Below are 44,361 nucleotides of genomic sequence, written 5' to 3'. Positions count from 1 at the left end.
AGACACCGGACCTGTCCCTCGCTCCACTACAGGCTCAGGCCTTGGAGACCTACGGGCTCAGATCCGGCGACGGGCGGTTGTTGGAGCAGCCGCCCGTTCGCACATCATGGCACCAGCGCCGCACACAAGAGACCTTCTCTCCTCCAAAAGCCGACATTCAGTAGAGAGGAGATCTCTCCACTCCGCACCTTCGGTGCTTCGGTTCGGGCGGGGTAACCCCCGCCCTGAGATGACCGGCTCTGCTTTCTGGGCTCGGGGGTCTCTCGACTACTTCCCGAACCTGTCCGCGACCGTGCGGTAGATCGCGCGGGCGACCTGCGCTTCGCCGCCCTCGGGACGACCCGGACGGCTGCTGTTGTTCCAGGCCATCATGTCGAAATGGGCCCATGGCACATCGTCGGGCACGAATTCCTTGAGGTAGAGCGCGGCGGTGATCGAGCCGCCGAAGGCGCCGGCCGAGACGTTGTTGATGTCGGCCACCTTGCTGTCGAGCATGCGGCGATAAGGCGGGAAGAGCGGCATCCGCCACATTGGATCCGTCACCGCCTCGCCCGCCGCGATCAGCGCGTTCGCCAGCATGTCGTCGTTGCAGAACAGCGCCGGCAGGTCCGGTCCCAGCGCCACGCGGGCGGCACCGGTGAGCGTCGCGCAATCGATCATCATCGCCGGCTTCTCGGACGCGCCCTCGTGCAGCGCATCGCACAGGATCAGGCGGCCTTCGGCATCGGTGTTGCCGATCTCGACAGTGATGCCCTTGCGCGTCGTGATCACGTCCATCGGGCGGAAGGCATTGCCCGACACGGAATTCTCGACCGCCGGCACCAGTACGCGCAGCCGCACCGGCAGGCCGGTCGCCATGATCATCGACGCGACCGCGAGCACCGTCGCCGCGCCGCCCATGTCCTTCTTCATCATCAGCATGCCCGCGGCGGGCTTGAGGTCGAGGCCGCCGGTATCGAAGCACACGCCCTTGCCGACCAGCGTCACCTTGGGGTGGCTTGCCTTGCCCCAGGTCAGGTCGATCAGGCGCGGCGCGCGGGCCGAGGCGCGGCCGACCGCATGGATCGTCGGATAGTTCTGCTTCAGGAGATCGTCACCCACGAGCACCTTCACCCTGGCCTTGTGCGTCTTGGCGAGGCCTTGCGCCGCGGCGGCCAGTTCGGCCGGGCCCATGTCGGAGGACGGCGTGGTGATCAGGTCGCGCGCCATCGAGATCGCCTCGATCGTGGCCGTCGCGCGCTTTTTGTCGGCATCGGCGGGCCACACGAAGCGCGGTCCCGCCTTGCTCTTGGTGGCGCGGTAGCGCTCGAACTTCCAGGTGCCGAGCCCGATCGCCACGGCGACGTCGGTCATCGAAACCGGTGCGGTCTCGCCCTCCAGGTGCCACGTCGCGACCGGCAGTTTCGACGCCAGCGCACCGAAATCCCACAGGGTCGGCGCATTCGGAATCACAAGCACTGCACCTGAAGCCTTGCCGTCATCTCCCGGCAACACGACGACATCGCCGGGCGATCCCGGGATGCCCAGCGATTCGATCCAGGCACGCCGCGTCACGGACTGCGCCTTCAGCCAGGCACCCCACTGCAATTGACCCACAAACTGCAGGGGCAAGGAAGAAGAAGAACGGTCGACGAACGGCAGCGACATGGCCATGCTCACATTATTCATGAAGAACGGTTAACATTGCCGGCCAAACTCGATGGCTGGCAAGGAGGGCGTGCATGGCCGAATTCACCGTCGTGATCGGCAACAAGAACTACTCGTCGTGGTCGATGCGCGGCTGGCTGATGGCCAGGATCGCCGGCATCGAGTTCGACGAGATCGTCGTGCCACTCGACAGGCCCGAGACGCAGGCGGCGATCCGCAAGCACTCGCCGTCGGGACGCGTGCCGGTGTTGCTGCATCGTGGCCTCGCGGTATGGGACTCGCTCGCCATCGCCGAGTACCTGAACGACCTCAAGCCCGAGGCCGGCCTGTGGCCGCCTTCGGCCGCCGCGCGGGCCCATGCCCGTTCGATCTCGGCCGAAATGCACTCGAGCTTTGTCGACCTGCGCGACAACATGCCGATGAACATCCGCGCCTCCTATTCCGGCAAGGGCATGACGCCCGGCGTGCGCGCCGACATCGAGCGCATCACCTTCCTGTGGCGCGATTGCCGCAAGCGCTTTGCCGGCGCGTTTCAGAAGGACGAGGGGTTCCTGTTCGGCACCTTCGGCGCGGCCGATGCGATGTTCGCGCCCGTGGCGACCCGCTTCAAGAGCTACAACGTCACGCTCGACACTGACGCCGACGCCTATTGCAAGGCACTGCTCAGCCATCCCGCGATGAAGGAATGGATCGACGCCGCCGAGCACGAGCCCTGGTTGATCGACAAGTACGAGTTCAAGTAGCGGGCAGGCTCGGCGTCTTGTCCTGCCGTTCCTCGGGCGTCATGAACATACGCCAGCGGCGGGCGCCGACGCCGAGGCTGCGGCGGCTGGAATAGACAGCGAGCACCGGGGCCAGCAAGAGCCCCACAATCACCGGCAGAAGCCAGTAGAGGAACGACGGCACCCAGTAGCCGATCACCGCGACCGCGGCGACGCCCAGCAGGATCTGGCCGAGGTGACGCCCCAGCGCGAGATCCCACGACATGCCGCGATCGCCGCGTTCCTGCGGCGGCCAGCCGACGGCGCGACCGGCCAGGATGTTCAGGACGAACACCGAGTGGAACAGCATCATTACCGGCGCCAGCAGCATCGAGAACAGCGTCTCGAGCAAAACGCTGCCGATCAGCGCCAGCCGGCCGCCATAGGCGGGCGCCGGCGAGAACAGGCCGAGCACCATGGCGAGCAGCTTGGGGAGGAACAGCATCAGCGCCGTCACAAGCAACAGCCCGTGGACATGGCCGGTATTGTATTGCGGCCAGTTGGGAAACAGCGAGGGCAGGTTGCCGAAATAGACCGGGCCGACGATCTCGTGCTCCAGCACGATGGCGGCGCTCAGCAGCAGCGAACCCAGCCAGAGCGGCGAGGCGAGATAGCCCATGATGCCCATTGCGAAGTGGAGACGGCTCATCCAGTGCAGGCCGCGCGCGGGCACCAGCCGTGCATGCTGCAGGTTCCCCTGCATCCAGCGGCGGTCGCGCACCGCATAGTCGATCACGTTGGTCGGCAGCTCCTCGTAGCTGCCACCGAGGGTCGGCAGGTTCCAGACGAAGTAGCCGGCGCGACGGATGAAGGCCGCCTCGACGAAGTCGTGGCTCAGGATCTCTCCGCCGAACGGCGCGCGGCCCTTGAAGACGGGCAGGCGGCAGTGCTGCGAGAAGGCTGCGACACGGATTATGGCGTTGTGGCCATAGTAGTTGGCCTCGCCCATCTGCCAGAAGGCATGGCCCGTTGCCAGCATGCTGCCGTAGAGGCGCGATGAGAATTGCAGCACGCGGGCGAACAGCGTCTCGCGTCCGATGGCGACCGCATGGGTCTGGATGATGCCGGTGCGCGGGCTCGCCTCGATCAACGCCGCGAGCCGCACCATCGTGTCCCCCGACATCACGCTGTCGGCGTCGAACACGATCATGTGGTCGAAGCGGGCGCCATGGGTGTCGAGCCAGTCCACAATGTTGCCGGCCTTGCGCCCGACATTCCTCGTGCGGCGGCGCCAGTGCAGGCATTCCCCGATCCCCAGCTGCTGGCGCAGCGCCTCGATACCCACGGCTTCCTCCATCGCGATCGCGTCGTTCGTCGTGTCGCTCAGCACGAACAGTTCGAAGGCGTCGGACTGGCCGGTCGCCACCAGCGAACGCCACGTCGTGGTGAGGCGGGCGAAGACTTCGTCGGGCGCCTCGTTGTAGACGGGCACGAGGATCGCGGTGCGGCCGCGCAACGCCGGCACCTCGCCATCCCCGGCACCCCGCCGCCGCAGCGACAGAGGATGCAGGCCGAACAGCTTCAGCACGAAGCCGATCAGGCCAGCCCAGAACGAGAGGGTGATCCAGCCGAAGCCCAGGGCGAATACGGCGAGCAGCGCGATGACCAGCCCGTAGGGCACCTGCGGGCCGAGCGCCGTCGCCAGCAGATGGACGCCGCCGGCTGTGGTCCCAACGGCCAAGGCGAACAGCAGAAGCCGCCGCCAGGCGTGACGGCCGGCATGGCGGTCGAGGTTCCAGTGCGTGCGGTGTTCGGTGTCTTTCATCGGACGCGCCTCCGTGCGCGAACTTCGATCAGGGTCGAAGCTGGATGCTGAAGATCTCGCTCAATCGTTTGCCGTCCACGGTCAGGTAGGCGCGAATCTCGGCGGCGCGGCGGCTCTCGGGCTCGACGTCGATGAACAGGCGCCGGTTGGTCGAGTCGGGTGTTCGATCGATCTCGGCCCGCAGCAGCTTGCCGCCGCTGACCTCTACGTTGGACTCCACCAGCCGTTGCTCCGGCAGCTGGGCCAAAGTGTCGCCCTCGAACTCGACCACCAAGCGCCGCGCCTTGGTGTTGCCGTCGACCGGCGCCTGACGCGTCGCCACGACGCGCGGCTCCGGGAAGAAGGCCGCCTCGTCGCTCAAGGCCGAGAGGCGATAGCGATATTCCAGCGCCGCGCCTTTCTCGACCGGCCAGCGCGAGACCCAGAAGGTCACGATATTGTCGTGGTACTCCGACGGCGTCGGGATCTCGACGAGACGTACCTCGCCCTCTCCCCAGTCGCCTTTGGGCTCGACCCACAGGCTGGGACGGGTCTCATACTTCGCGACGCCGTCCTGGTATCGGTCGAAGCGGCGCTCGCGCTGCTGCAGGCCGAAGCCGCGCGGATTGTTGTCGACGAAGGACGAGACCTGCAGCGAGCCGGGATTGCGGAGCGGCCGCCAGATCCGCTCGCCTTCGCCGGTCAGGAGCGCCAACCCGTCGGAATCATGAACCTCGGGCCGGAAGTCGTCGCGCCAGGGACCGGACTTGCCGGACAGGAACATGCTGGTGAGCGGCGCGATGCCCAGCATCGAAACGCCGTGACGCATGAACAGACGCGCATCGACATCGACCGTGGTGCGCGCCCCCGGCGTTACGGTGAAGGCGTAGGCGCCGCTGGCCCCCGGTGATTCGAGCAGTGCGTAGATGATCATCGACGTGTCGCCCGGCGCCGGCTCGACCAGCCAGAATTCCCGAAACTCGGGGAACTCCTCCGACCGCGGCTGGGCGGTATCGATCGCCAGCCCGCGCGCCGAGGCGCCGTAGGCCTGCCCTTCGCCGATCGGCCGGAAGTAGCTGGCGCCCAGGAACGAAGCGATCTCGTCGAACTTCTGCCCGTTCAGCGGATTGGTGATCTTGAAACCCGCGAAGCCGACCTTCGCCGGTGGTTTGGCGGTGCCGAAATCGAACATCTCCGGCGAGGGCGAGAGGGCCGTCGCTGCACTGGCAGTTGCTGAAGGGCCGTTGCGACCGATCACGTATATCTTGACGGACGTCTGATAGAGGAAGCCGGTCGGAAAGAACTCGACGTGGAACCTCCCGCTGTCGCGCCACAGGATAGATTCCGGCCGGAAGCCAATGCCGCGATAGGCGTCGTAGCCCAGCTTGGCCGTATCCGGGACCGGCGCTTCCTTTGTGTAGGCTTGCGTCGCCGAGTGCCGCGCCCGATCGATCAGCTTGTCGAAGAATTCGCTTGCCTGAGCCGTCGAGAGGCTGGTTCCCAGGAACACGACGAGCAACGCAACCAAACGGACCACGGCAATCCCTCATGCGACGGTGCAACGACGAGCCGAACGCAGCAAGGATCGATGCGGTTGCCCGCCGCAACGTGAACACGCCCGCGCAGTGCACTCCCGTTCCGTTCGCCACGGTACATGATCGTCCTGTCCTCGATACTCGGGGAACGATGTTGGGGAAGCGCACGTTGGCAAACCGCGATCACCACGGCGTTCCGCCGGGACGAAATCGTCGAGGGAGAACCACACGATGCCCGATACCAGCCAGGACACCACCCCAAAGCCCGACGACTCCAGGAACACGAAGCCGGATCTCGGCGCAGCGGCTTCCGAAATCAAGACGGCGCTCTCCGGCAAGGCCGAGGAACTGGCCGGCCGATCTGCCGAGAGCGGCGCCGCCGCCGTCGCGGCTCTGGGCAAGACCGCCGCCACGCTCGCCGGATCCCTGGAGGATCAGTCGCCGGCCGTTGCCGAGTACGTGCGCTCGACCGGCCAGCGCATCGACCGTCTGGCCGACGACCTGCGCGACAAGTCGGCCGGCGAGTTGCTGACGATCGCCACCGACTTCGGCAAGCGCCAGCCGCTCGCCCTGCTGGCCGGCTCGGCCATCGTAGGCTTCGCGCTCGCCCGCATCGTCAAGGCGGGCATGGGAGCCTCGACCGAGACGGCCGGACCGCGTGCAAACGAGCCGAATGTCGGCCGCATCGACGTCTAGGAGGCGTGCATGAACACTACAGAAAGGCCGGGCGTCGTCGCCCTGGTTACCGATGCGCTCGGTCGTAGCGCCGACCTCATCCAGACCGAAATCCGCCTCGCCCGGGTCGAACTGGGGGAAAAGGCCGACGCGCTGAAGACCAGCGTCGTCAGCGGTCTCGTCATGATGCTGATTGGGACCGTATTCATCATCGGCGCCGTCATCCTCGTGCTTCAGGCGCTGGTGGCCGCCCTCATTGAGAGCGGGGTCAGCCCCACCATCGCGATCCTGATCGTTGCCGGCGGCTCCGCCGTTGGCGGCATCATCGTGCTGCTGGCCGGCACGAAGACGATCGGTGCCGTCGACCCGACCCCGACCCGAACCATCACGTCCCTTCAGAACGACGCCCGCATGGCGAAGGAGAGCCTGACATGAGAGAGAGCGCCCAACTCCAGCGCGAGGCCGAGGCTCAGCGCGCCGGCCTGTCCAACACGCTCGGCCAGCTGCGCGACGGCATGACCAGTTCGGCGCTCTCCGCCGAGCTGGTCGGTGTCCTGCGTGACAGCAGCCTGACCCTGGTGAAGAGCCTGGCCGATTCAGCGCGCAGCAATCCCGGCGCCGCACTGCTGATAGGCGCCGGCCTCACCATGATGCTGACGAAGACGACCGGCGCCGACGTGATGTCGTCGGCCTCCAGCGCGATCCGCACGGCGAGCTCGGCTGGCGCCGACGCCGCGGTCGCAGCGGCAAGCGGAGTCAAGAGCGCCGCGGGTACCGCTGCCGATACGGCGAAGTCGCTGGCAGGTCAGGCGGGCCACAAGGTCTCGGACATAGCCGGCAAGGTGACCGACAAGGTGACGGGACTCGCGACCGACACCGCGAACTCGGTAAAGAAGACCGCCGCCGCGACGGCCGACTCGCTGCACGGCACCGCGGACGATCTGCGCGAGCGGGCTGGCGACCAGGTCGATCAGGCGAGGCGACTGGTCCATGACGGCCAGGACGCCGCGCACCATCTCGAGGAGGATGCGTCACGTCTGGCCACGGATACCAGGCAGGCCGTGTCGAAGCTCCTGGAAGAGCAACCCATCCTGGTTGCCGCGATCGGCACCGCGTTGGGCGCGATCTTCGGCGCGGCGCTGCCGGTCTCCCAGGCCGAGCGGAAGGTCCTGGGCAAGGTGGGCGCCGAGGCGATCGACAAGGGGCGCGACGTCATCGAAACCGCCAAGGACACGGTCACCGAGCAGCTCGCCGATGCGCATCTCGGCGACAAGGTCGGCGACATGGCCGGCAAGGTGGTCGACACGATGGTGCCGACTTCGCCCCCACGGTCTGCCTAGGCTCGAACAGCCTCGCCTCAACGAAGGCCGCCCCCTGCGAAGGGGGCGGCTTTGTCATATCCAGGAGGATCGGGGTTCGAACCCCCGACGGGGACGCTCGTCAGGAATTGGGCTTGGGCAGCGTCATGGGGCTGATCCGAAGGATCTTGTAGCCCACCTGCTCCAGTTTGACGGCCTCCGCCTGGGCTTCCACCAGGCTCGAATAGCCGATGCCGATTTCAGACTGGGTGCGCGGGTCCACCGTCCACACCATGTGCTTGCCGAATGCTTCGTTGCTCATCGCTCCTTGTACAGGTCTTCCGGCGCGGAGTCCGAACCTTCTCGCTTTCGTTCAATGCGCCACCAGAAGCGGCACGGGGCATGAAGCGATCACCTTGGACGTGGCGCCGCCGAGCCCCAGGAAATTCGACAGCCCGCGGTGACCGTAGGCCCCCATGACGAGCAGGCCGGCGCCCTTCTCCCGGGTGTAATCCAGCAAGGCCCGGCCGCGGGCGCGGCCCGACACGTCCCCCGGATCCATCGTCTCGACCATGGCCACGATGCCGTGACGCCCGAGCATGCGTACGAGAAACGGCGTGCCGACGGTGTCGGGCGCCGCGCCGGCCACGAGGATCGTCACCTTCTCGGCCCTTGCGAGAAACGGCAGGGCGTAGCCGACGGCACGGGCGGCCTGTGCACTGCCGTTCCAGGCGACGACGACCGATGACATGGGCCGGGGGCCGAGGTGCGGCGGCGCGATCAGCACGGGCCGTGCGCACTCGTGGAGCGCGGCCTGGACAGTCTCGGGCGCGATGTTTTCAGGATCGGCGCCCGGCCGGCCGAGCAGCAGCAGGCTCGATTCGCGCCCCATGGCGACGAGGCGCGCGCGCGTCAGTCCCGAGCCGCTGAACGTGGCGCCCGGAAGCGAGGCGATCAGCTCGCGATAGGCGCGCTCGGACTCGCGGGCGCGGCCTTCGACGCGCGTGTCGGAGTCGGACTTGAGAAAAGGCATCGACTGGAGCGCGATGTCGGCGTCGCCCCGGCGCACCTCCGAGAAGTGGACCGCGTCGACGGTCGCATCGAACAGGGCGGCGATCCGGGCAGCCAGGCGGAACGACATGGCCGCGTCGGGCCCACCCTCGGAAACCGCCAGAATGGTTTTGTACATGCTCCGTCTCCCCCCGCCGTCGTTGACGGGGGAATTAGCACGAACCGGCCGTCAGCGAGCACACCGAAGACCGCCGCGTTCGACCGCACCACGCTCGAAATCCTCGACCCGCGCCGGGGCGATCGTGCGATTCGGCAGCGCGGTCTTGCAATGTGCCGCCTGACTGTTCGCGCAGGTACCAGCCCATGGGTCTGGTCGTCGGGAAGGCCCGCGCCGGAACGACGAGCAGAAGCAACAATGCCGCGATAGCCGTCCTCCAGGACGGAGGACGGCGCGCCGGTTCGATGTCCGGTTGGGCCGGCCTTAGCCGTCCACCTTGGCGCCGCTCGCCTTGACGATCGGCGCCCACACGGCGATCTCGCTCACGATGCGGTCCTGCAGCCCCTTGGGCGGCATCGGCCAGGGATCGCTGCCGAGGGCCGCGAACTTCGCCTTCACGTCGGAATCCTCGAGCGCCTTGGTGCCGACGGCGGCCAACTTGTCGATGATCGGCTTCGGCACGCCAGCCGGCCCGCCGAAGCCCATCCAGACCTCGACCACATAGTTCGGCACGAATTCGATGATCGCCGGCACGTCGGGCGCCGCCTTGTTGCGCGTCCGGCTGGTGACGCCGAGCGCCCGCAGCTTGCCCGCCTGCACATGCGGCCAGCAGCTCGGCATGTTGTCGAACATGATGTTCACGTTGCCGGCGATGAGATCCTGAATCGCCCCGGCGCTGCCCTTGTAGGGAACGTGCAGCATGTCGGTGCCGGTGAGCTGCTTGAACATCTCGCCCGCGAGGTGGATCGTGGTCCCTGAGCCGGACGAGGCCATGTTGTACTTCCCGGGATTGGCCTTCAGCAGGGCGATCAGCTCCGGCACGGTCTTCGCGGGAACGCTGGGATGGACCACCAGCATGTTCGGCCACACCGACATGCCGGCCATCGGCGAGAAATCCTTCACCGGATCGTAGGGCAGCTTGGCATAGAGCGCCGGCGCCATGCAGAACATCGAGACGGTGATCAGGCCGATCGTGTAACCGTCAGGGGCTGCCTTGGCGATGGCATCGGTGCCGATCGTACCACCGCCACCGGCGCGATTGTCGATCAGCACCTGCTGGCCCAGAAGCTCCGACATCTTGGCCGTGACGATGCGCGAGATGTTGTCGGTTGCGCCGCCCGGAGTCCACGGCACGACGAACTTGATGGTCTTGTTGGGAAACGCGTCCTGCGCGCGGACGAGGCCCGGCGCGGCGAGGGTGGCGGCAGCGCCGGCCAACAGGGCGCGGCGGCTGGTCTTGAACTCGAACATTGATCCTCCGGATGACATTTCTTGTTTGTGGCGCGGACGCTAACAGCCTGTCCGGGGGGCGTCACGCGAACCGGCATCACCGGCTCGCGCTGCGGCCCGCGACGTCGCTCAGCGGGCCATCACGTTGGAAATCGGGACCACGAAGACTTCGACCGGCTCGCCTCGGCTCGCATAGACGGGGACGAAAAATCGTGCCCTCCGCCGCCAAAAGGCGGCCGGATAAGCGGTGGCTAATGCTCCGGACACGACTCGACTCTCCCAATAGTTGTGCCAAAGTTGGCAGCTCGCGCGTTGGGAAGCCAAGAACGCAAAAGAAAAAGGGGGAGATTCACAAATGCCGTACCGTTATGTCCCTTTGCTCCGCGCTAGAGCTGACCTGCCCCCGGGTTTTCGGACCAACGATTAGTTGAGAGACTGGCCTCCGAGAGGAGGCAGGGGATGAAGAAGTCGAAGTTCACGGAAGAGCAGATCGTGGGGATCTTGCGGGAGACGGATCGGGATCCGGTAGCGACGGTGGCCAAGCGCCACGGCGTAAGCGATCAGGCGATCTACACGTGGAAGAAGCGGTTCGGGTCGTTCCAGCCGGACGATGTGCGGCGCCTGAAGCAGCTCGAGCAGGAGAACGCACGGCTGAAGAAGCTGGTGGCGGAACGCGACCTGGAGATCGAGGTGATGAAGGAGATCGCTGCAAAAAAATGGTAGGCGTGCCGGCCCGTCGCGAGCAGGTGGCGTATGCAGGGCGCCGCGGCCTGTCGCAACGACGGTCTTGCACGCTGCTGGGCGTGGCCCGTTCGGCTCTGGGTTACCGGTCGACGAAGGCCGAGAAGGATGCGCCTGTGCTGGCGCGCATGGCGACACTGAGCGCGCAGTACCCGCGCTTCGGCTATCGGCGGATCCGCATCTTCCTCGATCGCGAGGGTCATGCCATGAGCTGGGGCCGGGCCTGGCGGCTGTGGCGGCGGGCCCGGCTGCAGGTGCCCCGCAAGCGCCCGCGCAAGCGGATCGCGACCGGGCGGCCCCGTCCGCAGGCGCCCACTGGCGCCAATCAGGTGTGGTCCTACGACTTCGTCTTCGACTGGTGCGCCAACGGGCAACACCTCAAGTGCCTGACCGTCACCGACGAGTGGACCAGGGAGGGCCTGGCGATCGAGGTCGATGGTCGCATCCGCTCAGGCCGCGTGATCGAGGTGCTGTCGCGGCTGGTCAGCGAACGCGGCGCGCCGCTCTACCTGCGCTCCGACAACGGCCCGGAGTTCGTCTCGCGGGCGCTGCTGAAGTGGATCGTCGATCAGGGTATCCAGACCGCCCTGATCGATCCCGGTAAGCCGTGGCAGAACGGAATGCTGGAGAGCTTCAATGGCAAGTTCCGTGACGAATGCCTCGGCATGGAGTGGTTTCTGTCACGTGCACAGGCCAAGGTCGTCATCGAAGCCTGGCGCAAACACTTCAACGAAGTTCGCCCGCATTCGAGCCTCGACTATTTGACGCCGGCCGAGTTCGCCGCAAAGCTTCAACACACCAACGCAGCTCCCGCTTCCGCAACGGGCCGGGGCGCTGCGCGATGCGGGGGCTTCGCGCCCCGGCCCGTTGCAACACCGTCCTTGAAGGGACAATCGAACGACCAGGAGACGCCGGTTCTTCCAACTTAACCGTGGTCCGAAGAATCAGGGCAGGTCAGAGCCGGTGAAGCTATTGCTCTTTCGCAACTCACGCCCACTGAGAAGGATCGCATCTTCCCGATCCTCCATTTGCCAACAACGACTTCAGCAAGGGTGCTGACCCGGATCAGTCAAGCGTGGGCTGGGCGTCCACTCGGGCTAGATGGGCTGTTCAACTTCAATTCTATTGGTTCAACAGCGGGAACAGTAGCGGCAATAGCCGCACCTCTCCGCCTGCCCCTCGAGCCAATCGACGCGCCTCAATCCACGCAGCAGACTGCGTTGAATGAGTTGACGTAGGATTTGCAGATCCGCTTCGCTTTACTACCCCGCCATCACGGCCATGGCTTGAGACGTACAGTGTTTTATTGTTCATTGTGGCCCTCCTTGAGTGATTGAATCTTGCTAGCGATCTTCTTTCAAGGAACAACCAGAGATAAATGTCGATTTCCTACCAAAGCGGCAACTTGATCACAGCCCTTTCTCCGGCCTGTCTCAATGATGAGAGCGGGGATCGCACCGGCGGTTAGGCCTCCCGAATTGCATTCTTGGTTGGTTATGCCGCCCTAAGCCTATGGAAAGACTCAAGCTTTCCCATTCAGCCCTACCACGAAGACCTCGACCGGCTCGCCGCGACCGGGAACCTGGACCGCGCCGACGGGACGAAAGTGCCTGCTGTCGGCCGCGCCGAAGCCGCCCGAGTTGACGGCGGCGGCCAGCGTCTCGGCGCTGGCGACGATGACCGCATCGTGTGCCCGCGCGAGATGCTCCAGCCGGCTCGCCACGTTCACCGTGTCGCCGACGGCGCTGTATTCGAGACGGTTGGGACTGCCGATGGCGCCCATCAGCACGGGCCCGACATGCACGCCGACGGCGATGCGCACCACCGGCAGGCCGCGTGTCCGACGGCCGCGGTTCCAGGCCTCGACCGACCGCACCATGCCGAGGGCACAGCGCAGCGCGCGGGTCTCGTCGTCGGGCTGGGCGTCCGGTGTGCCGAAGGTCGCCATGACGCCGTCGCCGATGAATTTGTCGAGCGTGCCGCCGTGGGCGAAGATGCATTCGGCCATGCGCTGATGGAAGACGCGCAGGAAATTGATGGTCTGCTGCGGCGGTTGCCCTTCCATCAGGCGCGTGAAGCCCACGACATCGACGAACAGCACGGTGGCCTTGCTCTCGCGGCCGGCCTCGAAATCGTTCTCGGCGCCGGCCAGGCGATCGACGAGGTTGGGCGAGAAGTAGCGCGCGAGATTGTTGCGTTCGCCCTCCGCCGAGAGGGTACGGCCGAGATGGGCGCGGGCCCGCCACACCGCGATCGCGATGAAGCCGGTGCACAGCGTCATGAAGATGAGCTGCTGGATCAGGAAGGCCTCGGGCGTCACGAAGCCGGGACCGATCAGCCGCGCGAAGATGCCCCGTGCCATCGGCCAGAGGTCGGCCGTGCCCGCGAGATCGATGCCGTAGGCGCGGGCCTGGTCGAGCGCGGTCCAGATGAAGCTACCGATCAGCGCCACCAGCGAGGCCGCGCCGGTCAGGATCACGGTGCGCACCGAATAGCTGAGCGCGCTCGCGGTGAGATAGATGACCAGGTAGAGGAACAGCGAGCGGCGGCCGAACACCTGTTCGAGCCACAGGCCATTGTCCGGCGCGCCGGGAATCGGCACGAGCGTGCCGATCGTGATGACCGTCACGTCGAGCACGGTGACGGCGAGCTGCACCGCCCGCGCGTGGGGCGAGCCGCGCAGCGCATAGACGATCCAGGCCGACGCCATCATCGTCACGCAGGCGCCGACGCCGATGCCGACACGCGCCGGTCCGGCGGCGAACAGCAGCCAGACCGCGACGATGCCGAGCGCGATCAGCCGGAAGCGGAACGCGAAGGCGAGGCCGTTATGCTCTTCTTCCTGGAGCCGGAGCCGCAGGCGCGAGACGGCGCCATCCTGGGTGAGGGCTGATGACATGTTCCTGCGTTTTCCGAACGGGCTGAACGGCTTACGCGCTCAGCGTGTGCGCGTGAACGGAGTTTCGTTCAAAGAAGCGTGAATGACGGTGTGAGAAATTCTCGTCTCAAGCCATCGAAATGATCGTTGGCTTTGCCCTCGTGCGACCACAAAGATTGCCGCCGAAGGAGACGCCATGCTGGTTTACAGGACTCCCGCCGAGATCATCGGCCACGACGGACTGCGCATCGTGCTGGTGCGCGGCGTGCCGAGCCCGTGGAGCCAGGCCGCCAAGACGATCCTCGAGATCAAGCGACTGGACTATGTCGCCGCCCCGCTCGATGTCGGCGCCGCCAATGAAGAGATCGTGACCTGGTCGGGCCAGAACAGCGGACCCGTCGTCGCCTGGCGCGACGGCCCGCCGCTCAACCGCTGGCTCGACATCCTGCTGCTGGCCGAGCGCCTCGCACCGACACCCGCCCTTCTCCCCGCCGATCCGCTGCAGCGCGCGCTGGCCATCGGACTCGGCCACGAGATCCTGGGCGAAGGCGGCATCGCCTGGAACCGCCGCCTGCAGATGTTCGCGATGGCCGTGAAGGCCGGTGTAGGCGCGCGCATGGCGCCGCTGATCGACAAATACGGCTTCGACGCCGACGACTCGGCGGCGGCGGGTGCGCGCATCGGCGCCACCCTGCGCGGGCTCTCGACACAGCTCCGCGCGCAACAGGCACGCGGCGTGCCCTACTTCGTGGGCGAAGGGTTGAGCTGCGTCGACATCTACTGGACGTCGATCATGAACATGATTGTGCCGCTGCCCGCCGCGCAGTGTCCTATCCGGGAGGCTTCACGCCCGGCCTTCACTGCCACCGACCCGCAGATCGTGGCGGCGCTCGACCCGATCCTGGTCGAACACCGCGATCGCATCTTCAAGGCGCACTTCCGCGACCCGATGGAGTTCTGAGCGGATTCACCACGTCGAAAGCACACGCTACTCCAGCCAGCGCAGGCAGCCTGTCGCTTCGAGTACGGGATCGAGCCGCCGGCGCACGTCGGCCGGCAACGCCGCCAGCTTCTTGCGCAACGCGTCGTAGCACTTGGCCTGGTAGCGGAAGGGCGCCTGGCTCCATGGCCGGCCGAGAATGTCGAGATCGACAGAGGGCGCGCCGCTTTCGAGCGCCGCGCGATTGGCGGCGAGGAACGGCAGATAGGTTTCGCCGCAGTGCTTGAGCAACGCGGTCACGCCTTCCGGCAACGGCGCGTCAGCCGCCAGCCATTCGCCCTCGACGCCCGACGCATCGTCGAGACGCAGCAGCCAGCAATAGACGTCGGGCGCCCGCGCCCGCATCTCCATCATCGGCGTCGGATCGACTGACAGGATCTGCAGCTGGCCGAACAGGCCGAACTCTGCCAGAGACGGCCGCGAGCCGAACAGGTACTCCATCCGGCGCACGTGGCGATCGAGCGTGTCGAGGATGAAGCGGTAGCTGTCCTCGATGATCGGACGGTTGCCCTCGGTGCAGCCGACCATCGCCATGCGGCCCACCTGACGGTCGTTGAAGGCCTTCATCGCCTCGCGCCGCTCGGCCTCCGGCATCTGCGGATTGCGCGAGGTGATCACCCAATCCTGGGCGAACGCGCGGTCGGGCGCATAGAACCAGCGATAGTGGAACATCATCTTGGTGACCCACTCGTCGCCGAAATCCTCCAGCAGGTCGCTGAGATAGGCGTGCGCCGGATCATCTGGAATGATCGAGCGCTGGCCGGGATGGGCGCGTTCCAGCGCATGAGCGAGCGGCGTCGAATCGTTCATCACCGTGCCGTCGGGGAACGTCAGCGCCGGGATCACGGGCGGCAGGCCCGCCGCGACCGCGACGTCGCGCGGCCAGCCCACGGCCTTCCAGATAAAGGGCAGCCGGCGATAGCGCAGGATCGCGCGCATCTTCACCGAATAGGGCGACGGGCCGAAGCCGTGAAGGATGTAGGGGGTCGTGCTCATGTCACCACTCATTTTACCACTGGCCGAAGAAGATGCCGTGCTGGCGATGCTTGGCCGTACGCGCCGCGACATAGGCGTCGTCGACCGTGACGCGGTTCTTGCGCGCCTTCGCCCAGGCGTTCAGCCGCTCCTCCATCTCACGGAAGATCGGCGCATAGGTCAGGTCGGCGCCGAGATCGCGCCGCTCCTTCGGGTCGTTGACGAGATCGAACAGCATCGGCCGGTAGCCCTGCCACCAGACGTATTTCCAGCGGTCGGTGCGGACCATGATGGCGCGGCATTCGTCGGGCTTGCGGCCGAGGATCGTACGCGCCTCGCGGAAGGAATAGTCGAGTTCGGAGAACACCGCGTCGCGCCACGTGTCGAGATGGATCCTGCGCAGCAGCGGCAGCAGCGAACGCCCCTCCAGCAGATGATCCTGCGGCGGCAGGCCCAAGGTCTCGAGGATGGTCGGCACGACGTCGATCGCCTCGACGAAGCGTTCGTCGACCGTGCCGCGCGTCAGGTCGGCCTCGGGATCGGGATCGACCACGATGAAGGGCACGCGCTGCGCCTCCTCGTAGAACATTTCCTTTTCGCCCAGCCAGTGGTCGCCCAGGAAGTCGCCATGGTCGGCGGTGAAGATGATCAGCGTGTCGTCGAGCCGGCCGGCCCGTTCCATGTGCGCGAACAGGCGGCCCAGCCAGTCGTCGAGCTGGCGGATCAGGCCCATATAGGCCGGCCGCACAATGCCCGGCGCCTCGGGCCGGCTGAAGGAAACCGATTCCTCCATCTCGCGATAGGCGGCCAGCACGGGATGCTCGTTCGCCCTCTCCTGCTCGTCGCGATTGAGCGGCAGAATATCCGCGGCGCCGTACATGTTGTGATAGGGCGCCGGCGCCATGTAGGGCCAGTGCGGCTTCACGTAGCTGAGATGCAGGCACCACGGCTTCTCGCCCATCTCGTCGATGAAGCGCATCGCCTCGCGCGTCATGTAGGCGGTCTCGGAATGCTCCTCCTTCACGCGCGCCGGCAGGTGGACGTTGCGCATGTGCCAGCCCGAGGCCTTCTCGCCGCCGGGCCCGTCGGCGGCGATCACGAAGTCGTTCCACGGATCGTCGGAAACGTAACCGTTACGCCGCAGATAGTCGGCATAGCCGCTCTCCGCGCCGGGCGGCGAGTGGCCGTCGTAGCGATCCAGCTCCTCGAAGCGGCCGGCGCGCATCAGCGCTTCCAGGGCCGAACCGCCCTCGATGCCGAACCGCTCAAATGCTTCGAGATCGGGCAGCACATGGGTCTTGCCGGCCAGCGCCACGCGGATCCCGGCGGCCGACAGGAACTCGCCGAGCGTCTTCTCGCGCAGGGAGAGCGGCACGCGGTTCCAGGTGGCGCCGTGGCTCGACACGTAGCGGCCGGTGTAGAAGCTCATGCGGCTGGGGCCGCAGACACCGGACTGCACATAAGCGCGCGGGAAGCGCACGCCGCGCGCCGCCAGCGCATCGATCGCCGGCGTCTTCAGATGCGGATGGCCGGCGCAGGACAGATGGTCCGCGCGCAGCTGGTCGCACATGATGAACAGAACGTTTTTGACCTTGCCCACGGTTTCCTCACTCGACGGCTTCTGCGTGCCCTGTCTAACTAAGCCGCATGACACAGCCGCCGTCCATCCGCGACATCATCGATTTCTGGTTCCTGCCGCTTGGCCACCCCGATCACGGCAAGCCGCGAGACATCTGGTGGAAGAGCACGCCGGAATTCGACGCCGAGACCATCGGACGATTCGGTCCCGCGATCGAGCGGGCCATCGCGGGCGAACTCGACGCCTGGAAGGATTCGCCCGAGGGCGCGCTGGCGCTCATCCTGCTCTGCGACCAGTTCACCCGGAACTGCTTCCGCAAGACGGCGCGCGCCTTTGCGGGCGATGCCCGGGCCATCGAAATCGCGCGTTACGCGCTGGCGCGCTTCTATCCGTCGGTCTTTCCCGTCGACATGCGGCTGTTCTTCTACATGCCGTTCGGCCACAGCGAGCATCTCGCCGACCAGCAGCTCGCCTGCGCCCTGTTCGAGACGATCGGCGGCGAGAACAACATCAAGTCGGCCCTGGACCATCGCGACGTCGTCGCCCGCTTCGGCCGCTTCCCCCATCGCAACGAGGTGCTGGGCCGCAGCACGACGGCGGAGGAGCTCGAGTACCTGAAGAACGCCAACAGATACGGGCAGTAAGAGAGCTCCCTCCGCTACGCGCTGCGCGCTCCGGTCGGGACGACGGAGACGAAGACGCGATATTATTTCCCGTCGTCCCGAGCGGAGCGAAGCGAAGTCGAGGGACCTTTTATGCGGCAGCCCGTGGTCTACATACTGGCGAGTGCCACCGGGCGCGCGCTGTACATTGGCGTCACGACCAACCTGCCAAGACGTCTCGAAGAGCATCGACTCGGCCGCGTGATCCATACTGCCAAGTACAAGATCGACCGGCTCATTTTCGTCGAGCCGCATGAAACAGCGCCTGATGCCATCGCGCGCGAGAAGCAGTTGAAGAACTGGAATCGCGGCAAGAAGGTCGCATTGATCAACCGTTCCAATCCGGACTGGCGGGACCTGTCGGGCGAAATCGACGGCTAAAAGAGGTCCCTCTACTCCGCGCTGCGCGCTCCGGTCGGGACGACGGGTACTTTTGTCGTCCCGAGCGTAGCGAAGCGAAGTCGAGGGACCTTTTATCCGCCCAGAATCTCGCGATAGACGTCCGCCGTAACCGCATCGAAGCAGCAGAAGATCACGTGCTCGGGCATGCCGATCAGGCGGACCTCGCGGACGGCGATCTCGGCGGCGGCTTCCTTCGGATAGCCGTAGATGCCGGTCGATATGGCGGGAAAGGCCATGCTTCGCAAACCTTCCACGACGGCGAGCGCCAGCGCGTTGCGGTAGCAGCGGGCCAGCAGTTCAGGCTCGCCCTGCGTGCCGCCGCGCCAGACCGGACCGACCGTATGGATGACGCGGCGCGCCTTGAGGCGGTAGCCGGCGGTAATTCTTGCTTCACCGGTGGGGCAGCCGCCCAGCATGCGGCACTCGGCCAACAGCTCAGGCCCGGCGGCGCGATGGATGGCGCCGTCGACGCCACCGCCGCCTAGCAGGCTCTCCTTCGCGGCGTTCACGATGGCATCGACGTCGAGGCGCGTGATGTCGCCCTCGACGATCTCGATGCGGCTCACTTTTTTTACCAGTAGCGAACGGGACCCGTGTCGATGTGCACGAAGCCAGAGCGGGGGTAGAAGCCGACGCCGCCCATGTTGAGCGAGCGCGCGGCCTGGCGGATGCGGAAAACCGGGACACCCGGGAAGCGGATGTCCATGGCGTTGCCGTTGATGTGCTGGCTGTCGCGCGCCACGCCGCGGCTGACACTGGCCAGCCAGGCATTGCTCTCGGGCGAGCGGAAGGCCGACAGGACCTCGACCTGGCCGCCGTATCCGGAGATGCGGGCGGTGTGCCACAGCACGTCGAACAGCAGCGGATCCATCTCGGTCGTGCCGCTGTCGCGGCTATCGCGCAGGAACTGGTTCAGCTGGTCGAGCGCACTGCGGTGATAGGCGCCGTTCGACCAGTAGGTGACGGTCAGCTCTTCCTTGGTGTTGAAATTCACCAGGCTGAGGCTGCGAGGGCTGGACAGGTCGAGATCGGGCGTCGGAACCGGCGCGGCCAGGGCGGCGGCGGCTGGCGCGAACCCGCCGTAACGGGCCGCGCGCATCTTCTGCTGCTGCGTGGTGGGCGGTGTCTTCTTTTGCTGGGCGGCGGCCTTCTGCACGTTCGCCGACTTCGTGGGTGCAGCAGTCTTCTTCTTCGTGGTAGCAGTCTTGGTAGTCGCGGTCGCGGCGGTCTTGACCTTGGGAGCGGTCGAAGCCCCTGTATTGGTCTGGGCGAAGCCCGTGCCGGCAAATGCCAACAGTGTCGCCAGGCTCAGTACAAAACTACGCATCCGTGCCCCGGTGTTGTTGCATTTTTGTCACAGACACCCTTATCAGAGACCCATTCTCGACTCAAAGTTAAATTCCTGTTCCCGGCCGACGGCGAGGCCGACAACCGCACCCACCATGCAGATAGCTGGTCCGCTCAGGAAGGCCCGCTGGACCTGCCGATCGATGGTGGCCAGGGTCCCGACGATGCGACGCTCCCGGTCAGTCGTGCCGTTTTCGATCAGGGCGATGGGTGTGGAGGCGGGCAGACCGTGGGCAATGAGTTGCGCCGCGATCTGGGGCAGCGCACCCGTCCCCATGTAGATGACGACGGTCTGCCGCGGCCGCGAGAGCATCTTCCAGTCGAGATCGACGGTGCCGTTCTTCAGGTGGCCGGTGACCAGGACGCAGGCCTGGGCGTGATCGCGATGGGTGAGCGGAATGCCCGCGCTGGAGGCACATCCCAGGGCGGCCGTCACGCCGGGCACGACCTCGACCGTCACGCCCGCCTTGACCAGCGCTTCGACCTCTTCGCCGCCGCTGCCGAACACGAAGGGGTCGCCCCCCTTCAACCGCACGACGCTCTTGCCCGCCCGGGCCAGCGCGACCAGCCGGTCATTGATCTCTTCCTGCGGGGCGCAATGGTTCGTCCGCCGCTTGCCGACATAGACCCGCTCGGCGTCTCGACGCGCCATCGACAGGATCTCGTCCGAAACCAGCCGGTCGTAGACCAGGACGTCGGCCCGCTGCAGCAGGCGGTGCGCCTTGAGGGTGAGGAGATCGGGATCGCCCGGTCCGGCGCCGACGAGATGCACCATGCCAACCGACGGCGCCTCGCTGCGGAAACCGTCCAGCAGCCGGATCAGTTCGCGGCGCGCCCCGATCTCGTCGCCGGCCAGGGCGAGCTCGCCGACCCGGCCTTCGAAGACGCGATCCCAGAAGCGGCGCCGCGCACGCGGCACGACGAGGGTACGGCGAACCTGTTCGCGAAAGACGTCGGCGAAGCGCGCCAGCCGACCCAGGGCCGCCGGCAGGCTGCGTTCGATCTCGGCGCGGATGCGGGCTGCCAGAACCGGCGCAGTCCCTCCCGTCGACACGGCGATCGTGATCGGCGAACGATCGATGATCGCGGGCATGATGAAGCTCGACAGTGCGGGCCGGTCGACGACATTGACCGGGACGCAGCGCCTCTGGGCGGCGGCGGACACGCGCGCCTGCAGGGATTCGTCGTCGCTCCCCACGATGACCAGCGATATGCCCTCGAGGTCGTTGTCGTCGAAGGAGCGACCGGCCCAGGACACATGTCCCTCGGCGATGAACTGTGCGACCTCGCCGCCGACCGTCTCGGCGATGAGCGACACCTGGGCGCCGGCCTTCAGCAGCAGCTCCGCCTTGCGCGCGGCCGCGTCTCCGCCGCCGACGACCAGCGCACGGCGGCCCTGCAACGACAGGAAGAGCGGGAACGTCTGCATCACGCGACCTTCACGAGGCGCGCGGCCCGCAACAGCGCACGGATCTCGGAACGGCAGGAACCGCAGTTCGTGCCGGCCTGCGTGGTCGCGCCGATCGCGGCCAGCGAGGTCGCTCCATCGGCGATGGCCGCCTCGACGGCGCCACAGGACACGCCGAAGCAGGCGCAGAGTTCACCGCCGCGATGCATGTCCGTTCCGCCGTGCAGCAACTCGTCGCGCTGCTCCGTCGTCAGACGATCCAGCGCCATGAACGGTGCGAAGCGGTCGCGCGCGTCGGCCTGGTATGTTGACCCCAGCGTCATCACCGCCTCGACCCGGCCATCGCTGACGACCGCGCCCACGCCCTTCTCGCCAACAAGCCAGGGGCCGGGGTTGGCCGTACGCACCGCGGCAGACAGCGCCTGTTGTGCAACTGCGAACGGCTGGTCGCCTGCAACGAGATAGGCGTGATAGCCGGCGCCTCTGATCCGCGCCCAGTAGGAAATCTCCGGCAGCATCACCGCGCGCCGAGCGAGAATCGTGCCATGCCAGCGCATATCAAGACGGCGAATTTCGACGGGCGTGTGTTTCAGTTCCGGTTGGCCCGAGACGGGATCGACCGCGGGATTCACTGCAGCGTTGATGCGCCCCGCGCGACTCACCTGCGCGGTCCAGTGCATGGGCGCAAAGACCTCGCCGAAGCGTAACGAGTCGGTCACATGGACACGCAACGCGCCTCGGCCCCACGCGCTCGTCACCTCCGCGATGTCGCCATCGGTGAGACCTCGCGCCGAAGCATCGTGCGGATGCACCTCGATCGTGGGCTCCGGGCGATGACCGGCAAGGCGCACCGACTTCCCGGTGCGCGTCATGGTGTGCCACTGGTCGCGCACCCGGCCGGTGTTGAGGATCAGTGGCCGTGACTCGTCCGGTGCATTGACCGGCGCGCGGACCTTCGTGGCGATGAACCGCGCACGACGGTCGGCATGGAAGAAACCGCCTTCGCCGAAGAAGCGCTGCTGCGGCCCGCCTCCCCACACGAACGGTTGCAAGGACTCGTAGGCCGCATCGTCGAGCATGGCACAGGCACCAATGTCGAAATCGCGGGTGCCTTCATTCTCGAAGGCCGAGAGAGCGGCATGCTCGCGGAAGATGTCGGCCACACCGCGCCACGCGAAGGCCTTGCCGTGACCGAGGCGCCGCGCGACCTCCGAGACGATCCACCAGTCCTGCTTCGCCTCGCCGGGCGGTGGCAGGAACGGCCGCTGCCGCGAGATGCCACGCTCGGAGTTCGTCACCGTGCCGTCCTTCTCCGCCCAGGTGAGGGCGGGCAGACGGATGCGGCAGGCATCGACCGTGTCGCTGGCACGGATTGCTTCGGAGACGATGGAGAGTTCGCACCCTTGCAACGCCTCGCGTACCGCATCGGCATCGGGAAGGCTGGCGACCGGATTGGTCGCCATGATCCACACCGCCTTGATGCGTCCCGCACGCACGGCCTCGAACAGCTCGACCGCCTTGAGGCCGGGCCGGGTCGCCATGCGCGCGGCCCGCCAGAAGCGCGCGACCCGGTCGATCTCGGCCGCACCGAAATCCATGTGGGCCGCCAGCGTATTGGAGAGCGCCCCGACCTCGCGGCCGCCCATCGCGTTGGGCTGGCCGGTGATCGAGAAGGGTCCCATGCCGGGCCGGCCAATGCGGCCGGTCAGCAGATGGCAATTGATCAGCGCATTGACCTTGTCGACGCCGGCGCTCGACTGGTTCACGCCCTGCGAATAGAGCGTCACGACTCTTTCGGTGCGGGCGAACCAGTCGATGAAGATCTCGATATCGGACCGCGGCAGGCCGCAGACGGCAGGATCCGTCGCGCGCGCGCTGGCGAGCGCGGCATCGAGACCTGACGTGTGGCGGTCGACGAAGTCACGATCGACGACACCACGGCCCGCGAGGCCGGCCAGCAGCAGGTTGAACAGCGCCACGTCGCTGCCGGGCTTCAGCGCCAGATGAAGATCGGCGATGTCGCAGGTCTCGGTGCGGCGCGGATCGACGACCACGACCTTCATCGACGGTCGTGCAAGCCGCGCCGCCTCGAGCCTCTGGAACAGCACCGGATGGCACCAGGCGAGGTTGCTACCGACCAGCACGACCAGGTCGGCCTGCTCGAAATCCTCGTAGAGGCCGGGCACCGTGTCGCTGCCGAAGGCGCGCTTGTGGCCGGCCACCGACGAGGCCATGCAGAGGCGCGAATTGGTGTCGATGTTGGCGGTGCCGAGGAAGCCTTTGATCAGCTTGTTGGCGGCGTAGTAGTCCTCGGTCAGCAGCTGGCCGGAGACATAGAAGGCGACGGCGTCGGGCCCGTGCCGCTCGATCGTCCGCCGGAAACCGTTCGCCACCGTGTCGAGCGCGACCTCCCAGGAGACACGCTGACCGTCGATCTCGGGATGCAGGAGGCGATCCTCGAGCGAGAGCGTCTCGCCCAGCGCCGCGCCCTTGGAGCACAGTCGCCCGCGATTCGCAGGATGGTCATGGTTGGCCGCGATGGCCGCGCCGCCCTTTCCGTCGGACGTCGCGACGATCCCGCATCCCACGCCGCAATAGGGGCACGTGGTGTGGACGGCGGCCGTCATGACGACAAACACGACCTCACCCTGAGGCGCACTCCACAGGAGTGCGTCTCGAAGGATGGGCACACGCACCACGTCCTGTGCCCATCCTTCGAGATGCCGTGCTGCGCACGGCTCCTCAGGATGAGGTCGGGTGGGTCAATTGGGGACAGAGCGCCCTCAATACACATCGCGCTGATAGCAGCCCGCCTTGGCGAGGCCGTCCAGCCACGCTTTCGCCTCTGTGGCGCTCGTGGCCCCCGGTCCCATCGCAATGTCCATCAAAGCCATCTCGACATCCCTGGCCATGCGCTTGGCGTCGCCGCAGACATAGAAGTGTGCGCCCTGTTCGAACCAGGCCCAGAGCTCCGCCGCATTCTCGCGCATGCGAGTCTGCACGTAAATCTTCTCCGCCTGGTCGCGCGAGAAGGCGAGGTAGCAGGAGCCGATGCCGGTGCGCGTGCGCTCGTTGTTGTTCCAGCGCACGGCCGACACGGTGAGATGGACTTGGCCGGGATGCGCCTTGGGCGACGAGGCGATCGAATAGAGCCGCGGCTGCAGCTTCAGGGCCTCTTCGCCCTCGAAGGCGCGACTCGCCAGGAACAGCATGCACTCGTCGCTCGGACGGACGATGTCGACCTTGCTGAGCAGCGCCTGACGCAGCGGCAGCGCCTCGTGATCGATGCCGACCATTTCCTCGCCGGTGGCGCCCCCAGCCGGTCGGGCACCGCTTGCACGAGCTGCGGGCTCTTGCGGGCGAAGACGCCGAGACTGTCCCCGGCTTCGTAGGTGATGTCGCTCGCCGAGAGATCGAGGACGACGTGCCGGACGTCCTTCTCCGAACCGGGACGGCGCAACTTCCGTGCCACCGATGTCACGGCGTCGATTCGACCAGCTTTCCGTCGGCCCAGCGCCCCGGGCTCGTCTTGCCGTCGGCATCGATGACCTGGCCGTAGCCGTTGCGCTGTCCGCCGCGAAAGCCGCCCTCGTAGCGCTCGCGCTCGCCGATCCGTTCGACGCCCGGCCCGTCGAGCAGGTCGCCGTGAAACTCGCCAGCCTGCACGACGTTCGGCTCGACGAGTGTGCGCCGGACAGCGAGGCCTTCGAGACGACCGCCGACGAAATTGCCTTCCGACCGCTCGGCGCCGGGCTTCTCGCGAAGACCGAGTCCGGTCGACTTGCCTTCCTTCCACTGCCCGCCGTAGCGCGTATCGTCGGAGAGACGCACCGTGCCGAGACCGTTCATCAGATCCGCGCTCCAGTCGCCGGCCTGGCGTTCGCCATTGCCCAGCTCGGCGACGCCCAATCCCTGGCGCTTGCCGTCGACGACCTGGCCGATGTAGCTCGCGCCACCGCCATAGGTGAGCCGCTCACTGTTCTCCAGATCGGGACGCGCGGCCCGTGCCGCCACGATGCGTGCTTCGCCCGCCATGGCGCGCGCCGCCCGCGCTGCTTCCTCGGCACGCTCGGCCATCGTCCGCGCTTCCGTTGCAGCGCGCTGCGCCTGATCGGTCAGCGCCTTCTGGGCCGATGTGTCGGGTGCCGTGACCGGCGGTCTGGCCGCCGCTGGCACCGGGGTACCTGACGGAACCGGCGACGGTGTCGCAGCCGCCTGCGATGGCTCCGCCGGCCCGGCGATCGGAACCGGCGACGGCAGGCTCGCCTGCGTCTCGATGGCGGGCGCGCCGAGAAGGCGCTCGCGAATCTGCGGCGCGTACTTCCAGGTCGCGACGGCGACCAGCACCACCAGCACGATCGGCAGACGCCGTCGGACGAAGCCTTTGCGCCGCGAGACAGGCGGTGCGGACTCGATCTCCTCGGTCGACGGCCGACTCGCCCCGCCGAGACGTGGCCCCGAGGCGACGGATGCCGACGCGGGTTCCATCATCATGCGCTGCGTCGGCGCATCCTCGACACGCGGCAGCGAGCCGCCGAAGAGCGTCCGCCACTCGGCGATGGACTGAGGCCGCTGCTCGGGCGCGAAGGCCAGGCCGCGATCGATCGCAGACAACATCGACGGGTCGAAGCGATCGGCATGGGTCGCCACCAGCGGCCGGTACGGATCCGTACCGACGCGGCTCACCGCCTCGGGCGGCGCGGAACCCGAGATCGTGTGATGCAGCACCGCCGCCGTCGCATAAATGTCGGTCCACGGTCCCTGCTTGCCGTCCATCGCGTATTGCTCGATCGGCGCATATTGCGGCGTCAGGATGCTGGTCAGGGTGCGCGTGCGGCCGCCCATCGCCTGTCGCGCCGCACCGAAGTCGATCAGGATGGGCACGCCGTCGCGCCGCACGATCACGTTCGACGGCTTGATGTCGCGGTGCAGGAAGCCCTGGGCGTGCACGGCGCCGAGGCCGCTCAGCATGCCTTCGGCGAGGCGCCGGATCTCGTCGGGCTGCAGGCGTCGGCCGGGCTGGCGCAGGAGCTGCGCGACACTGTGGCCGTCCTCGAATTCCATGACCGTATAGGCCGTGCCGTTGGCTTCGAAGTAGCGCAGCACCGGCACGATGTGGACGTGACGGAACCGCGCCAGTGCCCGCGCCTCGTCGAGGAAGCGCTCACGGCCCCAGGTGAAATCGTCGGCAAAGCGCGAGCCGCGCGGCGCCACCTGGCCGTCGGCCCGTCGCGTCGCGAACTCGACGGGCATGTATTCCTTGATGGCGACGAACTTGGCGAGCTGGGTGTCGAAGGCCCGATAGGTGATGCCGAAGCCGCCATGGCCGATCAGCGCGTCGAGGCGGTAATCGCCCAGTCGCGTGCCGACCGGCAAAGCTTGATCGTGTTCTGCTGTCATGGGCACGCGCAACCTCGGCCCCTAGATGCGCGCTCCAGAGCAGCCGCACAAGCGGCTGAGGAGGATCAGCGGCTGATGTCCGCGGCGACGAACGACCGGAGCGGGCCAGCATCGCGCATTTCGGGCATGAGCTGCATGATCATCAGCAGAACACAGAGGCCGATCGCGGTCAGCATCGTGGCAGGTCCCGTGCGCAGATAGGGGGTGGGCGTCGAGGCCCGTCGCTCGTCCGTCATGTCGGACAACTCCAAAAAAAATCGACTTCACAAAAATAAAGACGGCCCGAACGGCCCTGAAAATGGGCCAAGCCAGAGCGAAGCATAAATCAAAACGCCCTGGAAATCCAACAAAGCCGTGGAATCACAAAGGTTTAATAGATGATGCGAAGAACAAAAGTGAACCCCACAAGCCGTGGCGTAGGGCCTGCGTCACACGTTAGAACCAAGATCGGCCGCGAACTCCGGCCGCGGCCGGGTTAGGATCGTTCCATGAATACAGTCCCACGCGACAATGTCAGGACCCTGGTCCTGACCGGCGCCAGCCGAGGCATCGGCCATGCGACCGTCAAGAAGTTCAGCGCCAATGGCTGGCGGGTCATCACGATCTCGCGCCAGCCGTTCAGCGCGCTGTGCCCGTGGCCGAGCGGCGGCGAGAACCATGTGCAGCTCGATCTCGCGGATCCCGTCGATATCGGCCGCGGCATCGAGCAGATCCGCTCGCGTCTCGCCGGCGGCCGGCTCGACGCCCTGGTCAACAACGCGGCCATCTCGCCCAAGGGCAAGGGCGGCAGCCGGCTCGGCGCCATGGATACGCCGTTCGACCTGTGGCGACAGGTCTTCAACGTAAATTTCTTCGCACCCGTAGCGCTGGCCCGCGGTCTGGTCGACGAGCTGTCGAAGGCGCAGGGTTGCGTCGTCAACGTGACGTCGATCGCCGGCAGCCGCGTCCATCCGTTCGCGGGCTCGGCCTACGCCACCTCGAAGGCGGCACTCGCGGCACTCACCCGCGAGATGAGCCACGATTTCGGCCCGCGCGGCATCCGCGTGAATGCGATCGCGCCCGGCGAGATCGACACCGCGATCCTGTCGCCCGGCACCGAGAAGATCGTCGAGGAGCAGATCCCGATGCGACGGCTCGGCACACCGGACGAGGTGGCCGACGTGATTCACTTTCTTTGCGAGAAGGGATCGAGCTACGTTTCCGGAGCCGAGATCCAGATCAACGGCGGCCAGCACGTCTAGGAGTTCGCGATGGACAGCACGATCACCAGCTTCAAGGGCGAAACCGGCCGCGACGCGCGGCGGCGCATCCGTGCAGGCGCCGCCCACCTGCCCACCTCCGGCATGGCGCCGGGCTATGTCCAGGGCAACCTCGCGATTCTGCCCAAGGCGCTCGCCGCCGACTTCGCCCGCTTCTGCATGCTGAACCCCAAGCCCTGCCCCCTGCTCGGCCAGTCCGAGCCGGGCGACTGGCGCCTGCCGACCCTGGGCGACGATCTCGACATCCGCACCGACATTCCGCTCTACCGGATCTGGAAGAACGGTGAACTGGTCGAGGAAGTCACCGATCTCAAGAGTGTGTGGCGCGACGACCTCGTCTCCTTCGTTCTGGGCTGCTCCTTCTCGTTCGAGGAAGCGCTGATCGAGAACGGCCTCGAGCTTCGCCATCAGACCTGCAACAGCAACGTGCCGATGTTCCGTACCAACATCGAATGCGCGCCGGCCGGCCCGTTCCACGGTCCGATGGTCGTGTCGATGCGGCCCTTCAGGCCGGCCGACGCGATCCGCGCCGTGCAGGTGACGACGCGGTTCCCGTCGGTGCACGGCGCGCCCGTCCATCTCGGCAAGCCCGAGATGATCGGCATCAAGGACATTTCCAAGCCCGACTATGGCGACGCCGTGCCGGTGCGTGAGGACGAGTTGCCCGTCTTCTGGGCCTGCGGCGTCACTCCGCAATCGGTCGTGGCGACGGTGAAGCCGGAATTCTGCATCACCCACGCGCCGGGCTACATGCTCGTTACCGACCTGCTCAACTCCCGCCTGGCCGTCCTCTGACGATGGCGCGCCTGGAATTCGAGGGCCACGCCAAGGGCGCGGTCGAGCAGGTCACGGTCGACATCAAGGATCTGGTCATCGCCGGCTGGACCGGCCGCGACGTCACGGCACTCAACCATCACATCGAGGAACTGAAGGCGATCGGCGTGCAGCCGCCGTCCCGGGTGCCGATCTATTACCGCGCGGCCGCGCAGATGCTCACCCAGGCCGATCGCATCCAGGTGCTGGGCGAGGACAGTTCGGGCGAAGTCGAGCCGGTGCTGATCGGCGCCGCCGACCGGCTCTGGGTGACGGTCGGCGCCGACCATACCGACCGCAAGGTCGAGAGCTACGGAATCGCGGTCTCCAAGCAGATGTGCGCAAAGCCGATCGGCCGCACCGCCTGGCGTTTCGAGGAAGTCGAGGCGCACTGGGATCAACTGGTGCTGCGCAGCTTCGTGCAGGAAGGCGGCAAGAAAGTCGTCTACCAGGAAGGCCCGCTGTCCAGGATCCGTGATCCGCGCGAGCTGATCTTCGCCTGGAAGGACAACAAGCGCCTGCCCATGGGGACCGTGATGTTCTGCGGCACCATGCCGGCGATCGGCGGCATCCGCTCCTCGTCGCGCTTCGAGATGGAACTCGAGGATCCCGTGCTCGGCCGCACGATCACCCACGCCTACGACATCGAGACCCTGCCGATCATCGCCTGAAGGCGGTCTGTATCGCGAAGACGCATGGCTCGGCTGCAGGTCGGGCCTTGCGTGAGTGGCGTCGCTAAACGTACGTTCAGCGCCTTCGGGAGGAACAAGTGACCACGATCAAGGGCGCATACGACGGCATCACCGTTCTCGACTTCACGCAGGGCGTCGCGGGGCCGCACGCCTCCATGCTGCTCGCGCTGCACGGCGCCGACGTCATCAAGATCGAGCCGCCGGAAGGCGACTGGGGCCGCGCGCTGGGCGAACTGAAGGGCGATCACTGCGCCCATTCCGTCGCCTTCAACCGCGGCAAGCGTTCGATCGCCCTCGATCTCAAGTCCGCCGACGGCGTCGCCGTCGTGAAGAAGATCGCCGCCAAGGCGCATGTCGTGATGGAAAGCTTCCGCCCCGGCGTCATCTCGCGGCTGGGCTTCGGCTACGAGGACATCAGGAGGATCAACCCGAACGTCGTCTACTGCTCGGTGTCGGGCTTCGGCCAGACCGGCCCCTACAGCAAGCGTCCGACCGTCGACGGCCTGATCCAGGCGTTCAGCGGCATGATGGTGATGAACAAGATGCCGGACGGCACGCCGTGGCGGCAGGGCATGATCGCCGTCGACGTGACGACCGGTCTCTACACCTTCCAGGCGCTGTCGGCGGCGCTGATGCGCCAGTTCCGCTACAACGAAGGCTGCTTCATCGACTCGAGCCTGATGCGCGCGGCAGCCGCCTTCCAGGGCGCCAAGCTGATGGAATGGGTGTACTCCAAAGGCAACCCGCCGGTCCTCTACATGCCGGCCGGCAGCTACAAGACGTCGAACGGCTACATCATGGTGAGTGCCATGCGGCCGCACCATTTCCGCCTGCTGTTCGAACTGATCGGCCGCCAGGACATCGCCGACGACCCCGACCTGCAGAGCCATGAGAACCGCATCAAGAACGCGCCCAAGATCATCAAGGCGCTGAACGAGACGATGCCGACCAAGACGACCGAGGAGTGGATCGCGATCCTGCAGCCCAAGGACGTGTTCTGCGAGCGGGTGAACAATTACTCCGACTATCTCGACCATCCGCACGTCAAGGAGTCGGGCGCCATCGACTGGATCGATCAGGACGGGTTCGGCCGCATGCCGGTCGCCAATATCGCGGGCCTGCCGCCGGCCTCCGAGCATGCACCGCAGCGGCACGCGCCGCATCTCGGCGAGGACGGGCCGGTCATCCTGAGCGAGCTGGGCTACGGCGCCGCCGAGATCGACGCGATGCTGGCGCGCGGCGGCGTGCGGGCGCCTGCGCCGGCGGTCAAGGCGGCGGACTGAGCACGAAGCGTTCGACGTCGCGTTGGCTGCGCAGCCGCACGACGCGCTTCTCACCGGCCAGCGCTTCGCATTCCTTGGCGAAGCGCTCGCGATTGCTGCGATGCGTCTTCAGGGCATAGAGCAGGATCGAATTGCGGCTGAGGAAGGCGTTGGCGAGCGTTTCGCGGTTGCCGGTTCCCCATAGTTCCTCGCGCGTCACGGCGCGCTTCACCGTCCGCCGCAGCAGGCGTCCCATCACCAGCGGCAGGGGCAGGTCGAGCCAGATCAGCGTGTCGGCGGGACGCCACACCAGGTCGCGCACCTGGCCGTAATTGCCGACGACGATCCAGCCGTCATCGCGGGTCTCGCGCTCGACGCGATGACGGAACAGGTCGACCGGCGCAGGCTGCCAGTCGCGCCCCCAGAAGAGCGCATCGAGTTCGATCACGCGCAGGCCGGCGCGCTCGCCGAGGCGCTCGGCCAGCCAGCTCTTGCCTGATCCCGTCGTTCCGAACACCGCCACCCGCTGCATGGACAAACTCTAGCGTCGGCAGCAACCGTTCCGCAGGCACGCTTTTCGCCACACCCCGACCCCGCCGCCGCTGTTGCCGCGTGGTGGCGGATCGGGGACAGTCGCCCATGCATATCGGACTCATTGCCGGCATAGGACCGGCCGCCACCGACTTCTACTATCGAGGCCTGATCGACCGGCACGTCGCCGGCGGCCTCCCGCTCGACCTCACCATGGTGCATGCCGACGTGCGGGAGATGAGCCGCAACCTCGTCGGCGGGAATCCGAAGAGACAGGCTGAAATCTTCGCCGGGCTCGTCGGGCGCCTGAAAGCGGCCGGCGCACAGGCCGCCGCCATCACCTCGATGGGCGGCCATTTCTGCGTGAAAGAGCTCATGGCGATCTCGCCGCTTCCCGTTCTCAATGCCATCCCGGCGGTCGACGCCGCGCTGGCCAGGGGACGGTTCAGGAAGATCGGCATCCTGGGAACCCGCACTGTCATGGAATCGAAACTCTATGGCGGCATCCCCTCGGTGGAGGTCGTCCCGACGGAAGGTGCCGCGCTCGATCTCGTCCACGACAATTACGTCGCCATGGCGACGATCGGACACGTGACCGAGGCCCAACGGCAGGTCTTCTTCGAGGCCGGTCGCGCGCTTTGCGCGCGTGGCGCCGAAGCGATCATGCTGGGCGGCACCGACCTGTTCCTGGCCTTCGCCGGACACGACCCCGGCTTTCCCGTCATCGACTGCGCTGACATCCATGTCGACGCGATCTACGCCACATCGGCCGCCTGACAGCCCGGAGCATCCACATGGCCGAAGACACCCGCCCCCGCCGCTTCGCCGTCCTGATCGACGCCGACAACACCTCGCCGCGCATCGCCGCCGGCCTGTTCGAGGAGATCGCCAAGTTCGGCGAGGCCAGCGTGCGCCGCATCTACGGCGACTTCTCGAGCACGCGCCTCAAGTCATGGGCCGAAATCCTGCAGAAATACGCGATCGACCCCTATCAGCAGTTCGCCTACACGTCGGGCAAGAACGCTTCCGACATCGCGCTCGTGATCGATGCCATGGACCTGCTGCACAGCCGGCGGTTCGACGGCTTCTGTCTCGTCTCTTCCGACAGCGACTTCACACGACTTGCATCCCGTCTGCGCGAGGAGGGGGCCGACGTCTATGGCTTCGGCGCGCAGAAGACGCCCGAAAGCTTCCGACAGGCCTGCCGCCGATTCATCTACACCGAGAATCTCCTGCCCGAAGCCGCGGTGACCGCGCCCGGCGAGGATGCACCTGCAAATTCCCTGCAGCCTGCCAGCGCCGCCCTTCCGTTCCTGACGAAGGCGATCGCGCAGATGGAGACGGAAGACGGTTGGGTGAGCCTCGGCGCGGTCGGCCAGCGCCTCGCCAACATCGCCTCGGACTTCGACCCGCGCACCTACGGCTTTCGCAAGCTCAGCGACCTGATCCGCAAGACCGGCGCCTTCGACATGGAACAGCCGGACGGACGGACCGTGCGGATTCGTGCCAAGCCGCCTCAGCCTCCTGCGGAAAGCGCCCCCGCCCGCAGTCGCAGCCGCGGCAGGGGACGAGGCAGAGGAGCCGTTTCCGCTGCGCCACGGTCACAATCGGCTTAGTCGCTAAAGATTCGCAGCGCTGGGCCACTTCGCTCGTTGCTTTTGCCCAGACCGCCCCCTAAGCCCGATTTGCGGTTGCCGACGCCCGCTCCTCTTCTCAAGGAAATCCACTCGTTTGAGCACCCCTCCGGAAGCTGCCGGCCCGCGCGCGCACGTGGCGAAAGCCGCCCGCACCTGGGCCCAGATCCTGTCGCGCTATCGACAGCCCAGCAACAGCCGCAGCATTTTCGAGATCGCCGTCACGGTGGTGCCGTTGATCGCGTTGTGGGCGCTGGCCTGGGCGACGCTCGACATCGGCTACTGGCTGGCGCTGCCGCTGGCCTTCGCGGCCGGCGCCTTCATGGTGCGGCTGTTCGCGATCCAGCACGATTGCGGACATGGCGCCTTCTTCCGCCAACGCTCGGCAAACGACTGGATCGGGCGCATCGCCAGCGTCCTCACGCTGACACCTTACGAGGTGTGGCGCCGCACGCATGCGACCCATCATGCCAGCACAGGCAATCTCGACAAGCGCGGCCTCGGAGACGTCGACACGCTGACGGTCGAGGAATACCGCGCCCGCTCGATGTGGGGCCGGCTGCGCTATCGTCTCTATCGCCATCCGCTGGTCATGTTCGGTCTCGGACCGGCCTATCTGTTCATCGTCCAGCATCGCCTTCCGATCGGCCTGATGCGCGATGGCTGGCGGCCGTGGATCAGCACCATGGCGAACAATCTGGCGATCGTTCTCGTGGCCGGCCTGCTCATCTGGCTGGTCGGCATCAAGGCCTTCCTGCTGATCCACCTTCCGGTGCTGCTGCTCTCCGCCTCGGTGGGCGTCTGGCTGTTCTTCGTCCAGCACCAGTTCGAGCACACGAAGTGGGACAACGATCCCGACTGGAACCTGCACGAGGCCGCGCTGCACGGCAGCTCGCACTATGATCTGCCGGCCTTCCTGCGCTGGTTCACCGCCAACATCGGCATCCATCACGTCCATCATCTCAGCAGCCGCATCCCCTACTACCGGCTGCCGCACGTGCTGCGCGACCATCCCGAGCTGCGCGATGTCGGGCGCCTGACCCTGATCCAGAGTTTCCGCTGCGTGCGCCTGGTCCTGTGGGACGAGACGCAGCGTCGCCTCGTATCCTTCCGCGAGGCCCGCGCCTCACGCATCTGAGGGACAGCTCTTCAGCAGGTTGGTGGCCGCCGGATCGGCCGGCGCCAGCGCGAGGCAGTCCTCGAAGTGGGTGCGCGCCGCCGCGATGTCATGGCGGAGCAGGGCTTCGACCCCGCGCAGCAACGGCTCGCGTGTCCTGAGCTTGGACTCGCGTTCCGGCGGCGGGTCGCGATCGAACACCTCGAACAGCACCACCGGTCGGGTCTTGCCCCTGACCACCACGACATCGAGCGGACGGATCGCGTAGGCAGCGGGATCCGCCAGATGATCGTAGGTGTACTGCGAGATCAGCATGCGGACACGATAGACCTTGGTCAGGCTCTCGATGCGCGCCGCAAGGTTGACCGCATCGGAGATCACGGTGCCGTCCATGCGATGCAGCTCGCCGATCGTACCCATCATCAGCGAGCCGGTGTTGAGTCCGGTGCCGATGGCAACCGGGACCAGCCCCTGCGCGGCCCGGCCCTCGTTGAAACGATCCAGCGCGTCCAGCATGGCCAGACCGGCCCGCACGCCGTCGTCAGCCGTTTCGAACAGGGCCATGATCGCGTCGCCGATATACTTGTCGATGAAGCCGCCATGGTCGCGGATCACCGGCCCCACATGCTCGAGATAGGCGTTGATGAACGCGAAGTTCTCGTCCGGCGTCATCGTCTCCGACAGCGCCGTGAAGTTGCGGATATCGGAGAACATGACGGTCATGTGCTCGCGCTTGTTGTCGCCCAGCGCGACCGACACGATGTTCGGCTTGCCGATCTTCGCCAGGAAGGCCTGCGGCACGAACCGCTCGATCGCCAGGTTGGTCTCCCGGAGGTCGTTGATCCGCGACCGCACCGAATCCCGCATCGAGGAGAAGCTTCGGGCAAGATGCCCGATCTCGTCGCGCCGGTCGGTGTCGGCGATCGCATGATCGAGGTCGCCGCCGGCGATGGCGCCGGCCTCGCCGCGCAAATTCAGGATCGGATCGATGATCCGGTGCTGCAGCAGGCGCGAGGCGATCCAGTAGATCAGCGGCAAGGCGAGCGCGACCAGGACCATCGAACTCACGAACACGTGCACCACGGCCTCCCGGGCGAGCGCCAGGTCGTAGGTGACCTTGCGCACGATCATCATCGGCCTTTCGTCGTTGATCGTGTCTGCCCTGTTGTAGCGGCTGTAGGTCGTGACGCGATGGCCGGAGGCGTCGGGCACCTGGAGGCGACCCTCCCTCAGGATCTCGGCGGCACGGATGGGATCGAGCTTCTCGCCGGGCCGGATCAGCGACCAGGTCCCCGAGTCGTTGACCAGGTACACGTCGACATCGGCCACATAGGCGTTCGACCGGACGGCATCGGAAAAATAGTCCTCGAAGAAATAGCGGCTCATCCAGCCGAAGTCGCCCTGCTTCAGCGTCGTGCGCACCTCGGTGGAGGCTTCGATGAGGTAGTCCTTACCGGGCGGACCGTAATAGGTGTAGGTGCGCAGGGTGCCCGTCACCGACGACAGGTCGATCCCGCCGCTCATCGCCCTGCCCTTGCCGAACACCGAATCGAGAAAGTCCGTGAAGGGCCCCTTCGGAAACACCAGGCCCCTGTCGGAGGCAAGGTTGGTGTTGAAGACCTTGTGGTCGCGGTTGATGAAATAGATGTGCTGGACGCCGTACCGCGCCGCGAGTTCGTTGAGCTCGTCGACCGTCAGGCCGGCCGGATCGCGACCGTTGCGATCAACATCCACCTCGATCTGCGGCAGCACCTTCGCCATGACCGCCGTGTTGCGCTCGTTCTCGCTGCGCAGCATCGTCTCGAAGACGTCGAAGCGCTGGCTGAGACTGGCCTCGATGCGATGCAGCTCCTCGTCCTGCAGCCTCGACACCAGATGGTACATGGCGAGCGAAGCGACGATCGTCGAGCCCAGGCTGACGGCGACCAGGACCACGAGGAGGAACAGACCGACCTGGCGCTTCATCGAAGGGCCGGTCCCTCAGCCGATCATGTGTTTTGCCATAGACGCGTCGTGTAAGCGCCCTCGACATTGGCATCGATCTGCGCCGCGACGGCTTCGCTCTCGCCGATGCGCGGTGCGATGATCTTGCCGAACGAGATGCGGCCGGGCGCCGGCCACGCCTTCGGGTCCCACAGCTTGGCGCGCACGATTGAGCGGGCGCAGTGGAAGTAGCAATGCTTGATGCGGACGCGGGTCGCGAGCAGCGCCGGCTTGCCCAGCGAGCTGAGCGATGCCACGAGGTCGGGGTCGTCGTGGATCTCCGCCGTGCCGGAGATGCGCAGCGTCTCCCCGGTCGCCGGGACCAACGCGATGATGCCGATCTCGCCGGTGTCGATGATGTTGTTCAGGCCGAAGGCCAGATTGTTGCCGACCCGCTCGGGAATCAGAAGCGTCTTCGGATCCTCGACCCGGATGAACCCCGGCTCGTCGCCCTTGGGAGAGACTTCGACCGTCCCGTCCGCCGACGTCGTGCCGACCAGGGCGAAGGGGCAGCGTTTCAGGAACTCGATCGATTGCTCGTCCAGCGCGTCCAGGATCTTGACGCGGGTCGCCGGCCGCGGCTCGGCAATGATGCGTCGCAGCGCTTCCTTCGTGCTGATGCGGGCCATGAGACAACTCCTTCGAAACGCGTTGGCCGCAACATCCGTCACCTGCGAACGACTTGCAACCTCGCCGGCGGTGGGGGCTCTCCCGGCTACGTCAGGCGAAGTGCGGCGCCACCTCCAGCATGAAGCGCTGCATCTGCTCCTTCACCATCGCATGCGGCTTCTGTCCGTAGTTGAAGTAGAGGATGACCTCGGCGACGCCGGCCGCCTCGACCTGCTTCAGGGTGTCGACGATATGCTGCGGGCTGCCGCACAGGATCGACTTGTCGGTCAGCTTCTCCGGCCGCATGTCGCGCAGGATGTTCACGATCTCGACGAAATATTTGTAGGTCGGCGGCACCTTCTCGCCCGACGACGAGGGAAAGGCCGCGATCAGCGCATCCTGGAAGTAGCGGACCAGCGCTTCCTTGCCGTAGCGCTCCTCCTCCGGAGTCGAGGCGATGTGCACGAAGTAGGAGCACATGGCCCGCCGCATCGGCCGCTTGAAGCCGGTCTCGCAGGTCTCGCGATAGACCCGCACCGCATCGGCCAGCGACCCGTAGACCATGGCCGCCGCAAAGGGAGCGTAGATCACATTCCAGTCGTTCTTTGCCGCCAGCTCCATCGAGGGCCGCGAAAAGCAGGCCACGTAGGGCCTGAGCGGGCTCTGCGCCGGCTTCGGGCGGACCTCGACGTCGTTGAATTCGTAGAAGCGGCCCTTGTGGGACCACTTGCCGGGCTCGGTCCAGGCGCGCCACACGATCTCCAGCCCCTCGGCGAACAGCTCGGCGGACTCGTCGAAGGGCATCTGGAACGGATCGTACTCCTTGCGGTCGTAGCCGCGGCCGGCGGCGAAATCGACCCGGCCGCCCGACAGGAGATCGAGCGTCGCCCATTCCTCGGCGACATGCAGCGGATGGTGGACCGGCAGCAGGGTCACGGCCGGCGCCAGCCGCAGCTTCGTCGTGGCGCCCGCCAGCTGCGCCAGCATCGCCAGCGGCGAGGCGTTGACGCCCAGCAGGTTGAAATGATGCTCGCCGATCCAGGCCGAGTTCAGCCCGACCTGCTCGGCCCACAACGCCTCGGCATAGATGTCCTTGATGAAGGACTCGGCCGAGCGCGGATTGTTCGGATAGCGGTTGTCGGACAGCGTGAAGTAACCGAATTGCATGGCGTTTCTCCGGACAGGACTTGGTTCGTCGCGACGCGTGAACTCTACGCTGGGTGGCTGACGGCGGTCGGTTGGGCAGGCTGCTCCAGCAGCTTGGCAACATGCCGCCCCAGGCGAACCAGATAGCGCCGGGTCTCATGCTCGGCTGCCGGACCATCGCCGGCAACCACGGCCGAAACGAACGCGGCGTGCCCGGCCCTGACGAAGGACGGCAGGTCGCGATGGCCGAACGCCACCCGGATGAGGAAGTCGCTCTGGTCCCAGAAGGATTCGGCGATCCCGACACTGCGGGGCGAGCGGGCGAGTTCGTGCAGAAGTTCATAGCGCCGTCGGTTTCTCTGCCGAAGCTCCACGAACCGGGCGGCCGGGTCATCGGGCAGTCCCGCCGTCGAGGCCAGCGCCGCGCATCGACGCCCGAAGACCTCGGCGTCATCGGCCGATCGCCGCTCGGCCGCCAGTCGAGCGATGACGCCCTCGGTCGCGCCGAAAACCTCGTACAGGTCCCGCACCTCGGCGGGGACCGGGCAGACCACGCGGCAGCCAACCTGGGGTCGTATCTCCAGCAGGCCTTCGACCGTGAGACGGCGGATCGCGTCGGCAACCGGAGCGCGACTGATCGACAGGACGCGACCGACCCCTTCGGACGAAATCTGGTCACCGGGATCCAGGCCCCCGCCGAGCAGCAGGCCCTTCAAATACGCGTACGCCAGATCGTGCAGCCGGGGGGCGCCCTGCCACAGCGCTTCGGGCGCGTCGGGGAGAAGCACGTTGAGGGATGTTCGCATGGTCTATATACTAACATGCTAGTATATTTGAACATAACGAACACTCAACGGGTCTGTGGAGGACGCCATGTACGACGCGGGCAACGCGCTGAAGATCGTGGAGGCGCTGAAGGACACCGAGGCCGAGTCGGAGGCCAACCGGCAGCTCAGCGCTCGCGCGGTGGACCTGCTGCATCAATCCGGAGTCACCCGCATCGTGGCCCCTGCCGCTTATGGCGGTTACGAACTGCCGGTCCGGGCCCTGGTGGAAGCCGAGCGGACGATCGCCCAAGGCAGCACGGCGGCCTCATGGGTCCTGATGGTGTGCGCCGCCCACACCTTCATCGCCGGCCGCCTGCCCTCCCAGGGCCAGGACGAAATCTTCGGCGGCCATCCCGGCATGCTGATTCCGGGCGTGCCGTCGCTTCGCGGCACCTGCCAGCGCGCCGATGGCGGCTACATCCTCAACGGCCGCTGGCCCTATGCCAGCGGGGCCGACCATGGCGAATGGGTCCTGGTGGGCTGCAAGGGACTCCGCAACGAAGCGGGCGCCTCCTGCCCTTCCCTGATCGTGGTGATGCCCAAGAAGGACGCCGTCATCGACGACACCTGGTTCACCCTCGGCATGCGCGGAACCGGTTCCAAGGACATCGTTCTCGACAACGTCTTCATCCCGGAGCGCTACGCGGTCCCCATGCTCGAGGCTCAGCAGGGCACCGTCCCGGGAATCGACATCCCCCTTTATCGGCTTCCGATCCGCCCGACCCTGGCGACCATGCTGCTCGGCACGATCGTGGGCATGGCCGAGCGTGGATTGCAGCTCTTCATCGACAAGACCCGCGGTCGACGCGACGTCTACACCGGCGCGATGAAGGCCGAGAACGCCGGCGTGCAGCGGAGGGTCGCGGAGGCCAGCGTGGAAATCTCCTGCGCCTGGGCGCTGACGCGGCAGAACTGCGATCTCCTCGAGGAGGCGATGCTGCGCGATCCGCCGATGCCCGCGGCGAAGCGGGCGCAAATCCGCTGGAATGCGGCCTACGCCACCGAGCTGTGCCGGCGTGCCTGCAACAGGCTCTTCGAGGGCGCGGGTGCGGGCGCGGCGCACGACAGCCATGTCATGCAGGTCTTCTTTCGCGACATGAACACCGCGTCACATCACGCGATGCTCGATTTCGACGTGAACGTCGAAATCCAGGGCAAGAGCCTGCTGGGTGTGCACCTCGACGATGCCTGGGTGTGATCACTCCGCCTGCTGCGCCACATCGGACAGGGAGACGATCCAGTCGCGGAACGCCTTGATCTTGCGCCGCCGGATCGCCTCGGGCGGATAGACCAGATAGTAGGCGAAGTCCGAGGAGCGCTTGAACTCGAAGGGCACGACCAGACGACCAGCCTTGAGGTCGGGCTCGACCAGGGGATTGCGCCCGACCGCCACCCCCAGCCCGTCCATCGCCGCCTGGTAGGCCGCCAACGGAAAGTCGAAGGAAACGCCGCGCGAAGCGTCGATACCCTTCACACCGGCGGCGGTCAGCCAGACCTGCCAGTCGTCCGGGAAGCTGCCGATATGGAGCAGGGTGAAGCGCTTGAGGTCGACCGGTTTCTTCAGGCCGTTCGGCCCCTTGAGCAACGAGGGCGCGCACACCGGCATGACGTCCTCGGCAACCAACCGCTCGGCCATCAGGTTCGGCCACTGGCCGCGGCCATAGCGGATGCCGATGTCGACATCCTCGCGCGAGAAATCGACCAGCCCGGTGCCGGTCGAAATGCGCACGTCGATCTCGGTGTTGGCGCGTTGAAAGCCGCCCAGCCGGGGCACCAGCCATTTCATGGCGAACGACGCGGTGGTCGTCACCGTGAGGTGGCCGCCCTTGTCCTTCTGCAGCAGCTTCTCGGTCGCCTCGTTCAGCTGGTCGAAGGCCGCACGTACCGAGGGAAGATAGGCCTGGCCGGCCTCGGACAGCAGCAGCGAGCGATTGCGCCGCACGAACAATTTTAATCCGAGTCGCTGTTCCAGCCCGCGCACCTGATGGCTGATCGCGGCCTGCGTGACGCTCAATTCCGCTGCAGCATCAGTAAAACTCATATGGCGTGCGGCAGCCTCGAAGGCGCGCAGACCATTGAGTGGCGGCAGGGATCGTTTCATCGCACGTCCTTCACATGAGCTAATTTAATCAAAACAGGACAAAGGGTCGTTTGTAAAGGGGGGCCCCGGAGCGCACATCGGCTCCAACAGAACTCAACCTTTTCGGGAGCAGTCCCATGGCCAACATATCCCTCCACTATTCCTCGCAGGCCCCGCTGGCCGGCACCTTGACCGCCTTCCGCCAGATCCTCGCCACCTGGCGCGAGCGGGCCAGGCAGCGCCGCGAGCTCGTCAACCTGGACTACCGGACGATGCGGGATCTGGGGATCAGCCCGACCGACGTCCAGTTCGAGGCGAACAAGCCCTTCTGGCGCAGCTGACATCCGAATCCGGAGGGGTCCCCGTTCCTTACCCTGCGCGGGATCATCCCACTCCGGTACCTGGCCGGCGGTCGCTCCAGCCTCCCTTGCGACCGCCGGCTTTTTCTTTGCCAGCCGGCACGGCTCTGCTAGAGCCGCCGCGTGCCGCTCACCGACCAACAGATCCAGTCCCTCGGCCGCGATGCGCTTCAGCGCGCGGCGGCCGGCGATTTCGCGTCGGCCGAAGAGATGTTCGCCCGCATCGTCGAGGCGCGGCCCAACATGGGACAGGCGCTGCATCTGCTGGGCCAGGTACGACTGAAGCTCGGCCGTTTCGCTGAGGCGCGCGAGCCGCTGGAGCGTGCCGCGCAGTTCCTGCCGCGCGATGTCGCCGCGCAGACCAACCTCGCGGGCTGCCTGACGCAGCTCGGTCGGCACGAGCAGGCGCTGGCCGCGCTCGCCAAGGCGGCGAGACTCAAGCCGGACGACGCCGCCATCTCCCACAATACCGGGCGCACCCTCGAAGCGCTGGGCCGGACCGAGGAAGCCGAGCGCGCCTACGATCTCGCTCTGTCGATCGACCACCGGCTGCTGCCGGCGCTGAGCGCGCGGGCGGAGCTGCTGGCCGCGCGCGGCGAATGGGCCGGCGCCCTCGCCGATCTCGAAACGGCGCTGGTGAGCCAACCCGACGATCCGCGTCTCAGGCTGCGGCGCGGCGAGCTGATGTTGCGCCAGGGCGACTGGTGGCGCGGGCTCGACGATCACGAAGCTCGGCTCGAGATTCCGGGCGAGCGCTACGCGCCTGATCTGCCGCGCTGGCAGGGTGAACCGCTGCAGGGCCGGCTGCTGCTCTACCCCGAGCAGGCCGACATCGAGAGCGACGCGGCCCTGCGTGATACCGTGATGCTGGCGCGCGGCATCGAGGCCGTCGTGCAATGCAGTGCGACCCTCGCCGACTGGTTCGACGGCCCGACCGTGCGTCGCGGCGAGCCGCTCGACGGGTTCGTGGCTGCCGCCCCGCTGCGCAGCCTGCCGCTTCTGCTGAACTGGACGCGCGACGCACTGCCGCCGCCGGCCACGCTGAGCCGCACGCCCGAACCCTCTTCGCGCATCGGCTGGTTCACTGCCGCCGAGCCGCCCACTGGCCTTGCCGGTCTCGATCTCGTGCGCACGCCGGACGCGATCCAGACCTGTCGTCTCGTCGTGGGCGACGACACCTGGCCCGTTCATGCCGCGGCGGCGCTCGGTATCGCGACGGTGGTCCTGGTGCCCCATACTGCAGACTGGCTCTGGGGACCGAACCTCGGAGTATCGCCGTGGTATGCGTCAGCGGAACTGCTGCGCGACGATGATCGCGAAGGACTGGCGGCGCGGCTCGCCGGGTGCTGATATCCGCCTCCCGGCGGATCACCCCAACCCCCCAGAGGCCAACCCCATGGGCAAGACCCTGTTCGACAAGATCTGGGACAGCCACGTCATCAGCGATCTCGGCAACGGCTTCGTGCTGCTGCACATCGATCGCCTGCTGCTCCATGACATGTCGGGCGGCAAGGCGCTGAAGGAAGCCATCGACAAGGGCTACCCGCCGGTGCAGCCGCGGCTGATCTACGGTACGCCCGATCACACCATGTCGACCAAGCCCGGCCGCACCGAGCACACCCATCCGCCGGGCCTGCCGCTGATCAAATCGATGCGCGAGACGACCAGCGCCTACGGCATCAAGCTGTTCGACCTCGGCCAGGACGGGCAGGGCATCGTTCACGTGATGGGTCCCGAACAGGGGCTGACGCTTCCCGGCACGACCCTCGTCTGCGGCGACAGCCATACCTCCACACATGGCGGCATGGGCGCGCTGGCCTTCGGCATCGGCTCGTCCGAGCTGGTGCATGTGATCGCGACGCAAACGATGGTGCAGCGCAGGCCGAAGCGGATGCGCGCCCGCTTCGAAGGCAAGCTGATGCCGGGCGTCACGGCCAAGGACATGATCCTTCACCTGATCGGCGAACTCGGCACCGCCGCCGGTACGGGCTACTCGGTCGAGTATGCGGGCTCGGCGGTGCGGGCGCTGCCGGTCGAGGCGCGCCTCACGCTCTGCAACCTCACCATCGAGATGGGCGCGCGCACCGGCATGGTGGCGCCCGACGACACGACCTACGAATATCTCGCCGGCCGCGACTATGCGCCGAAGGGCGCGATGTGGGACCGCGCGGTCGCGCACTGGCGCACCCTGCCGACCGATCCGGACGCCGAGTTCGATCGCGAGCACACGATCGACATGAAGAACGTCGCGCCGCAGATCACCTGGGGCACCAGCCCCGAGCATGTCATCGCGGTCGACCGCGCCATCCCCGACCCGCGCACCGGTCCGGAGGAGAAGCGCGGCGCCTGGGAAGCCGCGCTCCAGTACCAGGGGCTCGAGCCCGGCAAGCCGATCGAGGGCACCCCGGTCGACTGGGTGTTCATCGGCTCCTGCACCAACAGCCGAATCTCCGACCTGCGCGCCGCCGCCGAGATCGTGAAGGGCCGGCACAAGGCCGATCACGTGACCGCCTGGATCGTGCCGGGCTCCGTGCGCATCAAGGCCGAAGCCGAGTCCGAGGGCCTCGACCGCGTGTTCCTCGATGCCGGCTTCGAATGGCGCGAGCCCGGCTGCTCGATGTGCCTCGCCTCCAATGGCGAGCGGGTGCCGCCCGGCAAGCGCAGCGTCTCGACCTCCAACCGCAACTTCGTCGGCCGCCAGGGCCCGGGCGCGCGCACCCATTTGGCGAGCCCGGCCATGGCCGCTGCCGCCGCCATCAAGGGCGCCATCGCCGACGTCAGGAAGATCTAGCGAAAGACCTCACCCTGAGGCTGACTGGAAATGAATCGATTCAAGCACTTACCTCATCCTGAGGAGCGGCCGCAGGCCGCGTCTCGAAGGATGGGCAACAGGCAAGGTACGCGTTCCCACCCTTCGAGACGCATCGCTACGCGATGCTCCTCAGGGTGAGGTTATCGGGCCTGTTCATGGCCGGTTGTTCTAGCTGCATTCGTTTCGAGTCAGACTCTGCGGATGAGGTGGGAGGAGGAGACTCAGGATGGACAAGTTCACCAAGGTGACAGGCGTCGCCACGCCGCTGATGCGCCAGAACGTCGACACCGACCTGATCATCCGCATCGAGCGGCTGGTCGACAACGTGACGCGAGAGGGACTTGGGCCCTATGCCTTCGAGCAGATCCGCTTCAGGCCCGACGGCAGCGAGGACCCGGACTGCATCTTCAACCAGACGCCCTATCGCGACGCGCCGATCATCCTCAGCCGGGAGAATTTCGGCTGCGGCTCGAGCCGCGAGGGCGCAGTGTGGGCTCTGAAGGGCATGGGCATCAAAGCGGTGATCGCGCCCTACTTCGGCGACATCTTCAACAACAACTGCTTCCAGAACGGCCTGCTGCCGGTGGCGCTGCCGATCCACGAGATCGAGCAGCTCGCCGACGAGATGAAGGCCTCGCCCGGCAATGCCCGCATCACCGTCGACCTCGAGAACTGCCAGGTGATCTCGCCGACCGGCCGCACCATTCCCTTTCAGGTCGACGCGCGC

42 protein-coding genes and 2 pseudogenes are annotated in these 44,361 nt (G+C 66.6%); 20 read left to right on the top strand and 24 right to left on the bottom strand.

What is annotated here, in order from left to right; all coding sequences use genetic code 11:
• Positions 1-267: 267 nt before the first annotated feature.
• On the bottom strand, positions 268-1,647 hold the full coding sequence (locus Q7V45_RS21890) for a M17 family metallopeptidase (protein WP_304856057.1): 1,380 nt from the start codon (positions 1,645-1,647) through the stop codon (positions 268-270).
• 74 nt (positions 1,648-1,721) lie between these two features.
• On the opposite strand from Q7V45_RS21890, the gene Q7V45_RS21885 reads away from it, so the two are divergent.
• Positions 1,722-2,390, top strand: a complete 669-nt coding sequence (locus Q7V45_RS21885) for a glutathione S-transferase family protein (RefSeq protein WP_304856054.1) — start codon at positions 1,722-1,724, stop codon at positions 2,388-2,390.
• On the opposite strand, the gene mdoH is transcribed toward Q7V45_RS21885, so the two are convergent.
• Both mdoH and Q7V45_RS21875 read right to left on the bottom strand, forming a co-directional pair.
• Positions 2,383-4,173, bottom strand: a complete 1,791-nt coding sequence (mdoH, locus tag Q7V45_RS21880) for a glucans biosynthesis glucosyltransferase MdoH (RefSeq protein ID WP_304856052.1) — start codon at positions 4,171-4,173, stop codon at positions 2,383-2,385. The genes Q7V45_RS21885 and mdoH overlap by 8 nt on opposite strands.
• 28 nt (positions 4,174-4,201) lie before the next feature.
• Entirely contained in the window at positions 4,202-5,689 is a 1,488-nt protein-coding gene (locus tag Q7V45_RS21875) for a glucan biosynthesis protein (RefSeq protein WP_304856050.1), read from the bottom strand.
• 229 nt (positions 5,690-5,918) lie between these two features.
• Here Q7V45_RS21875 and Q7V45_RS21870 point away from each other — a divergent pair, with 229 nt between their 5' ends.
• The 3 genes from Q7V45_RS21870 to Q7V45_RS21860 are packed head-to-tail and all read left to right on the top strand — an operon-like array spanning position 5,919 to position 7,702.
• Positions 5,919-6,383, top strand: coding sequence for a hypothetical protein (locus Q7V45_RS21870; protein WP_304856049.1), 465 nt, complete (start codon positions 5,919-5,921; stop codon positions 6,381-6,383).
• 9 nt (positions 6,384-6,392) lie between these two features.
• Positions 6,393-6,797 (top strand): phage holin family protein, encoded by a 405-nt coding sequence (locus Q7V45_RS21865; RefSeq protein WP_304856048.1) that lies wholly within the window; start codon positions 6,393-6,395, stop codon positions 6,795-6,797.
• On the top strand, positions 6,794-7,702 hold the full coding sequence (locus tag Q7V45_RS21860; protein ID WP_304856046.1) for a hypothetical protein: 909 nt from the start codon (positions 6,794-6,796) through the stop codon (positions 7,700-7,702). Before Q7V45_RS21865 ends, Q7V45_RS21860 begins: the two co-directional genes overlap by 4 nt.
• A gap of 100 nt (positions 7,703-7,802) precedes the next feature.
• On the opposite strand, the gene Q7V45_RS21855 is transcribed toward Q7V45_RS21860, so the two are convergent.
• The 3 genes from Q7V45_RS21855 to Q7V45_RS21845 form a co-directional block, all read right to left on the bottom strand.
• The gene (locus Q7V45_RS21855) at positions 7,803-7,982 is read right to left on the bottom strand and encodes a hypothetical protein (RefSeq protein ID WP_304856045.1); all 180 of its coding nucleotides are present in this window, start codon (positions 7,980-7,982) and stop codon (positions 7,803-7,805) included.
• Between the two features lie 51 nt (positions 7,983-8,033).
• The gene (locus Q7V45_RS21850; protein WP_304856044.1) at positions 8,034-8,849 is read right to left on the bottom strand and encodes a universal stress protein; all 816 of its coding nucleotides are present in this window, start codon (positions 8,847-8,849) and stop codon (positions 8,034-8,036) included.
• 303 nt (positions 8,850-9,152) lie between these two features.
• Positions 9,153-10,139 (bottom strand): tripartite tricarboxylate transporter substrate binding protein, encoded by a 987-nt coding sequence (locus tag Q7V45_RS21845; RefSeq protein ID WP_304856043.1) that lies wholly within the window; start codon positions 10,137-10,139, stop codon positions 9,153-9,155.
• A 438-nt stretch (positions 10,140-10,577) separates the two neighbouring features.
• Between Q7V45_RS21845 and Q7V45_RS21840 the strand changes: the two are divergent.
• Positions 10,578-11,674, top strand: a pseudogene (locus Q7V45_RS21840) (IS3 family transposase); the annotation flags it as partial.
• 307 nt (positions 11,675-11,981) lie between these two features.
• Here the strand turns inward: Q7V45_RS21840 and Q7V45_RS27085 are convergent.
• Together Q7V45_RS27085 and Q7V45_RS21835 are read right to left on the bottom strand one after the other, a co-directional pair.
• Positions 11,982-12,173, bottom strand: a complete 192-nt coding sequence (locus Q7V45_RS27085) for a DUF2188 domain-containing protein (RefSeq protein WP_370692649.1) — start codon at positions 12,171-12,173, stop codon at positions 11,982-11,984.
• A 208-nt stretch (positions 12,174-12,381) separates the two neighbouring features.
• A complete protein-coding gene (locus Q7V45_RS21835; protein ID WP_304856041.1) occupies positions 12,382-13,758 on the bottom strand; it encodes an adenylate/guanylate cyclase domain-containing protein in 1,377 nt (458 codons plus the stop codon).
• 175 nt (positions 13,759-13,933) lie between these two features.
• On the opposite strand from Q7V45_RS21835, the gene Q7V45_RS21830 reads away from it, so the two are divergent.
• The gene (locus Q7V45_RS21830; RefSeq protein WP_304856040.1) at positions 13,934-14,698 is read left to right on the top strand and encodes a hypothetical protein; all 765 of its coding nucleotides are present in this window, start codon (positions 13,934-13,936) and stop codon (positions 14,696-14,698) included.
• Positions 14,699-14,725: 27 nt separating this feature from the next.
• On the opposite strand, the gene Q7V45_RS21825 is transcribed toward Q7V45_RS21830, so the two are convergent.
• On the bottom strand, positions 14,726-15,733 hold the full coding sequence (locus Q7V45_RS21825) for a glutathione S-transferase N-terminal domain-containing protein (protein WP_304856038.1): 1,008 nt from the start codon (positions 15,731-15,733) through the stop codon (positions 14,726-14,728).
• A gap of 13 nt (positions 15,734-15,746) precedes the next feature.
• Positions 15,747-17,312 carry a sulfatase-like hydrolase/transferase gene (locus Q7V45_RS21820; RefSeq protein WP_304856035.1) on the bottom strand — a complete coding sequence of 522 codons (1,566 nt, stop codon included), beginning with the start codon at positions 17,310-17,312 and terminating at the stop codon, positions 15,747-15,749.
• A gap of 47 nt (positions 17,313-17,359) precedes the next feature.
• On the opposite strand from Q7V45_RS21820, the gene Q7V45_RS21815 reads away from it, so the two are divergent.
• Complete coding sequence (locus Q7V45_RS21815) at positions 17,360-17,935, top strand: DUF924 family protein (RefSeq protein ID WP_304856032.1); 576 nt, start codon at positions 17,360-17,362, stop codon at positions 17,933-17,935.
• 123 nt (positions 17,936-18,058) lie between these two features.
• Entirely contained in the window at positions 18,059-18,334 is a 276-nt protein-coding gene (locus tag Q7V45_RS21810) for a GIY-YIG nuclease family protein (RefSeq protein WP_370692648.1), read from the top strand.
• 92 nt (positions 18,335-18,426) lie between these two features.
• On the opposite strand, the gene Q7V45_RS21805 is transcribed toward Q7V45_RS21810, so the two are convergent.
• The 8 genes and pseudogenes from Q7V45_RS21805 to Q7V45_RS21775 form a co-directional block, all read right to left on the bottom strand.
• Positions 18,427-18,933, bottom strand: a complete 507-nt coding sequence (locus tag Q7V45_RS21805; protein WP_304856063.1) for an O-acetyl-ADP-ribose deacetylase — start codon at positions 18,931-18,933, stop codon at positions 18,427-18,429.
• A complete protein-coding gene (locus tag Q7V45_RS21800; RefSeq protein ID WP_304856026.1) occupies positions 18,927-19,682 on the bottom strand; it encodes a DUF882 domain-containing protein in 756 nt (251 codons plus the stop codon). Before Q7V45_RS21800 ends, Q7V45_RS21805 begins: the two co-directional genes overlap by 7 nt.
• Positions 19,683-19,724: 42 nt before the next feature.
• Positions 19,725-21,131 (bottom strand): siroheme synthase CysG, encoded by a 1,407-nt coding sequence (cysG, locus tag Q7V45_RS21795; protein WP_304856059.1) that lies wholly within the window; start codon positions 21,129-21,131, stop codon positions 19,725-19,727.
• The gene (locus tag Q7V45_RS21790) at positions 21,131-23,800 is read right to left on the bottom strand and encodes a molybdopterin-dependent oxidoreductase (protein ID WP_370692647.1); all 2,670 of its coding nucleotides are present in this window, start codon (positions 23,798-23,800) and stop codon (positions 21,131-21,133) included. Before Q7V45_RS21790 ends, cysG begins: the two co-directional genes overlap by 1 nt.
• A gap of 93 nt (positions 23,801-23,893) precedes the next feature.
• A complete protein-coding gene (locus Q7V45_RS21785; protein WP_370692646.1) occupies positions 23,894-24,406 on the bottom strand; it encodes a hypothetical protein in 513 nt (170 codons plus the stop codon).
• A gap of 17 nt (positions 24,407-24,423) precedes the next feature.
• A pseudogene (locus tag Q7V45_RS27080) lies at positions 24,424-24,582 on the bottom strand (hypothetical protein); the annotation flags it as partial.
• Between the two features lie 5 nt (positions 24,583-24,587).
• A complete protein-coding gene (locus tag Q7V45_RS21780) occupies positions 24,588-26,510 on the bottom strand; it encodes a protein kinase (RefSeq protein WP_304856023.1) in 1,923 nt (640 codons plus the stop codon).
• 65 nt (positions 26,511-26,575) lie between these two features.
• Complete coding sequence (locus tag Q7V45_RS21775; protein WP_304856021.1) at positions 26,576-26,746, bottom strand: hypothetical protein; 171 nt, start codon at positions 26,744-26,746, stop codon at positions 26,576-26,578.
• Between the two features lie 252 nt (positions 26,747-26,998).
• Between Q7V45_RS21775 and Q7V45_RS21770 the strand changes: the two genes are divergently transcribed.
• The 4 genes from Q7V45_RS21770 (at position 26,999) to Q7V45_RS21755 (ending at position 30,557) form a co-directional block, all read left to right on the top strand.
• On the top strand, positions 26,999-27,751 hold the full coding sequence (locus Q7V45_RS21770; protein WP_304856020.1) for an SDR family NAD(P)-dependent oxidoreductase: 753 nt from the start codon (positions 26,999-27,001) through the stop codon (positions 27,749-27,751).
• Between the two features lie 9 nt (positions 27,752-27,760).
• The gene (locus tag Q7V45_RS21765) at positions 27,761-28,564 is read left to right on the top strand and encodes a putative hydro-lyase (RefSeq protein WP_370692645.1); all 804 of its coding nucleotides are present in this window, start codon (positions 27,761-27,763) and stop codon (positions 28,562-28,564) included.
• Positions 28,565-28,566: 2 nt separating this feature from the next.
• Positions 28,567-29,253 (top strand): DUF2848 domain-containing protein, encoded by a 687-nt coding sequence (locus tag Q7V45_RS21760; RefSeq protein WP_304856018.1) that lies wholly within the window; start codon positions 28,567-28,569, stop codon positions 29,251-29,253.
• A gap of 98 nt (positions 29,254-29,351) precedes the next feature.
• Positions 29,352-30,557: a CaiB/BaiF CoA-transferase family protein gene (locus Q7V45_RS21755; RefSeq protein ID WP_304856016.1), complete on the top strand. Its 1,206-nt coding sequence runs from the start codon at positions 29,352-29,354 to the stop codon at positions 30,555-30,557.
• Here Q7V45_RS21755 and Q7V45_RS21750 read toward each other — a convergent pair.
• Positions 30,541-31,068, bottom strand: coding sequence for a hypothetical protein (locus tag Q7V45_RS21750; protein ID WP_304856014.1), 528 nt, complete (start codon positions 31,066-31,068; stop codon positions 30,541-30,543). The two genes, Q7V45_RS21755 and Q7V45_RS21750, sit on opposite strands and share 17 nt — an antisense overlap.
• A 107-nt stretch (positions 31,069-31,175) precedes the next feature.
• Between Q7V45_RS21750 and Q7V45_RS21745 the strand changes: the two genes are divergently transcribed.
• From Q7V45_RS21745 to Q7V45_RS21735, 3 genes are all read left to right on the top strand, one after another.
• Complete coding sequence (locus Q7V45_RS21745; protein ID WP_304856013.1) at positions 31,176-31,844, top strand: aspartate/glutamate racemase family protein; 669 nt, start codon at positions 31,176-31,178, stop codon at positions 31,842-31,844.
• 17 nt (positions 31,845-31,861) lie between these two features.
• Positions 31,862-32,683 (top strand): NYN domain-containing protein, encoded by an 822-nt coding sequence (locus Q7V45_RS21740; protein ID WP_304856011.1) that lies wholly within the window; start codon positions 31,862-31,864, stop codon positions 32,681-32,683.
• A 115-nt stretch (positions 32,684-32,798) separates the two neighbouring features.
• Positions 32,799-33,839 (top strand): fatty acid desaturase, encoded by a 1,041-nt coding sequence (locus tag Q7V45_RS21735; RefSeq protein ID WP_304856010.1) that lies wholly within the window; start codon positions 32,799-32,801, stop codon positions 33,837-33,839.
• On the opposite strand, the gene Q7V45_RS21730 is transcribed toward Q7V45_RS21735, so the two are convergent.
• The 4 genes from Q7V45_RS21730 to Q7V45_RS21715 all read right to left on the bottom strand — a co-directional run bounded on the left by Q7V45_RS21730 (position 33,828) and on the right by Q7V45_RS21715 (position 38,362).
• On the bottom strand, positions 33,828-35,783 hold the full coding sequence (locus Q7V45_RS21730) for an adenylate/guanylate cyclase domain-containing protein (RefSeq protein ID WP_304856009.1): 1,956 nt from the start codon (positions 35,781-35,783) through the stop codon (positions 33,828-33,830). The two genes, Q7V45_RS21735 and Q7V45_RS21730, sit on opposite strands and share 12 nt — an antisense overlap.
• 23 nt (positions 35,784-35,806) lie before the next feature.
• Positions 35,807-36,430 carry an MSMEG_1061 family FMN-dependent PPOX-type flavoprotein gene (locus tag Q7V45_RS21725; protein WP_304856007.1) on the bottom strand — a complete coding sequence of 208 codons (624 nt, stop codon included), beginning with the start codon at positions 36,428-36,430 and terminating at the stop codon, positions 35,807-35,809.
• A 91-nt stretch (positions 36,431-36,521) separates the two neighbouring features.
• Positions 36,522-37,577: an LLM class flavin-dependent oxidoreductase gene (locus tag Q7V45_RS21720; protein WP_304856005.1), complete on the bottom strand. Its 1,056-nt coding sequence runs from the start codon at positions 37,575-37,577 to the stop codon at positions 36,522-36,524.
• A 44-nt stretch (positions 37,578-37,621) separates the two neighbouring features.
• A complete protein-coding gene (locus tag Q7V45_RS21715) occupies positions 37,622-38,362 on the bottom strand; it encodes a GntR family transcriptional regulator (protein ID WP_304856003.1) in 741 nt (246 codons plus the stop codon).
• A 67-nt stretch (positions 38,363-38,429) separates the two neighbouring features.
• Here Q7V45_RS21715 and Q7V45_RS21710 point away from each other — a divergent pair, with 67 nt between their 5' ends.
• Positions 38,430-39,581, top strand: a complete 1,152-nt coding sequence (locus tag Q7V45_RS21710) for a hypothetical protein (RefSeq protein WP_304856001.1) — start codon at positions 38,430-38,432, stop codon at positions 39,579-39,581.
• On the opposite strand, the gene Q7V45_RS21705 is transcribed toward Q7V45_RS21710, so the two are convergent.
• Positions 39,582-40,484, bottom strand: coding sequence for a transcriptional regulator GcvA (locus Q7V45_RS21705; RefSeq protein WP_304856000.1), 903 nt, complete (start codon positions 40,482-40,484; stop codon positions 39,582-39,584). It lies immediately after the preceding gene.
• Positions 40,485-40,600: 116 nt separating this feature from the next.
• On the opposite strand from Q7V45_RS21705, the gene Q7V45_RS21700 reads away from it, so the two are divergent.
• The 4 genes from Q7V45_RS21700 to leuD all read left to right on the top strand — a co-directional run.
• Positions 40,601-40,804: a DUF1127 domain-containing protein gene (locus Q7V45_RS21700; RefSeq protein ID WP_304855998.1), complete on the top strand. Its 204-nt coding sequence runs from the start codon at positions 40,601-40,603 to the stop codon at positions 40,802-40,804.
• A gap of 141 nt (positions 40,805-40,945) precedes the next feature.
• Entirely contained in the window at positions 40,946-42,172 is a 1,227-nt protein-coding gene (locus tag Q7V45_RS21695; RefSeq protein WP_304855996.1) for a tetratricopeptide repeat protein, read from the top strand.
• Between the two features lie 46 nt (positions 42,173-42,218).
• Positions 42,219-43,613, top strand: a complete 1,395-nt coding sequence (gene leuC, locus Q7V45_RS21690) for a 3-isopropylmalate dehydratase large subunit (protein ID WP_304855995.1) — start codon at positions 42,219-42,221, stop codon at positions 43,611-43,613.
• 247 nt (positions 43,614-43,860) lie between these two features.
• Positions 43,861-44,361, top strand: a 501-nt coding sequence (gene leuD / locus Q7V45_RS21685; protein WP_304855993.1) for a 3-isopropylmalate dehydratase small subunit, incomplete at its 3' end; no start/stop codon positions are given.

The sequence above is a fragment of the Reyranella sp. genome (assembly GCF_030651995.1).
In the GTDB taxonomy this organism is placed as follows: domain Bacteria; phylum Pseudomonadota; class Alphaproteobacteria; order Reyranellales; family Reyranellaceae; genus Reyranella.
Note: the sequence above shows the minus strand (reverse complement) of the source record. Positions and strands in the feature narration are given on the sequence as shown.

Bases quoted from the DNA above. Each gene is read 5' to 3' on its own strand.
- Q7V45_RS21890 (WP_304856057.1), bottom strand. From the start codon at position 1,647: ATGTCGCTGCCGTTCGTCGACCGTTCTTCTTCTTCCTTGCCCCTGCAG.
- Q7V45_RS21885 (WP_304856054.1), top strand. From the start codon at position 1,722: ATGGCCGAATTCACCGTCGTGATCGGCAACAAGAACTACTCGTCGTGG.
- mdoH (WP_304856052.1), bottom strand. From the start codon at position 4,173: ATGAAAGACACCGAACACCGCACGCACTGGAACCTCGACCGCCATGCC.
- Q7V45_RS21870 (WP_304856049.1), top strand. From the start codon at position 5,919: ATGCCCGATACCAGCCAGGACACCACCCCAAAGCCCGACGACTCCAGG.
- Q7V45_RS21865 (WP_304856048.1), top strand. From the start codon at position 6,393: ATGAACACTACAGAAAGGCCGGGCGTCGTCGCCCTGGTTACCGATGCG.
- Q7V45_RS21860 (WP_304856046.1), top strand. From the start codon at position 6,794: ATGAGAGAGAGCGCCCAACTCCAGCGCGAGGCCGAGGCTCAGCGCGCC.
- Q7V45_RS21855 (WP_304856045.1), bottom strand. From the start codon at position 7,982: ATGAGCAACGAAGCATTCGGCAAGCACATGGTGTGGACGGTGGACCCG.
- Q7V45_RS21850 (WP_304856044.1), bottom strand. From the start codon at position 8,849: ATGTACAAAACCATTCTGGCGGTTTCCGAGGGTGGGCCCGACGCGGCC.
- Q7V45_RS21845 (WP_304856043.1), bottom strand. From the start codon at position 10,139: ATGTTCGAGTTCAAGACCAGCCGCCGCGCCCTGTTGGCCGGCGCTGCC.
- Q7V45_RS27085 (WP_370692649.1), bottom strand. From the start codon at position 12,173: ATGAACAATAAAACACTGTACGTCTCAAGCCATGGCCGTGATGGCGGG.
- Q7V45_RS21835 (WP_304856041.1), bottom strand. From the start codon at position 13,758: ATGTCATCAGCCCTCACCCAGGATGGCGCCGTCTCGCGCCTGCGGCTC.
- Q7V45_RS21830 (WP_304856040.1), top strand. From the start codon at position 13,934: ATGCTGGTTTACAGGACTCCCGCCGAGATCATCGGCCACGACGGACTG.
- Q7V45_RS21825 (WP_304856038.1), bottom strand. From the start codon at position 15,733: ATGAGCACGACCCCCTACATCCTTCACGGCTTCGGCCCGTCGCCCTAT.
- Q7V45_RS21815 (WP_304856032.1), top strand. From the start codon at position 17,360: ATGACACAGCCGCCGTCCATCCGCGACATCATCGATTTCTGGTTCCTG.
- Q7V45_RS21800 (WP_304856026.1), bottom strand. From the start codon at position 19,682: ATGCGTAGTTTTGTACTGAGCCTGGCGACACTGTTGGCATTTGCCGGC.
- cysG (WP_304856059.1), bottom strand. From the start codon at position 21,131: ATGCAGACGTTCCCGCTCTTCCTGTCGTTGCAGGGCCGCCGTGCGCTG.
- Q7V45_RS21785 (WP_370692646.1), bottom strand. From the start codon at position 24,406: ATGGTCGGCATCGATCACGAGGCGCTGCCGCTGCGTCAGGCGCTGCTC.
- Q7V45_RS21780 (WP_304856023.1), bottom strand. From the start codon at position 26,510: ATGACAGCAGAACACGATCAAGCTTTGCCGGTCGGCACGCGACTGGGC.
- Q7V45_RS21775 (WP_304856021.1), bottom strand. From the start codon at position 26,746: ATGACGGACGAGCGACGGGCCTCGACGCCCACCCCCTATCTGCGCACG.
- Q7V45_RS21770 (WP_304856020.1), top strand. From the start codon at position 26,999: ATGAATACAGTCCCACGCGACAATGTCAGGACCCTGGTCCTGACCGGC.
- Q7V45_RS21765 (WP_370692645.1), top strand. From the start codon at position 27,761: ATGGACAGCACGATCACCAGCTTCAAGGGCGAAACCGGCCGCGACGCG.
- Q7V45_RS21760 (WP_304856018.1), top strand. From the start codon at position 28,567: ATGGCGCGCCTGGAATTCGAGGGCCACGCCAAGGGCGCGGTCGAGCAG.
- Q7V45_RS21750 (WP_304856014.1), bottom strand. From the start codon at position 31,068: ATGCAGCGGGTGGCGGTGTTCGGAACGACGGGATCAGGCAAGAGCTGG.
- Q7V45_RS21745 (WP_304856013.1), top strand. From the start codon at position 31,176: ATGCATATCGGACTCATTGCCGGCATAGGACCGGCCGCCACCGACTTC.
- Q7V45_RS21740 (WP_304856011.1), top strand. From the start codon at position 31,862: ATGGCCGAAGACACCCGCCCCCGCCGCTTCGCCGTCCTGATCGACGCC.
- Q7V45_RS21730 (WP_304856009.1), bottom strand. From the start codon at position 35,783: ATGAAGCGCCAGGTCGGTCTGTTCCTCCTCGTGGTCCTGGTCGCCGTC.
- Q7V45_RS21725 (WP_304856007.1), bottom strand. From the start codon at position 36,430: ATGGCCCGCATCAGCACGAAGGAAGCGCTGCGACGCATCATTGCCGAG.
- Q7V45_RS21720 (WP_304856005.1), bottom strand. From the start codon at position 37,577: ATGCAATTCGGTTACTTCACGCTGTCCGACAACCGCTATCCGAACAAT.
- Q7V45_RS21715 (WP_304856003.1), bottom strand. From the start codon at position 38,362: ATGCGAACATCCCTCAACGTGCTTCTCCCCGACGCGCCCGAAGCGCTG.
- Q7V45_RS21710 (WP_304856001.1), top strand. From the start codon at position 38,430: ATGTACGACGCGGGCAACGCGCTGAAGATCGTGGAGGCGCTGAAGGAC.
- Q7V45_RS21705 (WP_304856000.1), bottom strand. From the start codon at position 40,484: ATGAAACGATCCCTGCCGCCACTCAATGGTCTGCGCGCCTTCGAGGCT.
- Q7V45_RS21700 (WP_304855998.1), top strand. From the start codon at position 40,601: ATGGCCAACATATCCCTCCACTATTCCTCGCAGGCCCCGCTGGCCGGC.
- leuC (WP_304855995.1), top strand. From the start codon at position 42,219: ATGGGCAAGACCCTGTTCGACAAGATCTGGGACAGCCACGTCATCAGC.